This is a genomic window from Chitinophaga fulva, assembly GCF_012927205.1.
GTDB classification, from domain to species: domain Bacteria; phylum Bacteroidota; class Bacteroidia; order Chitinophagales; family Chitinophagaceae; genus Chitinophaga; species Chitinophaga fulva.
Genome location: NZ_JABBGC010000004.1, coordinates 718,156 through 775,826 on the forward strand (window position 1 = coordinate 718,156; position 57,671 = coordinate 775,826).

Below are 57,671 nucleotides of genomic sequence, written 5' to 3' on the forward strand. Positions count from 1 at the left end.
CGGACAGGTGGAGACCTTCAGCGTAAAAGGCCGCCACGACCTGTGCATCGCGCTGCGTGTGCCTGTGGTACTGGAAGCTGTGACCGCAATGGTACTGGCTGATTTTATGCTGCTGGAACAGCGGCGTCCGCGGGTGTATAAACCATCATGAAGACTAAGTAGAAAAGAATAAAAAAAGCATCCTGTTTTGAACAGGATGCTTTTTTATGTGCAGTAATGCTGTACTTATTTTACGATGTCCAGCAGCTCCACGTCAAACACCAGCGCTGCGCCCGGGCCGATTTTGGCACCAGCGCCACGGTCGCCATAGGCGAGGTCTGAAGGGATGAAGAGGCGCCATTTGGAGCCAACCGGCATGAGTTGCAGGGCTTCTGTCCAGCCTCTGATCACACCGCTTACAGGGAAGGAGATCGGTTCACCTCTATCTACGGAGCTATCGAATACAGTACCATCGATGAGGGTACCATGATAGTGCGTTTTTACTTTATCGTTGATAGTAGGTTTGGGCCCGCTGCCTTCTTTCAGGATCTGGTACTGAAGACCGCTGGGGAGGGTTACCACGCCCGGCTTGGTTTTGTTTTCCGCCAGGAATTTATCACTGGCTTCGCGGTTTTTGGCAACTTTTTCCGCTTTCAGTTGCTGAAGGTAATTGCTGATGCTCATCTCACTCTGTTCTTTAGATAATGTTAATGTTTTATTGGTCAACATATCCTGCACTGCTTTGGCCAGCAGGGTGGTGTTGACATTACTTAATCCCTGTGCTTTCAGGTTTTCGGCGATGTTCACGCCGATGCCGTAGCTCACGGAGTCAATCCTGTTTTTCAATAAACCAGGTTTTGCTGCGGTATGGGAGGCCGGTTTCGCTTTGGGCGCCGGTTTGGCCTGGCTGAATCCCTGCATGGCCAACAGGCCAAGAACACCGGTGAAAATGTATTTTTTGTACATAAATTTGTGGTTGTCAATAACTTTGATTCAAATAAGGTTTTTGCTAAAGTTCCCGCAAGTTAAGGAATTAACTTTTTACAAGCGATTTGCTCTGGTACAACAAAGGGGAGCCTTGCTTTGTTGGCGTAAAAATAAAACAGATATGTTAACCGTTCAGGCGTCTATGAGATTTTGTATTATAACAATTGTAGCAGCGCTGCTCACAGGCAGCCTTCAGGCACAGGATTCAACAGATTTATGGTCAAAAGCCAAAGCAAATCCCAACCTGGGCAGGCAGAAATATATAGAGCTGAAGCTACATACCGGTAGCCACCTGTATAATGGAGATGAGATGTCCAAGATACTGGAACACGGTTATGAGTCGGTGGAGGTGAGGATGGGCTGGATGTCTACCGGTAAACAGGAATGGCAGCGGGTCATGAACTACCCGAGTTATGGTATCGGCTTCTATACCGGCAATATTGGTGACGCCACCGTTCTTGGTAACCCGAACGGCGTATATGGCTTCTTTTATGCGCCCTTTGCCCGCCGCAAGCGGCATCATTTTGAAGCAGGGCTCTCCCTCGGCTTCACCTACGACCTGAAGGGCTACAACAAGGACACCAACCCGCTTAATGATGCTATCAGTTCCAAAGTAGACGTATACTTTAATGTGGGCGTCAGTGGAATATGGCGATTGTCAGAACTGTTCGATTTTGTATATGGACTGGACCTCACCCACTTTTCGAATGGCCGTACCCACACACCCAACCTGGGCCTCAATATGCCCGGCATTCATGCCGGCCTGAGAGTACATTACAACACGATCCGCCATATTGTACAGCAACAAATTGATCCTACGTTTGTAGCGCGTATCCGGCCCACCTATATTGATAGCCCGCTTTCCAAATTAAAACATAAACAGGACTGGAGCCTTTACGGCGCTTTCGGAGTGGTACAGCCGGATACCCGTTATGGTGTCAGGGCATTTTACGGCACCGCTTCTGCGGTATTGGACTGGAGCTACCTCTACAGCCATGTATGCAGCTTCGGCGCCGGTGTTGATGGCTTCTACGACGGTTCCCTGGGGGTGGTTTACGGAGAGAAGTACGGAAAGGTGTCCACCTTCGATAAGATGCTGCTGGGCGCCCATATCGGGCATACCCTTCACTTGCAGCGTTTTGACATCGTCACGCAGGCAGGGACTTACCTGTGGCGGCGCGACAGTGAGAAGGGGGATTGGTTCCTGAGGATAGGGCTTCGTTATAACATCAGTAAATATGGGTTCCTGCAAATTGGCCTCAAAACACAGAATGGCGCTGCTTCCGACTGGATCGAATGGGGCGGCGGCGGGAAACTGTGATAGCCATGATTACTGCTGATCCGCCTGATTTTACGAAGAGTAGAGCGAGGTGATATGTGATAAACGTACCATAAAAAGAAAACCGTCTGATGTGTTATCAGGCGGTTTTCTTTTTTATATCGATGTTGATATTTACTGTGCTATCGGTAACAATACTTTAGATGCGTGGGTAGCATCATGATAGATTTTGATATCAGCCTTTTTGAAATCTTTGTCAGTGGCTTTGTAGATATCCATGAACTGTTGCGGGTTGCGGTCCGCCAGCGGGAACCAGCTGCTTTGTATCTGGATCATGATACGGTGGCCCTTCTGGAAGGTATGGGCTACATCCGGCAGGGTGAATTTCACCGGAGTAGGTTGGCCCGGAACAAAGGCTTCCGGCTTTTCGAAGCTGTTACGGAATTTGCCACGCATGATCTCACCACGCACCAGCATCTGGTAACCTCCCATAGGATAAGTGGAAGAAGGCACACGGCGATGTTCAGAAGCAGCGTCTTCTTCGTATTTGAAGTCATTCGGGAACACGTCTACCAGTTTTACCACGAAATCAGCATCAGTACCGGTGGTGCTGGCTATGATATCGGCAATAACAGGACCGGCAAGGGTGATGTCTTTGTCCAATACTTCTGATTCAAATGCCACTACATCTGGTCTGCGGGAGGCAAAACGCTGGTCATCGGTCATATAGCTGATGGTCCGGTTGAAGTGGATATCTTCTGTATATGGAACGGGTTTGGCCGGATCGCTGATGTATTCGCTGAAACTGTTGGTGGCGGTAGGTTGAGAGAACGCCAGTTTACCGTCAGGTTGTAGGTAAACGGGTTGTGCTTTCATATCAGCCGGAGGCCATTGTGGCAGCCTTTTCCATTCGTTTTTGCCGGTGAAGAAGATCGTCGCTTCAGCGATATCCGGTGCCTGGCCTTTGCCTTTCAGGTAATAATTGAAGAAAGGAATTTCGATGTTGTTGGCATAATACTCAGAAGTGTTGCTGCCAAAGCGGACGTTGCCAAGATGGGTACCATCGTTGGAAGCCCATTGACCATGATACCACGGACCCATCACAATACGATTGTTGGTATTGGGACTTTCGGATTCGATGGTTTTATAGGTATTCCAGGCGCCGAAGCAGTCTTCTGCATCAAATACGCCGCCTACTTCCAACATCACCGGTTTTACGTTTTTCAGGAAGTTGCGCACGTTACGTGCCTTCCAATAGTCGTCGTAGTTAGGATGGGCGTACATTTCATGCCAGAAAGTTACGCTGTCGCCGATGATTTTGGAGAAATTAGGCAATGCGCCTGTTTCGAGGTAGTATTTGTAGTTGTCGCGGGTGTAGTATTCGATGCCTTTAGGCCCAACGGTGGTGGGTTTTGGGTGCGGGTGATCAAATACGGTGTAGAAAGAAAAGGCGTCTGTCAGCATGAAAGCACCGTTGTGGTGGAAGTCATCGCCGATGAACCAGTCTGTAACCGGCGCCTGTGGGCTAACGGCTTTCAGTGCAGGGTGGCCGCTCAGCGCGCCCATGGTAGAATAAAAGCCGGGATAGGAAATACCGAAGATGCCCACGCTGCCGTTGTTACCGGCGAGGTTTTTCACCAGCCAGTCGATGGTGTCGTAGGTGTCGCTGGCTTCGTCGATATCATTTTTCCCCTTTTTGTTGGGGTTAAAAGGACGTACGTTCACGAACTTGCCTTCACTCATCCAGGTGCCTCTTACGTCCTGGACAACCATGATATAACCTTCTTTCAGGTATTGTTTATAGTGGTTCTTGTACAGCGGGCGGAAATTGGCCTCTCCGTAAGGCGCGCAGGAGTAGGGGGTGCGTGTCATCAGGATGGGATGTTTCTCCGACTGGTCTTTTGGAAGATAGATGGAGGTAAACAGTTTTACCCCGTCCCGCATCGGGATATACACTTCTTTTTTGGTGTAATGGGTATACATCCAGAGGGAATCCTGGTTAACAGCTTTGGTAACTACAGGAAAGACGAACAGCGCGGCACAGGCCAGCAGCAGCCATTTTCTCATAAACGGTTTGTTTTAGACGGGGGCTAAAGTAGCAAAAAAATCAGGTAATCTGGCCGCAGAAATGGGTGAGCGGTTATTGGGCCAGCTTTTCCCGTTCTTTTTTAGGCAGACTGGCCACTACCAGATCATAGGAGTTCTTGATCCATTCCAATATAAGTTTATTGGAGATATTGGAATGCATATCTACAGTGTTCCAGTGTTTTTTATTCATATGGTAGCCGGGTGTTACGCCTTCATAACGTTCCCGTAGCTCCACGGCCTCATCCGGGTCGCATTTCAGATTGATGCTGCCGAATTCTTCGAGATTGGTGAGGGCAAACATTTTGCCGCTGACTTTATAAACGAGGGTTTCTTCTCCGAAAGGAAATTCTTCCGTAACGCCCGGAAGGGAAAGGCAATATTCGCGGTATTGTTCGATGTCCATGTATGACAGGGTTTTATGGACACAAAGATAAAAAAAAGTAAGGGCCGGAAGGCCCTTACTATGAGAAAGGTATTATTGTTTTACCTCAATGTATTTGAATTTGACGCTTTGGTAATAAGTATATTATTGTTTAACAATCCGGTATCGGTAACTGATCGTTGTACCGGAAGCGAGCCGTTGTTCTTGTGGATAATGCATGGTGTCTGGTGTAAAATAGGTTACAGGAATAGTCACTGCTGCACTGGTAGCAGTTTCATATCGGATGCTGGTCACATAATGTTCGCTGGCAAGGAACGGATAACCTTTCCAGATGTTGTTTTGCAGGTCTGCTGTGACCATGCGCAGTAACAACGGGTTTTTGGACAGGTACCGGTACAACGGGTTCGGCTGGCTGCCATAGGTCATGTCGTACTGGTACGCTTCTGTTGTAGGCGGAAGACCAATAGGCTCCACATAGTTGACGATATGGTACTGCCGGATATCCTGCTGGTCGTAAAAATATTTTTCATAACTCATCATTCTGCCGAAAAAGAATGGGAGCGTGTCTGTATAACCAATCAGGGAGAAGCGGCGGGCATCATCCTGTAAATACCTGGTGGTATCATAACCGGATATTTCATCTCCGAGGTTGCGGTAGTAGGTGGTGTAGACCGTTAGTCTGCCGGGAGCCCATCCCAGAGAATCTTTCTGGGAGAGGCTTTTGAGGGTGTTGTCATTTTCATTATAGTGACGGGCTAATTTCAGATAGCCGTCAGCGTTATACATGAAAGCGGTGTAGTTCTGCCATTGCCGATAGGAGGTATTGTAATCCCAACGTTCTGTGAGTTGCAGCTGATTGTTGTATACAAGGCTGTCTTTCGGGGTACCGTTTATGCGGATGGCAGTCACCAGATAGTTCTCTTGTTGCTGTGCAGGTGGTTGCGGCGGATCAACATGTTCTTTTTTACACTGGCAGGAATGTGTTAGCAGCAGGATAGCGGCCAACAGGGAAATACCATATGTTCTCAGGTAAGGCATGCAGGGGATCTCAATAAGCCTTCCTAAGATAGGGATTAATGGTCATTTAATCCGTAGTAATATCAGTAGATAAGTTGGAGGTATATACCGGTACGTTGGCTTGTCCGACGTACCGGCTTTAGATGTAGGTTAAAGCTATTTTTTATTGATGGCGATGATAACGCGGGAGTAGCGGGCGTAAGTGATTTCCACTTCCTGGCCGGCGCGGTAACCTTCCAGGGCGCCACGCATCCAGTAAAACAGGCGTTTTTTCTGGTTGTCCAGTTTTATCATGATGTTGGTCTGTGTATCGTTGTTCTCCAGATATACCGCTTCCATGGGAGCCTGCAAGGTGGCTTTTTGCAGCGCTACCAGGTCCTTCTTCAGTGCCCAATACCGGATATCAGTTACTTTAATCAGTGCAAACACCAGCGCAATCACAAAACAAATCATCCATACCCAAAACCAGGCATTCTTATAGGAAAACAGGGAATCATCTGCATCGCCCAACGTATTGTGGGTATACAGGTAAATCTGCGGAATGATAGCCGCTACCAATAACACAATAAAACCTATTAACGCAAATTTCCGTAACTGCTGTTTGTTCCGCTTCAGTGCTTGTTGTAGTAAAAAGTTTTCCTCAGTTGTAATAAAGGTGTAGTCGGACATAGTATCGATGGTTTTTCAGTTGGCTAATATATAGATAAACAGTCAATTAATTAAATTTATATATATAATATTTTAAATTATGGTTGTTATTTTGCTGTTATTTTAATCAGATGATTGATTTTTGGATAAAATATTATCATATAATCTAAATCGTACATTAACGTTTATATAATTCCCTGTTCAACCGGATGTGGAATAAGTTTTCTAATTTGCGCGTCTTTAACCCATCCTGTTATTACTCCCCATCAACACATCATCTAAACTAAAACAACGAAAGTGAAGCGGATTTTCATTTTATTGGCGGCAGCACTTCTTACAACAATAGGCCTGTATGCACAGGACACAGCTCAACTGACAGTAGAAGGACGGAAAAACAGCGCCTCCCAGCAAACAAAGCCTTACGTGATCATGATCTCCATCGACGGGTTCCGGTATGATTACGCGGAGAAACACCATGCACAAAATCTGCTCCGTCTCTCTGGTCAGGGCGTAAGGGCTACTGCCATGCAACCTTCTTTTCCTTCACTGACATTCCCCAATCACTATACACTGGCTACAGGCATGTATCCGGCACACCACGGCCTGGTAGACAATCACTTCTACGACCGTAAACGGGATGCTATCTATAAAGTAGGTAACCGTGATGCGGTGGAAGACGGCACCTGGTACGGAGGATTACCGCTGTGGATACTGGCGGAAAAACAACAGATGGTCAGCGCCAGCTATTTTTGGGTAGGCACTGAAAGCGCTATTCAGAACATACGGCCCACCTATTATTTTAAGTACCAGGAAAAAACAGGCATCGACCAACGTATTCAACAGGTGGTAAATTGGCTGCAACTGCCGGTAGAGCAACGTCCACATCTCATTACTTTCTACTTCCCGGAAGTGGACCATATGGGGCACAGTTACGGGCCTGACAGCGACAGCGTGAAAAATGCCGTACAGTTTGTGGATGCCGCCATTGGCCGCATGCAGGAGGCAGTGAATAAACTGAACCTGCCGGTCAACTTTATCATCGTGTCCGATCACGGCATGCTGCGGGTAGATACGGAACGTACCTTGTCCCTGCCGGACAGCCCGGCCCTGAAACCGCTCCGCATCGTGCCCGGCGGCGAGAAAATAATGCTCTATGGCAATAACGAAGCGGATATCAAAACAGCTTATGATTTCCTGAAACAACATGAAAACCATTATACCGTATACCTGAAAAAAGAAACACCGGAAAGATGGCACTACGGACAGGAAGATGTGTATAACCGCATCGGAGATATCGTAGTGGTGGCGGAAGCTAACTATGCTTTCGGCATGCCGGGGAAGAAAATGCACCCGGGGCATCACGGCTTCGATAATAATCTTACTGATATGAATGCTATCTTCATGGCATGGGGACCGGCCTTCAAAACCAATACACGCATCGCCACTTTTGAAAACATACATGTGTACCCGTTAGTGGCCCGTATACTCGGCCTCGATATTACACAGCCGATAGATGGTAAGATTGAAGTGCTGGAACCGGTATTAAACCAGCAATAAATAATGGACCAGCAAGACTTATATGGGCTACTGTTGCAACATGTGGCCCGGCATATACAACTCACACCGGAAGAACAGCAATATTTCGTCAGCCTGCTGAAACCACGCCGCCTGCAACGGCGCCAGTGGTTATTACAGGCTGGCGACATCTGCCGTTATGAGTATTTCATCATACAGGGATGCCTGCGGTCCTACATCACAGACCGGAACGATGTTGAGCACGTATTACATTTTGCAGTGGAAGATTGGTGGATCACTGATCTTGAAAGCCTGTTGACACAAAGCCCTTCACAGGTGAGTATTGAGGCACTGGAGCCTTCCTGTGTGTTGCAACTGGAGCGGGAAGCCCTGCAAAACCTTTATCAAAAGGTACCTGCCTTTGAACGTTTTTTCAGGATACTGCACCAGAATGCTTATCTGGCACAGAACCGCCGTATTCTACAGAATATCAGTCACACGGCAGCGGAACGGTATGAAGCTTTCCTGGAGCGATATCCGGCCATTGCCGCCCGTGTACCGCAAAAGTACCTGGCTTCTTACCTGGGCATGACGCCTGTTTTCCTCAGCCAGCTTCGCAACCACAAAGCCGGAAAATAGAATAATATAACCCGGGGTTAAAGCCCTGGGAATAAAAAAAGCTGCTCCGGGAAGGAGCAGCTTTTTTATTGCATTTAAATGAGCTGTTACGCTACAGATTCCTCGTAAGCACTTACTGGTTCGCAGGTGCAGATCAGGTTCCTGTCGCCGTGAGTGTTGTTCACACGGCTTACGGAAGGCCAGAATTTGTTGGCTTTCACGTATTCCAGCGGGTAAGCTGCCTGTTGACGGCTGTATGGACGGGTCCATTCGTCGGCAGTGATCACAAACTGGGTATGTGGCGCGTTTTTGAGTACGTTGTGCTGTTTGTCGGCAGTACCTTCTTCCACCGCGCGGATTTCTTCGCGGATGGCCAGCAGGGCGTCGCAGAAGCGATCCAGTTCACCTTTGTCCTCACTTTCGGTAGGCTCGATCATGATAGTGCCCGGTACCGGGAAGCTCATGGTAGGAGCGTGGAAGCCGTAGTCCATCAGGCGTTTGGCCACATCTTCGGCTTCAATACCGGCAGTAGCTTTAAACGGACGGAGGTCTACGATGAACTCGTGGGCGCAGGTACCGTTAACACCGGTGTAGAGGATATCGTATGCTTTTTCCAGTCTTGCCTTCATGTAGTTGGCGTTCAGGATAGCATATTCAGAAGCCTGTTTTACACCAACATTACCGAGCATACGGATGTAAGCGTAAGAGATGAGCAGGATGCTGGCAGAACCGAACGGTGCTGCAGATACCGCATGAGATACTTTACCGTTGTTCAGTTCCACGTGACCTGGCAGGAATGGTGTCAGGTGTTTTGCCACGCAGATGGGGCCCATGCCGGGACCGCCGCCACCGTGAGGGATAGCGAAGGTTTTGTGCAGGTTCAGGTGGCATACGTCTGCACCGATGATGCCCGGAGCAGTGAGGCCTACCTGTGCGTTCATATTAGCACCGTCCATGTATACCTGGCCACCGTGTTCGTGGATGGTAGCGCAGATTTCTTTCACTGATTCTTCATATACACCGTAGGTGGAAGGATAAGTGATCATGATACCGGCGAGATCTTTGGCATGTAAAGCAGCTTTGGCTTTCAGGTCATCTACATCGATGTAGCCGTTTTCCAGTGCTTTTACTACTACTACCTTGAAACCAGCCATTACTGCGGATGCAGGGTTGGTACCGTGGGCGCTGATCGGGATCAGCATCACATTACGGTGTCCTTCGCCTCTGCTTTCGTGGTATTGACGGATCACCAGCAGACCGGCATATTCGCCCTGGGCGCCGCTGTTAGGCTGCAGGCTGCAGGAGTCGAAACCAGTGATCTGGCTGAGGTATTCGCCCAGTTCGGAGGTCATCTGCAGATAACCGCCAGCTTGTTCTTTCGGGGCAAACGGGTGCATTTTGCTCCAGTGGGCCCAGCTCAGCGGAATCATTTCGGAAGCTGCGTTCAGCTTCATGGTGCAGGAACCGAGGGAGATCATGGACGTGTTCAGGGACAGGTCTTTGTTCTCCAGCATTTTCAGGTAACGCATCATCAGCGATTCGCTGTGATAGCTGTTGAACACCGGATGTTGCAGGTAAGTGGAGGTACGCTCCAGGCCGGCAGGGATGGCGGCTTTACCATTGGATATGCTGGCTGCGTCTGCGCTACCGGCGCCGAATACACGAAGAACATCGTTGATGTCGGATATGGTGGCGGTTTCATCGATAGAGATACCTACCTGGCCGTTAGCGAAATAGCGCAGGTTGATACCAGCTGCTTCAGCGGCTGCTTTCACATCGCTGGCGCCTTCGATTACGATGGTATCGAAGAAGTTACCAGCGGCCAGTTTCAGTCCTTTTGCCTGTAATTTTTCTGCCAGCGCAGCGGTGAGCAGCGCTACACGGGTAGCGATGTTCTTCAGTCCTTCAGGGCCATGGTATACGGCGTACATGGCAGCCATATTAGCCAGCAGGGCCTGAGCGGTACAGATATTGGAAGTAGCTTTTTCACGTTTGATGTGCTGTTCACGGGTTTGCAGCGCCATACGCAGGGCACGCTGGCCTTGTGCGTCGATGCTCACACCAATGATACGGCCGGGGATAGAACGTTTGAAGTCGTCTTTCACGGCAAAGAATGCAGCGTGAGGACCACCAAAGCCCAACGGAACACCAAAACGTTGTGCGGAACCAAAGGCGGCGTCAGCACCCAGTTCTCCCGGGGAAGTTAACAGGGTCAGTGCCAGCAGGTCGGTGGCTACGCCTACGAAAGCGCCCACGGTATGTACTTTCTGGATGAATTCCTGGTAATCTTCAACAGCACCCACATTGTTAGGGTATTGTATCAGCGCACCGAAGTAATCAGCGTCGAACTGTGCTGTTTTGTAATCGCCGACCACTACTTCAATGTGCAGTGGAGTGGCACGGGTCTGGATAACGTCCAGTGTCTGAGGGTAAACGTTGGTATCTACAAAAAACTTAGGCCTGGTTACGTGGTCGTGGTCTTTGTTGAGGGCGTTGAAGAACATCGTCATTGCTTCTGCAGCGGCAGTGGCTTCATCCAGCAGCGACGCGTTGGAAATCGGCAAACCCGTCAGGTCACTTACCATCGTCTGGTAGTTCAGCAGGCTTTCCAGTCTTCCCTGGGAAATCTCCGCCTGATACGGCGTGTACTGCGTGTACCATCCTGGATTCTCGAATACGTTACGCAGGATCACGCTAGGCGTGATCGTGTCGAAGTAGCCCTGACCAATATAGTTGCGCATTACCTTGTTCTTAAGGGAAACCTCTTTCAGATGGCGTAGGTAATCGCTTTCGCTCATAGCAGCGGGAACTGCAAGCGGATGCTGCATGCGGATAGCACCGGGAACAGTTTTGTTGATCAGTTCATCCAGATTGGCTGTACCTATGGTTTCCAGCATCTGGTTCTTCTCAGCTTCATTCGGACCAATGTGACGGTGCACGAATTCAATTTGTTGGATATCAAAAAGATTCATGATGTTAGCAGGTAGTTTGAAATAGAATGCGCAAAGCTATGCAGATTTTAAGCAATCGCCAAAACACTGGCAGCAGAGAAGGAAAACAGTGATAAATGATACTGTTGGTAAGATAGCTTGTGTCATAATTTTGTCCACCGGGTATTTACTTATCTTTGCGCCAATGAGCAAGATTTTAGAAGACTGGGAACAGAAGGCCAAAGACAAACAAAAGGCCAACAAACAATTCCTGCAGAAGCTGCAGACACGCCGCGGTAAAGGGGTGGAGAAGCTGCTGCCGGAACTTCATGACGAAGCGTTCAGCCATATCGACTGTATGGACTGCGCCCGCTGCTGCAAATCTATCAGTCCCCGCTTCAAAGCCCCGGACATCAAACGGATTTCCAAATACCTGGGCATGAAAGAAGGCGCTTTTATTGATACTTATCTGCGTATTGACAAAGATGAAGATTATGTGGTGAAGTCAAGCCCCTGCCCGTTTTTAGGAGGAGATAACGGCTGCAGCATATATGACGTACGCCCCGGCGATTGCGCCAACTACCCCTACACCGATAGCTACGATTTTTTCAAACGTCCCAATATCACTTACGAAAACAGCACGGTCTGCCCCGCTGTATTCTATGTACTTGAAAAGTTGAAAGATAAAATGGATCTCTGACCTGATCACGGTTTCAGGTCCAGCTTACGCATGGCCGGACTGATAACATAGGTGGTAGCCACCACGGCCAGCGTAACGCAGCCACCAAATACCACAGAGGTGACCAGTCCCAGCTGCCGCGCCATGAAGCCGCTCTCAAAAGCGCCCAGCTCATTGGAGGAACCTACGAACATGGAGCTTACAGAAGCCACACGGCCACGCATTTCATCCGGTGTTTTCAGCTGAAGAATCGTCTGTCGGATAATAACACTGACACCATCCAGCGCTCCGCTAACCAGCAGAATAGCTATGGAAAGCCAGAAACTGGTAGACACCCCGAAGAGGATGATCGTTATGCCAAAACCAAATACAGCAGCCAGCAGTTTGATGCCGGGCTTGTTGACCAGTGGCCGGTGCGCGATAATAAACATGGTTATCAGTGACCCAACAGCCGGCGCGGAACGCAACAGGCCATATCCCAACGAACCCACGTGCAACACATCTGTGGCATAAGCCGGCAACATGGCTATGGCCCCGCCAAACAATACAGCAAACATGTCCAGTGACATGGCGCCCAGCACCACTTTTGTCTTCCACACAAAACGCATCCCGCTGGTCAGTCCCTGTAAGAAGGTTTCCCCTTTTTCTTTATAGTAAACCGGCTTGGGCTTGATCTGAATCAGGCTGTAAAGCGGCGCCAGGAAAATGGCCACCACCAGCAACATCGACCAGTGTACGCCGAACCAGTGGATACAAAGCCCGCCCAGCGCAGGTCCCAGCACGCCGCCGATCTGCCAGGCAGAACTGCTCCAGGTGGAAGCGTTGGCATATAATGCACGGGGTACCAGCAAAGACATCAGGGAGAAATTAGATGGACTGACAAAGGCCCGGACAATACCGCCGGTAAATACCAGGAAATAGATCGATAATAGTATCCATTGGGTGGAGAGGCCCGCCACAGCTTTGTCCCACGTTAGCAGAAAAAGACCGGTACTGATAAAGATATAGGCGATCACACATTTCAGCAACAACCCCCGCTTTTCCCGTTTGTCTACCAGATGCCCGGCGAAAGGAGCCAGCGTCACGGCAGGAATAACTTCAGACAATCCTATCAATCCAAGGGTAAACGGGTCATGGGATAGCGCGTATACTTTCCATTCTATGATGGCGAACTGCATGGCCAGCGCAAATACCAATGCGAAGCGGATGACCAGATAATAGTTAAACTCCTGATAGCGTAGCGATGCGTATGGGTCGTTTCTGGGTGTAGAGGCCGTTGTGTCCAAGCGGGTGTAATTTACTGCCAAAGGTAAAAAGCAGGAGGGAAAAAGCAAAAAGTCATCAGTAAAGGGATAATAATCTGCTATTTTTATTGCTTCAAATTCCGCACGATGATGAAAATACAAGGGTTGTTATGTGGGATGTTCATTCCCCTGTTATTCAACCATGCTGTACTGGCCGGAGAGCCGGACAAAGCAGCGCCTCCTCCCAGAAAAGCCAGGCTGCAACTGGTAACCGATAAGTTCATTTCCCCGGTCAATATGGCGGTCCCTCACGATGGTACAGGCCGGTTATTTTTCTGCCAGAAAGAAGGGAAAGTATGGATTGTTGATAAAAAGGGCAGCCAGTTGCCACAACCTTTCCTGGATGTAAGTTCAGATATGGTAAAGGTAAATCCTGCCTATGATGAAAGAGGACTGCTGGGCATGGCTTTCCATCCCGACTTCAAAAAGAACCGTAAATTTTATGTGTACTACAGCGCACCGGTGCCGAACCCGGTCAAACGGGTGCTGGACCATAAAAGCAGGCTGGTGGAGTTTACTGCCTCTGCCACCAATCCTGATGTGGCCGATCCGGCATCCAAAAGGGTGCTGATGGAGATCAACCAGCCGGAGTCTAACCATAACGGTGGCCAGCTGGTGTTCGGTCGCGACGGATACCTGTACATTGGCCTCGGTGATGGCGGCGGCGGTGGCGACAAACACGGCACCATCGGCAATGCGCAGGACCTGGGCACCGTGTTGGGAAAAATACTGCGTATAGACGTGAATGGTACACCGTATAAAGTGCCGGCAGACAATCCGTTTGTGAAAACAGCGGATGCAAAGCCGGAAATATGGGCCTATGGCTTGCGCAATCCATGGCGCTTTTCGTTTGACAAAGCTACCGGTAAGCTGTTTGCCGGCGATGTGGGACAAGCCAAATACGAAGAAGTGGACATCATCACCAAAGGCGGTAACTACGGCTGGCGCATCATGGAGGGATATCATGATTTCAACGTTCCTGCCGATGCCGACCGCAACAAACTGACGCCTCCCATACACGAGTATGACCACGATCTGGGCATCAGCATCACCGGTGGATATGTGTACAGAGGTAACGCCATTCCTTCCCTGAAAGGCCTTTATATTTTCGGTGATTACAACGGGAAAGCCTTCGTGCTGGTGCCAAAGGGCAACAAATGGGAACGGGCAGATCTCGAACTGTCCAATCGCCCTGCTGATAACCCCTTCATTCTCAGCTGGGGAGAAGATGAGCAGGGAGAAATTTATATGCTCACGAGCATGTCTACCAAAGACGGTTTTAAAGGCGCTGTTTATAAGCTGGTAAAAGATTGATAAAATGCAGTAAAGGCGCAGGGCTGACGGCTTTGCGCCTTATTGCTGTTACTCTTCCTACTCTCTGTACTCACCTGTTTGGCAAGCCCCATTTCATGCCTCATCCGACCCTTCGCCCGTCTGCGCGACCGTTTGGCCCAATTTTTTGTTAAAAGGAAATAATTTCAAGTGGCAACGGACGATTTTATTTTATATTTGATCAGACAACGTTTACGTTAATAGAGATACATATGAGACTGAAAGTGATTATCCCGGTCGTGCTCCTCAGCATATCTGCCGGTGTGTTGGCTTTTAACAAGCTGGGCCATGCAGACGACCCCCCTGGCCGCTACGAAGTCATCATGAACCTGGTAGGCCAGATGCTGAAGGAAGGGCACTACCAACCCAAGCCCATTGATGACGCCTTCTCCAGAGAAGTTTTTAATAAATATGTGCGTAGCCTGGACGTGGAAAAGAAGTTTTTCCTCAAATCTGACATTAACCGTCTGGAACCGCTGGCCACCCATATAGACGATGAACTGAAAGGCGCGCCGGTAGATTGTTTCCGCAATATCAACACCCTGATCAAACAAAGGGTGGCTGAAGCAGCGGTCATCTACCCCGAACTCCTCTCCAAACCGTTTGATTTCACTGTGGACGAGAAAGTGACCCTCGACCCGGAGAAGCTGGACTACCCGGCAGGTGAAAACGCCCGGAAGGAAGCCTGGCGTAAAGTGCTGAAATACCGCACACTGGAAAAACTCACTGATCTCCAGGAGATGAGAGAGAAAGCAAAAGACGGCGACAGCGCTAAAACCAAAACCGACGCTCAGCTGGAAAGCGAAGCCCGCGTAAAGGTGAAACAGCTGTATGACCGCTACTTTGAGCGCCTGAAAAACAGACAAAACGACAACGACCGTTTCAACTTATACGTTAACGCCATCACCACCACGATGGACCCGCACACTGACTACTTCCCACCCGATGAAAAACGTGCCTTCGAAGAACAGATGGCCGGTAAATTCTTCGGCATCGGTGCCCAACTGAAGGAAGAAGGTGACCGTATTAAAGTGGTAAGCATCGTTACCGGAAGCCCCAGCTGGAAACAAGGTCAGCTGAAAGCTAACGACGTTATCCAGAAAGTGGCCCAGGGAAACACAGAACCAGTTGATATTACTGGTTACCCTGTAGAAGATGCCGTGAAACTGATCCGTGGTAAAAAAGGCACACCGGTAAAACTGACCGTGAGAAGTGTGGATGGTACGACGAAAGACATTACCATCGTTCGCGATGAGATCGTGACAGAAGAAACCTTTGCTAAATCCGCCATCATCAATGGCCAGCATAAAATAGGCTATATCTATCTGCCGGAATTCTATGCTGACTTCAACGATCGTAACGGCGCCCGCAGTGCGGAAGACGTGGCCAAAGAAGTAGCCAAACTGAAAGCGGAGAAAGTGGAAGGTATCATCCTCGACCTGCGCTTCAACGGTGGCGGCTCTCTCCAGGACGTGGTACAGATGGCCGGCCTGTTTATTCCGGAAGGCCCTGTGGTACAGGTACGCTCCAGAGGCGGCGACGCGGTGGTGCTGCGCGATCGTGATAAAAACGTTCAATACGACGGCCCGCTGGCCATTATGGTCAATGAATACAGCGCATCTGCTTCTGAGATCATGGCAGCAGCGATGCAGGATTATAAACGCGCAGTGATCATCGGTAGTGGCCAGACCTTCGGTAAGGGTACGGTACAACGCCTGTTCAATCTCGACGATTTCTATCCGGTAAAAGATGGTGGCAGCCTCGGCGCCCTGAAACTTACCCAGCAGAAGTTCTACCGGGCCAACGGCGGTTCCACCCAGCTGAAAGGCGTAGCATCTGATGTAGTGCTGCCGGACCCATACTATGATGTGGCCGAACGCAAAGACAGCGATGCCCTCGTATGGGATGAAATTCCCCGCGCTTCCTTCACTCCCTGGATTAACCCGGTGCCTGCTGAAGCGCTGAAAAAGAACAGCGAAAAAAGAATGGCTACCAGCCAGGCTTTCAAGCTGCTCACCGAAAACCTGAATGCCCTGAAGAAACTTGAAAAGCAGGAAACGTATTCTCTCAACCTGCAAACTTTCAAGGCTGAACAGAAAACCAATACCGCTGCCCTGAAAAAATATGATGCAGTAAACGATAAAGTGAAAGAACTGAGTATCATTAACATCAAGTCAGATATGGAAAAACTCGGCAACGATTCCTCCAAGATCGCCCGTAACAAGGACTGGATCAAGGTAAGAACGAAAGACATCTATCTTGATGAAGCCGTGAATGTGATGAACGATCTGATTGCCATGTCACTGCCGAAGATGGAACGGAAACCTAACCGATAACTGTGATGGTCATGATTATTGCTGATTCGCCTGATTGAGCGGAGATTGTTGATCAACAGTAATACAATAGCAATATAATAAAAAGCACATCGCCCATTGATACGATATCAATGGGCGATGTGCTTTTTATTATTACTTCTTTATTTTATTATCAGGTTCTATTCTCTGATCTTTATTCTCTGGTTTTATTCCCGCTCTGCTCTCTGTATCAATCTCCGCTCAATCAGGCGAATCAGCAATAATCCTGTCTATCAGCGGTCGCGGTTCAGTTCTTCCAGCGCTTTCTTCATTACCGGGTCAGTAGCATTGATTGTTTCATAGAACCCTTCTGTGCGGTACAACTGGCGGGCCAGCATGGCTTTGAGACGGGTTTTGATCTCGAGGTCGTCATGGCTGCTGAGGTGTTGCAGACCGGGCACGCTGTCTTTCTGTGCATAGGCCTTAAACTCTTCAAACAGGGCCGGGCTGGTCTGGAAGTTTTTGGTGAAGTCTTCTGCGTCCTTATAACGTTTGAAGGCCTCCTTGTTGCTGGTGTAATACTGATAAGCGAAATTGCTCAGTGTGTTACGTGTATAGATGGCCGTTAGTGACGGAGAGAAGCGGGAGGTATCAAACGGTACGAAAATATCAGGAGTGATACCGCCACCGCCATATACGCGGCGTCCGGAGGCTGTTTTGTAAGGAACGGTGTCAGTGATTTTGATACTGTCTTTGTTCACCAGTTCACCGTGGTGGAAACGTTCGAGGATATCTTCATCATAAGAGGTGCCGTCGCCGTAAGGCTTTTGGATGCTTCTGCCGGAAGGGATATAGTACCGGGCAACGGTGAGACGGAGTGCGCCGCCGTTGTCGAGATCATATTGTTCCTGTACCAGGCCTTTACCGAAAGTGCGGCGGCCGATGACAGCGCCACGGTCCCAGTCCTGTATAGCACCGGCGAGTATTTCACTGGCGGAAGCAGAGCCTTCGTCGGTGAGGATGGCCAGTGCGCCATGTTCAAACATGCCCGGGCGTTTAGTCTTATAATCGGTGCGTGGGTAGTCCTTACCTTTTGTATATACAATCAGTTTATTATCGTCCAGCAGTTCATCTGCAATGCGGACAGCGGCGTCCATGAATCCGCCCGGGTTCTGGCGTACGTCGATGATCAGTTTTACCATGCCCTGTTTTTCCAGCTTACGCATCGCTTTCATGAACTCATCGAAGGTAGTGGCGGAGAACTTGTTGATCTTGATGTAACCAATACCGGGAGCGGCCATATAGCTGGCATCCAGGCTGTAGATGGGAATGATACCTCTTTTAATAGGTACCTGTATTTTTTTCTGCTGGCGCAACAGGACCGTGTTGACAAGGGATCCTGCAGGGCCGCGCAGCAGTCTGCGGATTTTATCCGGGGTGATGCCATTGCCGGCTACGAGGCTGTCGTTGACTTTAAGGATCTTGTCGCCTGTTTGTACACCGGCCGCTTCTGAAGGGCCGCCACTCAGCACAGATATCACATTAACGGTATCGGCCGTGATGTTGAATTCCACGCCGATGCCCTGAAAGTTGCCTTCCAGGTCTTCATTTACAGCTTGTAACTGGGAAGGGGGAATATAGATAGAGTGAGGGTCGAGATGGCTCAGCAGGCCATCGATAGCCTCCTGTTGTACTTTATCGGCATCCAGTGTATCTACGTATTTTGTTTTGATGAGGTCCATCACTTCCTGTAATGGTCCCTTGGTGGGCTTGGTGAAGAAGACGGTCGTACCGCCGGTGTTGGACCCGGGCATTTTATGACCGAGGAACATCCCGATGGCCAGTACTACCGCAAAGAGAAGAGGTAAAAAAACATTCAGCTTCCTGTTTGACATAATTTGATTATTATCCCGCTAATTTATGACCAATCTAACCATGTAATATAAGCCGCAGGCGGAAGGAAATCTGCTGCGCGCATGCATCATCATAGCTTAAACTCGGGGGTGGCATTTGTTTTTATGAAACCCTTTTGTTTAAATTGTGACAAAAATAGCATAAATCAGGAGCAAACGCTTACGATTCTTTAATTTCATAAATTACAGGATGGCTGCAAGAACAAAGCTGATCGCTGACAGCGGATCTACAAAAACGGAATGGGCCTTGTTGGGAGACCACGAGCCGGGGATTTATAACACCCAGGGTGTGAGCCCTTATTTTCAGACAGCAGAACAGATCCGGCAGATCATGGAGGTGGAGCTTATCCCCCAGATGCCAGCCGGTACGGTGATTGACGAGGTATATTTTTATGGTACCGGTCTTGCCCAACAAAAAAATACCCAGCTGGTGACAGCATGCCTGAAGGATGTATGGCCTTCAGCCGCTATAGATGTCAACCATGACCTGATGGGAGCTGCCCGTGCGTTGTGCGGCCGTACGCCTGGTATCGCCAGCATCCTTGGCACCGGCTCCAATTCCTGTTTTTTTGACGGAACAACCATCGTGAAAAACAATCCGGGCCTGGGTTACATCCTGGGTGACGAAGGCAGCGGCGCCTATCTCGGCAGAAAAGTATTGCAATACTATCTGTACAATACCTTTGATGAAGAGCTGATGGCCCGTTTTGACCAGAAATATCAAACCAATAAAGACGAAATCCTCGAAAACGTATACCGTAAGCCACTGGCCAATCGTTATCTGTCAACGTATTCCACGTTCCTGTCCGAAAACAGAGGCCACTTCCTGATTGAAAATATCCTCGAAGACGGCCTGAATGACTTTTTCTTCAACCATCTGTATAAGTACCGGGAGAGCTGGACCACCTCCCTGCACTTCACCGGCGGCATCGCCTGGCACTTCCGGGATATCCTGAAAGAACTGTGTGAACTGTATGAACTGCCGCTCGGCAAAATCCTGCGCACTCCCATGGAAGGGCTCATTGAATATCATCGTTAATCAATTCTACAACAGATCATATATGGCATTTGTAAAAGTAACTGAACAGACTTCAAATTATCGTCACCTCGAAAAGATGAGCCTGACGGAATTATTGACCAACATCAATAACGAAGACCGGTCAGTTCCCGTGGCCGTGGAAAAATCTATTCCACAGATTGAAAAGCTCGTGGCAGCTATAGCAGACAAGATGCTGGCAGGAGGACGTTTGTTTTATATCGGCGCCGGTACCAGCGGCCGCCTGGGTATTGTGGATGCTTCTGAATGCCCGCCTACATTTGGTGTGCCGCAAGGACTGGTAATAGGCCTGATTGCCGGTGGCGATGCTGCCATCCGCAAAGCTGTGGAGTTTGCAGAAGATGACCGTGAACAAGGCTGGAAAGATCTGCAGGAATTTAATATCACCGATAAAGATGTGGTAGTAGGCATCGCTGCCAGTGGTACTACGCCCTATGTGATCGGTGCGCTCGATAAATGCCGCAGCAACGGTATCATTACCGGCAGCATCAGCTGTAACCCCGATTCACCTGTATCTGCCGCCGCCGATTTCCCGGTGGAAGTAGTGGTAGGACCGGAATTCGTGACCGGCAGCACCCGCATGAAAAGCGGTACCGCACAGAAACTGGTGCTGAATATGATCTCTACTGCCGTGATGATCCAGCTGGGCAGGGTAGAAGATAACAAAATGGTAAACATGCAGCTGAGCAACGAAAAATTAGTGGACAGAGGCGTGAAAATGCTGATGGAGAAGCTGTCTATCACAGATTATGAACAGGCGCAACAACTGTTGCTGAAGGCTGGCAGTGTGAAAAAAGCCATGGACGATTTTGCCAAAGCCTGATTTATTTTGACATTTGTAGCCGGAGACTACGCATGCATACTATCGAACCATATTATAACTGGAGGCACCTGTACGCCGCTGAAGAAGACGAACTATCGCCCTTCTATGGAAGGGAATACAGTGAATTTGAATTCTCGAATACGGTCTACAATTACTATGTTCACCCGCAGTGGGACGACTTTGGGTCCCGTAACCTGTACCTGAAAATCCTCTTCGCTGACTATCAGTACAACTTCGCCATTATCGAACTGCTGGGAGAATGGAACGATGCGATTGATAATGATATCATGACCCTCAAACGCGAAATCATCGATGTCCTCATTGCGGAAGGGATCTGCAAATTTATCCTCATCGCTGAAAATGTCATGAATTTCCACTCTTCCGATGACTGCTATTACGAAGAATGGTGGGATGATATCAAAGATGAAGGCGGATGGATCGTTGCACTGAATATGCCTGAACAAACCAGGCAGGAGTTTGAAAAAGCCCGCCTGCACCATTATATCCACCTGCTGGATGATGAAAAATGGCGAACATATCAACCACTGCATTTGTATAATATGATAGACAACATCATGCTAAAACGATTGGAATAATTTATATTATATTTTCAGTACAAAATGAAAGATAATATGCATAAAATGATTGATTTTCAGTTATATTATGTATTTGTTATTACGATCATGCATGTGAAAACCTGATAAATATCATTTGGTTTTTGTTTTTCCTGCGCTAAATTTGCCCGACATTTCAATCAACTTTAATACAAGGAAGCTTAGAATTTTACTTATGAAGTGGTCACAGTTTTTTAATACATCTATCGGTAAGAAGTTATTGGTAGGTGCTACCGGCTTGTTTCTTTGCAGTTTTGTTATTGTGCATCTGGCAGGTAACTTCCAGCTGCTGTACAACGACGAAGGCAAGGCATTTAACGCGTATGCCCAGTTCATGGGACATAACAGCCTGATTCAGTTCATCGCCTGGGGCCTGAAAGTGGTGATCATCCTCCACGCTCTGATCGCGCTGAAGCTCACATTTTCCAACAGGGCTGCCCGTCCGGTGAAATACGCTATCAATCCGGGCAATCAGACATCTTCCTGGTTCAGCCGCCAGATGGCGATCATGGGAAGCATCCTCCTTATTTTTATTGTGATTCACCTGGCTAACTTCTGGGGCAAATTCCACTACGCTGAAATGCCTACCCGCACTTATCCTGGCATCGAAGAACCACTGAAAGATCTCTATGCGCTGAGCTATGAAACTTTCCAGAACGTGTGGCTGGTAATCCTCTATGTGATTGGCATGATTGGCCTCTCTTTCCACCTGATCCATGGTTTTAAGAGCGCCTTCCAGACCTTCGGCCTGAATCACAAAAAGTACAACGGTTTGATCAACTTCGTAGGCGTATGGATCTTCGGTATCCTGATTCCTATTGGCTTTGCCCTGATCCCGATTGTTATCTATTTAAAAAAATAATTCTGTAAAGTAAGGATATATGTTGAACGCAAAAATTCCAGCCGGCCCATTAAATACTAAATGGGAAGACTATAAAGGACATTGTAAACTGGTAAACCCTGCCAACAAGCGCAGCCTCGAAGTGATCGTGATTGGTACTGGTTTGGCCGGCGCTTCAGCAGCGGCTTCATTAGGTGAGTTAGGGTATAAGGTTAAAGCATTCTGCTTTCAGGATAGTCCGCGTCGCGCGCACAGTATTGCTGCCCAGGGTGGTATCAATGCTGCTAAAAACTACCAGAACGACGGTGACTCCGTTTACCGCCTGTTCTATGATACAGTAAAAGGTGGCGACTACCGCGCCCGCGAAGCCAACGTGCATCGCCTGGCGGAGGTGAGTGGCAATATTATAGATCAATGCGTGGCCCAGGGTGTTCCCTTTGCCCGTGAATACGGTGGACTGCTGAGCAACCGCTCTTTCGGTGGTACACAGGTACAACGTACTTTCTACGCTGCCGGTCAAACCGGTCAGCAGCTCCTGCTCGGTGCTTACTCAGCCCTGGAGCGTCAGGTGGCACTGGGTAACGTGAAAATGTATTCCCGCCACGAAATGCTGGATATCGTTAAGATCGACGGCAAAGCACGCGGTATCATCGCCCGTGACCTGATCACCGGTGAACTGGAACGCCATTTCGGTCATGCTGTACTGATCTGCAGCGGCGGTTATGGTAACGTATTCTTCCTGTCCACCAACGCGATGGGCTCTAACGTAACGGCAGCCTGGAAAGCCACTAAAAACGGTGCTTACTTCGCCAACCCCTGCTTTACACAGATCCACCCTACCTGTATCCCGGTATCCGGCGATCACCAGTCCAAACTGACCCTCATGTCAGAATCACTGCGTAACGACGGCCGCATCTGGGTACCCAAAAAACAAAACGACAATCGCAAAGCCAGCGAAATTCCGGAAGAAGAAAGAGACTACTACCTGGAAAGAAGATATCCTGCCTTTGGTAACCTCGTTCCCCGCGACGTGGCCTCCCGCGCTGCGAAGGAAAGATGCGATGCCGGCTATGGCGTAGGTACTTCCAAACAAGCGGTATTCCTCGACTTCGCCGCTGCCATCGAACGTTATGGCAACATCGAAGCCGGTAAACGCCAGCTCTCCAATCTCTCTAAAGCAGAGATCATAAAACTGGGTAAAGAAGTAGTAGCGGAAAAATATGGTAACCTGTTCGATATGTACGCCAAAATCACCGGCGAAAACCCATACGAACAACCCATGCGTATCTATCCTGCCGTACACTATACCATGGGCGGCCTGTGGGTAGACTACGAACTGCAAACCACCGTTCCCGGCCTGTACTCCCTCGGTGAAGCCAACTTCTCCGATCACGGTGCTAACCGCCTCGGCGCTTCTGCACTGATGCAGGGCCTGGCAGATGGTTACTTCGTCATCCCTTACACCCTCGGTAACTACCTGGCAGATGAAATCCGCACCAAAGCTATCCCAACAGACCACCCGGCCTTCGTGGAAGCTGAAAAACAGGTGAAAGACACCATCTCCAAACTGATGGGCATCAAAGGAACCAAGTCTGTAGACCACTTCCATAAAAAACTCGGTAAGATCATGTGGGACAAGTGCGGTATGGCACGTAACGAACAAGGTCTGAAAGAAGCCATCGAAGAAATCAAAGCCCTGCGCGCTGAGTTCTGGAAAGATGTGCGTGTACCGGGTGTTGAAAAAGAATTCAACCCTGAACTGGAGAAAGCCGGCCGTGTAGCCGACTTCCTGGAACTGGGCGAACTGATGTGCATCGATGCGCTGCAACGCCGCGAATCCTGCGGTGGCCACTTCCGTGAAGAGTCCCAGACTCCGGATGGCGAAGCACAACGTGATGATGCTAACTTCAGCTACGTAGCTGCCTGGGAATACAAAGGCCCCGGCCAGTTTGAACTGCACAAGGAAGAACTGAAATTTGAAGAAGTAATTCCTTCTCAACGTAGCTATAAATAAGGGTATTGGCCCATTGCTTTACAGGGGGCCAGGATTGTAAAATAAAATAATTGTCCAGCGAATATGGAACATTATAACATGAACCTCACCTTAAAGGTGTGGAAACAAAAAAACACAAATGCTCAGGGTGGATTTGAAACATACGCTGTAAAAGATATTTCTTCTGAAATGTCTTTCCTCGAAATGTTTGACGTGCTGAACGAGCAACTGATCAACGAAGGAAAAGACCCGATCGCATTTGACCACGACTGCCGCGAAGGTATCTGTGGTATGTGCTCCATGCACATCAATGGCCGCGCACACGGTCCATGGGCTGGTACTACTACCTGCCAGCTGCACATGCGCGCTTTCAAAGACGGTGATACCATCACGGTAGAACCATGGAGATCTGATGCTTTCCCTGTACTGAGAGACCTCACTGTAGACAGAACTGCATTTGACCGTATCATCGAAGCGGGTGGTTATATCTCTGTAAACACCGGCAACGCCCAGGATGCTAACTGCCTCCCGGTTGATAAACACAAAGCGGACCTGGCCTTTGCGGCTGCGGCCTGTATCGGTTGTGGTGCCTGCGTGGCAGCTTGTAAGAACTCTTCTGCGATGCTGTTCGTGTCTGCAAAAGTTTCCCAGCTGGCACTGCTGCCACAAGGTGAACCTGAACGCCAGACCCGTGTGCTCAACATGGTGGCTCAAATGGACAAGGAAGGTTTCGGTAGCTGTACCAACACCGGCGCCTGCGAAGCAGAATGCCCGAAAGAAATCTCCCTCACCAATATCGCCCGCCTCAACAGAGAATTCATTGGCGCTGGCCTTAGTTCTGAGAAATAGTCTTGACTATATAATGCAAAAAAACGGCGCAGGTGTTTTACCTGCGCCGTTTTTTTTATGGATCGATGATCGGTTACTTAATCCTCGCTGCGATGTCACGCCAATCATAGTAATGGAAGGTCTTGTCTGTACTCATCACCACAAAAATACCCTGTGGATATTTAGGGCCAAGGTTGACATTCACCACATCGGAACCATCACTGTTGATAGCAGATACGGGTATCTTCGCCAGTAATGCCGGATGTGTATCTTCCCTGCGGTAGATGTTGAAACTGTTGGCATCCTGATCAGATACAAGAATAAAACCGGTACTGTCGCTTGTTTTGTAAATGCTGATGCCTTCGTTGTCGGCCTTGAATTCACCACTGCCAAATAACGCCAGCTCCTGATCTCCACGGGCAGGATCTGCATAATACCGGCGAACACCCGTCTGCTCATCTGAATAATACACATATCCCAGCTCGTTGTCTACCGCTACACTTTCAATTTCTTTCTTCCCGCTGTAGGCGCCAAATTTACGTACAACCGTTCCTGTTACTTGCCCTTTGCCGTTGTCGGTCAACTGGTACTGCCACAGGTAACCCTGTGCAGGACCGGATTTGCGGCTAACGATCGCAAAGATGGCTTTGTCTGTTGGCCGTGTGTACAGGCTGATGCCCATAGGGCCGCGCTCTTTTTCACCGGCAAACACTTCCAGGCCGCCATTGTCAATCGGCTCCATGTCCGGCAGACGGTAAATACGCAGTTTGTTGGTTTCCCGTTCTGTTGTCACAGCAATGTCCACCGGCTGATTGTTCAGCAGCAGACCATAGGCAATATCCACATTATTAGGCCGTTTCAGACCGGCGATCTTCTTTACGACCTGGCCATCCAGGTTGTATACATATAAAGCCCCGTCTGTGTTTTTATCTGTGCCGATGATCAGGCTTTTGCTGCTGTCAGCCTTGTTGATCCAGATGGCCGGATCATCGCTGTCATATTGTGTGACAGGGGTGACAGCCACCGGTTTTACCGCATCGGCAGCCGGTGCTGGTATAGGCTTATGTTGTTTGTTGTTACAGGCAGTGAAGCCGGCAAAGATGCCGGCTACTGCTACTATTTTTCCATATTTCATATAAAATCCCAAATCAGTCAATCCAATTACTAAATCTAAAAATAACCAAATAACCCCATTAATGCTGGTTACCGCTGCCATCCTGTTGATAAGCGCCAATGTCTTTACCAGGACGCATTACGTCGGCAGCAGCTTCTGTTTTGATCGTCGTGATATTCATGGGGGCAAACTGGCTGTTACCTTTTCCAACGGCCGGAGAAGTTGGCTTCACGCGGAAGTTGGAAGTGCCCTGTTGTAACAGTGGCAATGGTTGTTGTTTCCAGGTGATCGGTGGTGTTTTAACGGTGCCGCCGAGGGTGGTGTAGTCAAACTGATCTACATCATAAGTATAGAATGCAGGATTGTTTTGTTTGACCTCCCCATGGATATCTGTAGTGGTAAATACAGATACACCGTCTGTTGCATTGAACTGGTTCAACAGCGTAGGGGCGTTACCGTAAAACAGGTTATTGCCATAGGTGAGGTTGGCAAGGTCTGCACCGGTACCGGCGCCGCCTACTACGCGCATGCTTACACGACAGTTGATGAAGAGGTTATTGAACGCCTTTCCTTTCGCAAAAGCTTCGAAGTTGATACCGCCGCCACGGCCTTCTTTCGTTTGCCGGAAGCCGCAGTTGACCATGGTATTGTTGTAGATATATACATTGGCCTGCACGGTTTTATCACCGGAGTTGGATACTTTGAATGCATTGGTAGCTGCGCCGATGGCTACGTTGTACGCCACATCGCCAACAGTACCGGATTTCATGTTCAATGCTTCACCGCCTTTTTCACCGCACATTTCGAATGTGTTGCGCAGAATGCTGATACGGCCGCCATCTGTACGGATAGCATCGTCTTTACTGCCTCTGATCCAGCAATCTTCCAGGATGAAGTTCTTGTCCACATTGGCGAAGTAGATCATGTAACGAGGGTCGCCTGCTTTATACACGTCATTACCGATAGCCACAGGACCGCCGGCAAATTCAAGATGCGTCCATTTCAGGACCAGGTCACCACCTTGTTTGTCTTTAGCCGGTGTACACTGAATGCCGCCCCAGATGCCTTTAAAAGCATTGTCAGTGGTACGCAGTTGTTCTGATACGGTGATATAGTTAGGCGCATCTTTGGTGCCGAGGCTGATCAGGCTTCCGTTCACGGTAATCTGCGGGCTTTTCAGCTGGCTGCTGCCATCGCCGAGGGCAATCAGTTTTACGCCGCTTTGCATATAGAGGGTATCACCGTCATTGATGGTGATATCGGTAGCGAAATAGTAGGTTTTGCCAGCCAGCAGCGTACCCTGAATGGCGCCGGACAACGTGTCTGAAGTAATCGGTTTGCTGGGAGTGACCACCGGTTTGGATACCAGCACATCTGCTTCTTTATGGCAGGAAGTGAGGATAGTACCTGTGGTGATAGCGGCAAGTATATATTGATGCAATTTCATGTTCGTAAGGTTTTAGAGTTTGAAACGGAGGCCCAGCAGGTAAGTCTGGCCGTAAGTGTTTTTGCGTACAGATACATTTTTACCCACTGTTTGTTGCGGTACACCGGCGGCAGATTTTTCTGTGTTGGCGCTCTTGATGAACAGCTCATAAGGGGTGTTCAGCAGGTTGCCCACTTTGGCGTAAGCATACAGTTTCTTCCAGATTCTTTTTTCGGCAGAGAAATCCAGTTGCACAAAGCCTTTCTGCCAGATATCGTTGTTGTAAAACTGTGATACGATGTCAATACGTTCGCCGGTATATACCATGGCCAGTTGTGCGTCGAGGCCGGAATGTGCGTCCTTGTACAGCAGGGAGAGGTTACCGATATGTTTGGATTGTCCTTGCAGCGGGCGTTCCTGGCTAACGGTTTTCTGGGTGATGTTACCGTTGTCTTCACGGTACCACTGCATTTTATTGCTGGTGATGGAAGAGTTGGTATAGGTATAGTTCAGACGGATACCAAATTTGCGGATATACTTGGCGGCTTCCAGTTCAAAACCATAGTTGGTAGCGGTACCGAAGTTACCGCTCATTAGGTTGATACTGCGGCCGTTTTGTACCAGTGCAGATTCAATCGGGTCTTTGATGCGTTTGTAGAATACGCCTGCCAGCAGCTGGTCCAGTGCTTTGGGGAAGTATTCATAACGTAAGTCGAAGTTATCGGAGGTAGCTCTTTTCAGATACGGGTTGCCCACTTCAGGATAATCCTGGTCAGGATCTCCGCCGCGGTGAGGAATCATTTCATAGAAACCAGGGCGGCTGATAGCGGAGTAGTAGGAGAGACGCACATTTTGTTTGTTGTCAGGCATGTACTTGAAGTGGATGCCTGGCAGCACGTCTACATATTTAACAGAGCCGGTTTTACCTTCTACGGAAGATGGCACGGCAGATTCCCAGGAAGCTTTGGTATGTTCTACCCTAATGCCGGCGAGGGTTTGCAGGCGGCCGATCTGGAATTTTACCTGGCCGTAATAAGCAGCCACGTTTTCAGTGAAATCATAGTTCAGGGCATTGTCAGGAGCACCAACCCTGTTGAAGAGGGAGAGTTTGTGTGCGTCGATGTCACCATTGAAAGCCTGCGTGGTGGAGTCGGGGCGCAGCGTGTATTCGTCATAGTAACTATGGCGTTGTTTGTTGCGGTACATTCCGCCTACAGAGATTTCTGTTTTTACATTCCCGATTTTCGGTGTGTAAACGAAGTTGAGATAGCCACTTTTATCTTCGTCTGAGTTGCGGGCCCATTCGTGGGTAACGCCTTCCAGCGCATCCAGCAACACAGGCTCTTGTTTCAGGGTGTTGTCTTTCTGAGGAGTAACACCGGTGTTCACATTCAGTTCAGTACGGTTAGGTATGTTGGCAGTGGCTTTGGAGTAAACGGCAGACCAGTTCATATGCAGGTGGTGGGCCAGTTTGTGGTCGCCCTGCAAGGTAAAGTTGCTGATCTGTTGTACGCTGCGTTCGCTGCGGTAGTTGTTGCTCACCCTGCCGGAACCCGGTACGGTGCGGCCCAGTTCGAGGCTGGTGTCTGTGCTGAAGCGGAACAGGTTCTGGCCCAGGTTCATATAGGCAGCATATAAGGAGATCTGGTGATCGTCATTGAACTCGTAATCCACTTTAGCGTGCATGCCTGTCCGTTGTTGCTGGATAGAATACGTCCTGTTTTTGGCGGCAGTGAAAGCGGGGGTGTTATCGTTTTTGTCCACTTCCGTTTGTAGGTATAGGGATTCGTTGGAGCGATAAGTATTTTGATAGCTGATGCCTGCGATGGCGCCCAGTTTACCATTTTTGCTGCGGCCACCGGCGCTGATGCCAAACACACTGGCTACCGGGGCTTTGCTGGTATTCAGGTGCAGCGGGGTGTTGGTGAAATCGTTGATGTTGGCTTCGTAGTTGTTGCCGTTGCGGATACGCGGAGATGTTTTGGTAGAGCCGCTTCTGCTGAAACGGGTGAAGTCATTGTCAAACAGCGTTTGTGCGTAACCGATAGCGGCATTGGCATTCAGCATAAAATGTTTCGGGGCGTCTTTCATCACCATGTTGGTGGCGCCGCCGATGGCATCGCCTTCCATATTGGGGGTGACGGCTTTATATACTTCGAGGCGGTCTACCAGGTCGGCCGGGAAGATGTCGAGCGGAACATACCTGTTTTTGTTGTCCGGGCTGGGGATTTTGATACCGTTGATCAAAGTGTACTGGTATCTTTTGTCCATGCCACGGATGATCGCATACTGGCCGTCGCCGTTGTTGCTGCGTTCCAGTGATACGCCGGATATACGTTGCATAACGTTGGCGATGGTGATGTCCGGAGATACCTGGATAGCGGCGGCAGACACTGCGTTCAGCACCATATCTGCTTTTTGCACGGTCTTCAGTACGCTTTTCTCGCTGCCTTTGTCACCTTTACCGGTAACGGTAAGGGTTTTCAGGGCTACATCTTTAGATTCCATTTCGATGTTCAGGCTGCTCACCTGTCCTTCGCAATGGATTTTCTTTTCCACTTCATGATGTCCGAGGTCTTTTACCTTGATTTCATAATCGCCCACTGGTACATTGCGGAAGACGAAACTGCCGTCCAGACCGGTGGTACCGGTAGCGGTATAGTGTTCGTTTTTCAGCTTCACCGCTGCACCTGTCAGCGGTTGACCTGTTTGTTTGTCGGTTACAGTTCCTTTCACGCCGGTGGTTGTTTGTGCGATGGCACCAATTCCCGACATGATAAAGATGAATAATGGTAAAAATAACTTCATACAGTACAGCATTGTTTAGTTGGGGCGAAATAACCGCTCTTCCAGCACTGTAGCACTATAGAGGCCATTAAGTCTTTATGAAGGAATTATGAAGTTTGTATTAAGTTTCCGCAAACACGCTGAAGCGTTTTAGCAGTCCATCGAAATATGCTATTGACCGCTCATAATTCGTTTGCATGATTGCTGATATTTTTTATTATCATAGTACCGCTTTTAAAATCTTATTAAAATCTTGTTGGAATATGTCAGACAAATCCCGTAGGAAGTTTATCAAACATATAGGCAGCACTGCGGCGCTGCTGGGCATCGGCCAGCTGGCAGCCCTGGCAAAAGAAAATGAACCGGTGACCATCCTGCAACCGGAGAAACCATTTTCCGCCAACGATAAAATCCGTGTTGCCTGCGTAGGCATGGGCATCATGGGCTTCGGCGACGTGGATACTGCTATTAAAGTACCGGGCGTGGAATTCGTGGCAGCAGCCGATCTCTATACAGGCCACCTGGACCGCGTAAAAGAGGTATATGGCTCCCAGATATTTACCACCCGCGATTACCGTGAACTGTTGCACCGGAAAGATATTGACGCCATCATTGTGGCCACGCCCGATCACTGGCATGATACGATCTCCATCGCGGCGATGGAAGCGGGTAAGGCCGTGTACTGCGAGAAACCTATGGTACAGCAGATAGAAGAAGGTCATAAAGTGATTGCCACGCAGCAACGCACCAAAGCGGTGTTTCAGGTGGGCAGTCAGCGGGTGAGCAGCATCGCCATGGCGGAGGCGCGTAAACGTTACCAGGCCGGCGAAATTGGTCAGCTGAACGTAGTGGAAGCCCGCATGGACCGCCACAGCGCACTCGGCGCCTGGCAGTATTCCATTCCTACCGACGCTTCCCCCGCTACAGTGGATTTTGACACCTTCCTGAAGGATACGGCCAAAATGCCTTTTGATGCAAAACGTTTCTTCCGCTGGCGCAACTATCAGGCGTATGGCACCGGTATCCCCGGCGATCTGTTTGTACACCTGATTTCCGGCCTGCATTTCATCACCGGCTCTCTCGGCCCCACCAGCATCTATGCCAGCGGTAACTTGGTACAGTGGAAAGACGGCCGTGATGTGCCCGATGTGGTAGTGGCTATTTTCGACTATCCGGAAACGAAAGAACATCCTGCCTTCCAGATGACGCTCCGCGTGAACTTCGCAGACGGCAGCGGCGGTGGTGAATATACACGCCTGATCGGTACAGACGGCGTGATGGAAATGGGATGGAACGACTTCAAAATCAAAAAACATAAACTGCCCGAAGCTCCCGGCTATGGCGGATGGGACACCTTCCGCACTTTCACTGAAAAACAACAGGCTGAGTATGTGAAAGATTACAACGCCCGCTACGGCGCCAACGCCGGCAAACCGGCGGAGACTTCCAGCAACTACGCAGCCCCCGCAGGTTACGACGACCGGCTGGACCACTTCAAAAATTTCTTTGAATCCATGCGTACAGGCAAGACCGTAGTAGAGGATGCCACCTTTGGCCTCCGTGCTGCCGGCCCGGCACTGGTCACCAATCAGAGCTACTTCAGCAAAAAACAGCTCCGCTGGGACCCGGTAAAAATGCGTGTGCTGGCTTAATCAATACATTATCAACATATGGGCGTCATGGTATTCTTTCCATGGCGCTTTTTTATGCATAAAATATCGGCAATTGCTTAAATTGAGTAAAACCTATTTCCATGAAGAATGTAAGCTTACTTTTACTTACAGGAATTGTGTTAATGTCTTGTCACGAAAAGAAAAAAAATATGAATAATCAGGAGAACATCCAGCCACCCGTTGCAGAAAAGATACCGAAAGAACTGACGATACACGGAGACACCAGAATTGATAACTATTATTGGATGAACGACCGGGAAGATCCTAAAGTACTGGCCTGGCTGAATGCCGAAAACGCCTATCTGGACACTGTGATGGCCCCCGAAAAAGAATTGCGGGGCAAACTGTTTGAAGAAATGAAAGGCCGTATCAAAGAAACGGATATGAGCGTGCCTTATCTCAAAAACGGGTACTACTATTACTCCCGCTACGAAAAAGGAAAAGAATATCCTATCTACTGCCGCAAAAAAGGCAGCCTCGAGGCAGATGAGGAAATCATCCTCAATGTGAACGACCTCGCTGCCGGCCATGCCTATTGTCAGGTAGCAGGACTGAGCATCAGCCCCGATACCAAACTGCTGGCCTATGGCATCGATACGGTTAGCCGTCGCCGTTATACCATCCATGTGAAGAACCTGGAAACCGGCGAAACCCTCACGGATGCTATCCAGGAAACAACCGGCGGTTCCTGCTGGGCCAACGATAACAAGACGCTCTTCTACAGCCGCAAAGATACCGTTACCCTCCGGGCTGACCGTATTATGAAACACTTGCTGGGCAATGATGCTGATAAAGAGGTATATCACGAGAAAGATGAAACTTTCAGTCTCAGTTTACAGAAAACCAAATCGGGCAAATACATCGTTATCCACAGTGGCAGCACCCTTTCTGCTGAAAGCCTTATCCTCGACGCCTCCAAACCTGATGGCGCCTTCTCCGTTTTTCAGCCGCGCACCAAAGACATGTTGTACGACATCGATCATAAAGGCGATAAGTTCTACATCGTGACCAACTGGGACGCCCTGAATTTCCGGCTGATGGAAACACCGCTGAACCAAACCGGCCGTGACCACTGGAAAGAAGTGATCCCTCACCGCAGCGACGTGCTGTTAAGCAGCATCGATGTGTTCAAGGATTTTCTGGTGCTGGAAGAAAGAAAGAACGGGCTTACCCAGATCCGTGTGATCAATGATAAAACACATGAGGACAAATACCTTTCTTTTGCAGAACCGGCTTACGATGCTTACCTGGGCATCAACCCGGAGATGGACAGCAAAGAACTGCGCTACCAATACACTTCCATGATCACGCCCACCTCTGTGTACGATTATAACATGGAAACAGGCAAGCAGGAACTGAAACGGCAGCAGGAAGTACTGGGCGGTTATGATCCCAAAAATTACGCTACCGAAAGGCTGATAGCTACGGCTACAGACGGTACTAAAATTCCCATTTCCATCGTCTATAAAAAAGATTTCCACAAAAACGGCAAAGGCCCGCTGTTGCTCTATGGTTACGGGTCTTATGGCCATAGCCTGGACGCAGGTTTCAGCTCCAACCGAATCAGCCTGCTGGACCGTGGTTTTGCTTTCGCTATTGCGCATGTGCGTGGCGGACAGGAAATGGGACGTCAGTGGTATGAAGATGGTAAGATGTTCAAAAAGAAAAACACCTTTACTGATTTTATCGACTGTGCGGCCTACCTGGTGAAGGAGAACTATACCAATCCGGGCCAGCTGTATGCCATGGGTGGCAGTGCCGGCGGCTTGCTGATGGGCGCGGTGATCAACATGCGCCCCGATCTGTTCCACGGCGTGGTGGCACAGGTGCCGTTTGTGGATGTGGTGACCACCATGCTGGATGAAAGCATTCCGCTTACTACCGGTGAATTTGATGAGTGGGGCAATCCGAAAAACAAAGACTCTTATGAGTATATGAAATCCTATTCTCCGTATGATAACGTGACTGCCAAGGCATATCCCAATCTGCTGGTGACCACCGGTCTGCACGATTCACAGGTGCAATACTGGGAGCCGGCCAAATGGGTGGCCAAGCTACGGGAGCTGAAAACAGACCACCATCTGGTACTGTTGCATACAGATATGGAAACGGGCCACGGTGGCGCTTCCGGAAGGTTTGAGGCCTTAAAGGAAGTGGCGCTGGAATACGCTTTCCTGCTGAAGCTGGCGAAATAAGCGCATAAAAGCATCCAATAAAAAAAGACGCTGAGGACATCCTCAGCGTCTTTTTTGTTTATAACGTTATCGCCTATACGGTCAGCGGCAGTTTTTCTGACTGTACTGTTTTACCGTAGAAGATTTCTGCCATCATATCAAAGATGGCCGGATCGTCGGTGGTGAAGAAACGGCGCTGGTCATTCCTGCTCAGGCGGGATTCCATTTCCGGGTGGCGCTTCAGATAGTCTTTGAGGCTGTGGGCCACAATTTTGCCTTGTGAGAGAACGGTGATGCCGCCGGGGAGGTGCTGCCGTATTTTTTTCATCAGCAGGGGATAGTGGGTGCATCCCAGTACCAGTGTGTCTATATTGGACGACTGGGAGAGGATTCTATCCAGGTACTCCTTGACGAAATAGTCGGCGCCATCGCTTTCGTGTTCGTTGTTTTCCACCAGCGGTACCCACATGGGGCAGGCCAGCTGGTAGGTTTGTACTTCCGGGAAGAATTTTTTGATTTCTATCGGATAGGACTCAGAAGCAACGGTCCCTTTGGTGGCCAGAATGCCCACTTCACCGGTTTGGGTGAGGGTTCCTACCATTTCGGTGGTAGGGCGTATCACGCCCAGCACCCGTCTGTCGGGCGCTATCCGTGGCAGGTCTTTCTGCTGTATGGTACGCAGCGCTTTGGCCGAGGCGGTGTTACAGGCGAGAATGACCAGCGGGCAGCCCATATCAAACAGCTGCTGCACACACTGCAGGGTATAGGCATGGATGGTTTCAAAGCCACGGCCCCCATAAGGGGTACGGGCGTTGTCACCGAGGTAGATATATTCGTATTGCGGCAGTTCCGCGATGATCTCTTTCAGCACGGTAAGCCCGCCGTAGCCGGAGTCAAAAACACCGATAGGCCCCATAGTCGTATGCTTTATTGATTGTTATTGTCTTTTTGCATCATACCGGAACCGGTGAGGTCGTATATCCGCTGAATTTCATGCAGTACGCCTTCGAAGTCTATTTCGAGATCTTTCAGCTGGCCATTTTTGATATCATATACCCATCCATGTACGACAGGGTAACCTTTGGCCAGGTAGGATTTTTGTACGGCAGCTGTTTTGATGACGTTGATAGCCTGTTCCTGCACATTCAGTTCCACGAGGCGGTTGTAACGGTCGTGTTCATCTGTGATGGCGTTGAGCTCATCCATATGGAGGCGGTATACGTCCCGGATGTTACGCAGCCATGGGTTGAGGATGCCCAGATCTTTGGGTTGCATGGCGGCTTTTACGCCTCCGCAGTTGTAGTGGCCGCAAACAACGATGTGTTTCACTTCCAGGTGTACTACGGCATAGTTGATCACCGCCATCACGTTCAGATCGGTGTTGGGCACTACATTGGCGATATTACGGTGCACAAATACTTCACCGGCTCCCAGTCCCATGATCTCATTGGTAGGTACCCGGCTGTCGCTACAACCGATATAGAGGTACTCCGGCGTCTGGCTGTCGGCCATTTTTTCAAAGAACTCCGCGTCGGTGGCCAGTTTGGAAGCTATCCACTGGCGGTTGTTTTCAAATACCTGGTTATAACTTGTCATTGCCGTGTTTTTTTGTGCTAAAGATACGTACAGAAAGGTTACAGGAATACAAACCCTTAAAAATCAATCGTTAAATATTGATTTTGATATAGATCTGTTAACTTGGAATCCAGTTATAGTATTCGTACCTTTGCAGCTTCAAAATTTACATAGCCAGCATGATCAGTGTTAAAAACGTAACGCTCTCTTTTGGAAAGAGAGTATTGTTTGACGAAGTAAACCTCAATTTCACGAAAGGGAACTGTTATGGTGTGATTGGGGCTAATGGAGCGGGTAAATCTACCTTCCTGAAAATATTGTCCGGCGAAATAGAGCCGAACAAAGGCACCGTGGAAATCACTCCCGGCGAGCGCATGAGCGTACTGAAACAGAACCACTTCGAGTTTGATGAGGTTACAGTACTGAATGCGGTGTTGATGGGCAATAAGAAGCTGTGGGAGATCGCCAAGGAAAAGGATGAGATATACGCTAAAGAAGATTTTTCTGAGGAAGACGGTATGCGCGCCGGTGAACTGGAAGCAGAATACGGCGAAATGGGCGGTTACACTGCAGAAAGTGATGCAGGTGTACTGCTGGGCGACCTCGGTGTAAAAGAAGAATTGCATAGCGTGCTCATGAAAGATATCCACGGTAGCCTGAAAGTAAGGGTACTGTTGGCACAGGCACTGTTCGGTAATCCCGATATCCTGCTGCTGGATGAGCCCACGAACGACCTGGACGTGGAAACTATCGGCTGGCTGGAAAACTTCCTGGCCGACTACGAAAATATCGTGATCGTAGTATCCCACGACCGTCACTTCCTTGATGCGGTATGTACGCATGTGGCCGACGTGGACCGTGCGAAAATCCAGATCTTCTCCGGTAACTATACTTTCTGGTATGAGTCTTCCCAGTTGATGGCCCGCCAGATCGCTGATAAGAACAAGAAGATGGAAGATAAGCGGAAAGACCTGATGGACTTTATCGCCCGCTTTAGCGCCAACGCTTCCAAAAGTAAACAGGCGACTTCCCGTAAGAAAGCCCTCGAAAAACTGGTTATTGAAGATATTCAGCCTTCTAACCGTAAATACCCGGGCATTATCTTCAAACAGCAGCGTGAGGTAGGTAACCAGATCCTGAATGTGGAAAAACTGGAAAAAGCAGTGGATGGCCGTAAACTCTTCACAGATGTAAGCTTCTCTATCAACAAAAATGATAAGGTAGCTTTCCTGTCTAAAGATCACCTGGCGCTGACTACCTTCTTCCAGGTTATTAAAGACGAAGTGGCTGCAGACAGCGGTAAAATAGAATGGGGTACAACCGTTACCAACGCTTATCTGCCTAACGATAACTCCGGTTACTTTACAGATCCGTCCCTGAACCTGCTGGACTGGCTGCGCCAGTACGTGCCTTCACACGTTACTGACGTGGATGAGCCTTTCCTGCGCGGATTCCTGGGTAAAATGCTCTTCGCCGGCGACGAGATCATGAAGAAAACTTCCGTACTGAGCGGTGGTGAAAAAGTACGTTGCATGGTGAGCCGTATGATGCTGCAGGACCCTAACGTGGTGATCCTCGATGAGCCTACCAACCACCTGGACCTGGAGTCTATCCAGTCTTTCAACGAAAGCATGATCAACTACAAAGGTATTGTGCTGTTCACCACACATGACCATACGTTCATGCAGTCTGTGGCGAACCGTATCATCGAACTGACGCCTAAAGGCATCATCGACCGTATGATGACTTTCGACGAATACCTGTCAGACGAACGCGTGAAAGCACTGCGCGAAGAAATGTATAACAATGCAGTCTTTGCATAAGAAAATAAATAAAGCATAAAAACGAAGACCTGAGCATTTGCTCAGGTCTTCGCTTTTTTAGTTGGAATAGTAGTTAGTATGCAAGGACTAAAGGTATTCTTCAATTACCTTCATTTTATTCTTGTCCAGTGGCTTGGTAATATACGCCATCAGTTCAGGGGTATGTTGTACTTTTTGCATGTCACGTACATCTACAGAAGAGGAGCACATGATAATAGGAATATTGTTTTTGAGCGATGATTTCAGTCCGCGGTATGCCTCAATAAAATCCCATCCGTTCATCCGTTGCATGTTCATGTCCAGGATGATAAGAGAGGGCAGTGTGGGTTGTGGGTTGCTGGATAATTGTTCCAGGGCTTCTTCTGCACACAGGAAGGAAGTAATGACAAGATTATCGTCCTGTTGCACCAACATCTTTTTGATAATGAAGTGGAAAATTTCATCATCATCTACAACGTACACTATTTTGTTCATGTCTTCCATGCTTATGGTTTAATTGGGCTGCTGAACTGGTCCTGTCAAATAGCATCGGCGCACAAAAAAAGAGGGGAATGCAATTCCTGTATCAGAGTTCCTGTTCGCATTAAATGACCACGATTTTCAGGGCATAACAAATACTGAAATCGCAGATCGTTTTCATGACATAAAACGGGTTAAAGCTGGTACATACTCAGGTCACATCCTCGATTCAAAAGCATTGGTCCCGGTTATCCCACCATTTTGGGTGGCCTTAGGCTATTTTGTAATTATAGTCGCAAAGAACGTTAATTTAATTTTATTTTTATATATAACTTTTTATCAATAACTAATCGTTAACAATTAGTAACGGTTAAAAAATTATCAGTAATCCGCGCTGATAGTGCCTTTGGAAAGAAATCTAATCTTGATCGGGGAGATAAAACGTTTACATTTATGTTACTTGTGTCCCAAAAAATAGTGAGGTTACATTTCGTGAAACCGCATAAAAAAAGCAGGACATTACTGCCCTGCTTTTTTATGTTGATATCTTTCTGTTGATTAAAACAGACCGCCTTTTCTCAAGGTAACTTTACCCTGACCGATCTTGAAACCGTTATGATAGATTTCAACGGTATAATCACCTACTTTATAGTCAGAATTTTGTTTCCAATCCATGGTTACGGATTGTTTCTGACCAGTTGTGTAAGCCACGGTTTTTTTGGTGGTATACAGTTTTTCGGTACCATCTTCCAGTGTGAACCTGCCGGAACCCAGTGCTTCTACAGCCAGCGGGGTGTTGTCAGGAGCAGTGATCGCCACGAAAATTTCCTTGTCACCAGTAGGAGCAATTCTGTTGTCGTCAAGGTCGAAGCTTACCCGCATCATATCTGCACGTTTAGCTTTGGAAGTTTCCACTTCCTTGCCGTTGTGTTTTATGCGGAGCGGCAGCAGCTGGATATTAGAAGCATGTAACACAGAACCCAGGTCTACTTTTTTGTTCAGGCTGTCTTTTACAACGCCCACGGAGTCCCTTTCTTTACGGGCTACATCTCTTTCACCGGCCAGTACAATTTTTTCACCTTCCAGGCGCTCGATGGTCTGTTGATAACCTTCGATGCTGGATTTCAGTTGTTCAATCAGGCGACGTGCTTCAGCCAACTGGGACTGTGTAGCATTTTTATTGCTCAGGATACTGGAAATACGTGCTTTCATATCCTGAATTTCTTTATCCTTGGTTTTCACCAGGCTGTCCATACGGGTATTCTGGGAAATCAGATCGTCCAGACGGGCGTTGGCAGCGTTATATTCCTGCTGTAAAGCATCACGGGACGAAGAAATAGAGTCTACCTGAACTGTTTTTTGTGCGATTTGCTCACTGGATTTATTTTTGTCGTACAACATGTAAATCCAGGTACCTGCCAGAGCCGCAATTAAAATACCGTAAATTAGACCATTGCGGCTGCGCGGTTTTTCTGGTCCGGGTGAACCCGGTGCAGGTGTGTTAAAAGTGTTCTCAGTCATAGTTGTTTGTTTTATGTTTAATTGTTATATGGTTAAAAATCCTTATTCAAAATTACTATAATAATAGAATATATTTTATCAAACACATAAAAGTCATCAAAACGTGTTACCTAATACAGGATTAGATCAGTTATTGTTGTTGGACATAGAAACAACTCCGGCTACAGCGGCTTTGGAACAGTTGCCGGACGACATGCAACGGCTCTGGGGAGAAAAAATGGCAAAAACTGCGCCAGAATCAGAAAATGAAGCGGAACTATACGCGGACAGGGCAGGGATCTACGCCGAATTCGGAAAAATTATATGTATATCCGTCGGTTTCTTCAGCCTGGAAAATAATGCCTATCATTTGCGGATGAAATCATTTTATAATGACGATGAGGCAATTGTGCTCAATGGTTTTTTAGCATTAGTAGATAAGTTTCATACGAAATATCCCCACTTCCAGTTTGCCGGGCATAACATAAAAGAATTTGATATTCCTTTTATTTGCCGCCGGTCTGTTATTCATCAGTTATCTTTGCCCAAGCCTTTGCAGCTACACGGCTTTAAACCATGGGAAATGCCCCTGCTGGACACCCTCCAGCTCTGGCGCTTCGGAGATATGCGGCATTACATTTCCCTGAAACTGCTCACCGCGGTGCTGGGCATAGAAACGCCCAAAGACGATATCGACGGCAGCATGGTAGGAAAAGTATACTGGAACGACCACGACCTGGAAAGGATAGTGGCCTACTGCCAGAAAGATGTGACAGCCGTGGCCCAACTACTGCTCCGGTTTAAAAGACTGCCCCTGTTAAAGGATGAACAGGTAACCCTGGTGAAATAAAATCAGGCGGACCCAACAAAAACAGATCATGGAATATCAGGATATTATACGCGACTGGAAACAAAAGAAATTCCGGCCCCTCTACTGGCTGGAAGGAGAGGAAGAGTTTTTTATTGATCAGGTGACCGCCTACGCGGAACACAACCTGCTCGATGAAGCAGAGAAAGGATTTAACCTCACCGTATTATACGGTAAGGATACTGACTGGACTGCTGTGGTCAACGCCTGCCGCCGCTATCCCATGTTTGCCGAAAAACAGGTGGTGGTGCTCAAAGAAGCCCAGTCCATGCGCGATCTGCTCAAACTGGAGGGCTATATTGAAAACCTCATGCCGTCCACCGTATTTGTGGTGGCCCACAAACAGGGCAAAATAGACGGTCGTAGCAAAATGGCCAAGCTGATCAAGGAAAAAGGCGTGCTGCTATCCACTAAAAAAATGTACGATAACCAGCTGCCTGCCTGGGTGGAAGCCTATGTCAGCAGCCGGGAACTGGCCATCACGCAGAAAGCTGCCATCCTGCTGGTAGATCATATCGGTAACGACCTTTCCCGCATCGCCAACGAAATAGATAAACTGCTGGTCAATCTGCCGGCAGGCAAAAAAATCGATGAAGGGGATATCGAAAAATATGTAGGCATCAGCAAAGAATACAACGTGTTTGAACTGCAAAACGCCCTCGGACAAAAGAATGCCGACAAGGTATTCCGCATCGTCTCCTATTTTGCGGCCAACCCCAAAGCAGCGCCCATTCAAATGACGCTGCCCGCCCTTTATAACTTCTTCGCTAAAGTGAACCTGATCTTCGGCGTGAAAGGCGGCGAAAAGGAAATAGCAACTGCATTGGGCGTACATCCGTTTTTTGTGAAAGACTATATGGCCGCTGCCCGCCAGTACGGCCCGGAAAACACGGAAAAGGCTATTCTGCTGTTGCAACACTACAACCTGCGCAGCATCGGTATCAATGATGCCGGTGTGGAAGACGGGGAACTGATGAAGGAACTGATGTATAAAGTAATGAACTGATTAAACTCATTTAAGATGCATCCTGTACTACGTATAATACTCGGCATTGTGGTACTGATAGCTGGATTTTATGCACTATTCTCCAGCATTACATTTATCAGGGTAATGATAAAACTCCATCCGGTAATGAAAAACGGTGGTTATACCACAAGTTATGTGCTTCAGTCCGGAGGAATGTTGTTGGGGGGATTGGCATTGACCGGTTATTTTTTCTATAGGGCCTATAAGTTATTGAGACGCCCAAAGAAGGAGGAACCAATCGAATTCCTGGGGGAAGAACTTTAAGCTTTTGCTCCCAGTATCTCCCTGGACTGCGCAGAATCCTTGTCCATCTGCACGATCAGGTCTTTAATATCGTCAAACTTCTGATTGGCGCGGATATACGAGATAAAATAGACGGTCAGCTCCTGACCGTACAAGTCTTCATTAAAATCAAACAGGTGTACTTCCAGGCGGAGGTCTGTGCCGTTGAAGGTAGGGCGGAAGCCAATGCTCATCACAGCGGGCAACAGGCCATCATGGCCGGGGGCTTTTACCCGTACGGCATAAATGCCTTCTGCCGGGATAAGTTTCCGTTCGTCTTTCAGGTGAAGGTTTGCAGTAGGATAACCCAGCTGCCGGCCCATCTTGTCGCCATGTACTACGGTGCCGCTCAGAAAATAGGGATAGCCCAGCAGCTCATTGGCCAGTAGTACTTCTCCTTCCTGCAGGCTTTTACGGATTTTGGTGGAGCTCACGGTGAGATCATTGACTACTTGCTGAGGAATTTCCACCAGCCGGAAGCCGTATTGTTGTTGTTCTGCTTCCAGCAGTTCCAGTCCACCTTCCCGGTTGTGGCCAAAACGATGGTCATAACCAATGATAATGGTATGTGGCTTGAAACGGGCTACCAGGAAGTCTTCCAGGTATTCACGGGCGGAGAGCTCGGAAAATGCTTTGGTGAAAGGGACCACCACCAGATGATCGATACCGGCCTGTTCCAGCAAGGCAATCTTTTCCGGCAGGGTGGTGAGCAACCTGATATTGTTTGGGCGGGGCATCAGTACTTCCCGCGGATGCGGGTCAAAGGTGACGATCACGGTTTCTCCGTCACACTCCGCAGCGGCCTGCTCCAGTTGTTCTATAATGAAGCGGTGCCCTGCATGTACGCCATCAAAAGTGCCTATCGTGATAATCGCATTACGGAATTCCGGTAAATGCTTTAAGTCCCTGTGAACCTGCATATAATTCTATAACATCAAAAATGCCCTGCAAATCTAACACATTCAGCGGGCATTATGCAGGGAATCTGTTACTTTTGCAGCCAGATTGTTTCTTTATTCTCATATTTATTTGATTTCCGGTGGATAATAATATTTACGCCAAACGTGGTGTTTCAGCTGGCAAGGAAGATGTGCATAATGCCATTAAAAACATTGATAAAGGCCTGTTTCCGAAGGCTTTCTGCAAAATAGTGCCGGATATCCTCGGCGGTGATGAAGCTTATTGCAATATCATGCACGCGGATGGCGCAGGCACCAAATCCTCCCTCGCTTACATGTATTGGAAGGAAACTGGTGATCTGAGCGTATGGAAAGGTATCGCACAGGACGCTATCATCATGAACATGGACGATCTGCTCTGCGTAGGCGCCACCGATAACATCCTGTTGTCTTCTACCATCGGGCGTAATAAACAGCTGCTGTCCGGGGAAGTAATCGCTGCTATCATCAATGGCACCGAAGATATTCTGGCAGAACTGCGCAAACATGGTATCAGCATCTATTCCACCGGCGGGGAAACTGCAGACGTGGGAGACCTGGTACGGACCATCATCGTGGATTCTACGGTGACAGCCCGGATGAAACGCAGCGATGTGATCTCCAACGACCGTATTCAGGCCGGTGATGTGGTAGTGGGACTGGCTTCCTATGGACAGGCCTCCTACGAAACTGAATACAACGGTGGTATGGGCAGCAATGGCCTTACCAGCGCCCGTCACGATGTGTTCAACAAAGCCATGGCAGCAAAGTATCCGGAGAGCTATGATCCCGGTATCCCGGCAGAACTGGTGTTCAGCGGTAAAAAAGCCCTGACAGACAAAATTGATATTCCCGGTTTCGGCACTATAGATGCTGGTAAACTGGTACTGTCACCTACACGTACCTATGCACCGGTAATCAAAAAAGTACTGGAACAGTTCCGTCCGCAAATACATGGTATGGTGCATTGCAGCGGTGGCGCACAAACCAAAGTGCTGCATTTCATCGAAAACCTGCATGTGATCAAAGACAACCTGTTCCCCGTTCCACCGCTGTTTACCCTGATCCAGGAACAGTCCGGCACTTCCTGGAAGGAAATGTACCAGGTGTTCAATATGGGCCATCGGATGGAATTGTACGTACCGGAAGCTATCGCGTCAGATATCATCAGTATCTCCAAAAGCTTTAACATCGATGCACAGATTATCGGAAGAGTAGAAGCTGCTGCACAGAAACAAGTCACCGTAAAAGCGCCGGCAGGCACTTTTATCTACCAATAAAAAAATCCTGTTCAGGATAAAAAATAAGCGCCGGACCTGAATGGCCCGGCGCTCTTGTTTTAGTTTTAGCAAAAATGGATTATTGTTATTCCTGTAATGTAAACCGTATAGGCAGGTTGAATTGCACGTTCACATCCCTGCCGTTTTGCTTCCCCGCATGCCACCGGGGCATGGCATTTACCACCCGGATAGCTTCGTCTTCAAGGCCATTGCCCTTCTCTTTGCCAACTGTACGCGTATCTTTTATGTACCCTTCCTTGTCCACTACAAACTGAACGAATACCGTGCCGCTGGTTCCTTTCTCCTGTGCTTCCCTGGGATATCGGATGTTCCTTGACAGATACCGCGCCAGGGCCTCTTCGCCGCCCTCATAGGTGGGTGGGTTTTCCACAAAGGTGAATACCTCTTCAGTGCGCGGCTGGGTGTTCTGAGTCGTGCCTTCGGAAGGGTTGGCTTCTCCGATGGTAATAATTCCTATCTCTTTTTCCAGTTTGAACTGCAAGGGAATCAGGTAGTCCACGGCCACTTTCTGACCATCTTTTTCTGCCGGCTTCCATTGGGGCATCGCTTTGATTACCCGGATGGCTTCTTCTTCCAGTCTCTCTCCCAGCGGGGTATTGATGGCCTCGGCATGAGTGACATTACCATGGGCATCGATGATGAAATGGATTTTAACAGTGCCCTGTATGCCTTTCTCAAAGGCAACTCTTGGGTAGCGGGTGTTACGGCTAAGATAGATGGCCAGGGCCTTGTCGCCGCCCGGGAAAACGGGACGGACGGAAAGCTGAGAGGGGTCTACCATGGTCACCCTAACTGAGGAGTCAATGGTGCGTTTAGGACGGGTGGTATCACCGGTGGGTTGAATAGCCTGTGCAACCTGCGTGGGTCCTTCCTGTTGTACATGCGGACTTAATATGCTGCCGGAGGGTACCAGCGCCCGAATGGCGGATGGGCGCTGGTCTACCACAAAGGCTAGTGAGCAGAAAATAGTGGCGCTGATAGGTAGCACCAGTATTCTGCGCAAATAACTGAATCGGGGTTGGCGGAATTGTGTGAGCATAAAAATCCGTCGTTTTATTGGCGGATGGAAAAAATCGTTGGTAATCGAAAACTGCCTGCTGTTAAAGGCATTGCGGAGGATGTTTTCGGCATAACCAGCCACTTCGTTACCAGCTGCTTTCCTGTCAGCGATGAATTCATGCACGAGGGACAATTCCCTTTTTATAAGATGGAAGAATGGATTGATCCAACAAACGGCGGTGATCACTTCCAGCAGTATTTTGTCGATGCTGTGTTTTTCCCGCAGGTGTACCAGCTCGTGTTGCAGCACCTGTTTGTTGTCCGGTGTATCGAGGCTGGAGTCCATGTCCCAGAAGATGTACCGGAAAAAAGAAAAAGGTGCTTTTACTTGTGGATGACGGGCAAAGCGGAAGGGCGGAATTTCCTGCACCGTGCTACGCCGTATCAGTCTCCGGATACCTAAGATACCGCTAAGTAAACGATACAGCAGGAAGGCCATTACCAAAGCATAGATAACGGTAAGGCCTATACGCAAATAAGCGGTTGGGTCTATTGTGGGCGTGGCGGTGATGGGCTCCCGCAGGGTAAGGATTTTGCTGGTGTAAGTCAGCACTGCGGAAGTTTTTTCATTATTGTCCGGAAGCGGTATCTGTAGCAGCGGGGTGACCAACGATACCAGGGTGATGAGCATCAGGTAGTACCGGTTCCATTGATGAAACCGGTTGTTACGCAGGGCCAGATGGTAATAGCCATATAGTAGGGCACTGCACAGTACGACTTTCTCCAGATAGATAAGCGCTGTCATGTGGAATTCTTTTAAATCTGATGATAAAGGTGAGCGGTCCTGCTGTTATTGTTTGTCGTGGTCTTTGATTTTCTTTATCAGCTGTTCCAGATCGTTGACACTGATTTCTTTTTCCTTTACAAAAAAGGACACCATATTGCTGAAAGAACCGCCAAAGTAGCTTTTGGCCAGGCTATTCAGTGTTTTGCGGCTATAGGCGTCTTTTGTGATCAGGGCGTAGTACTGGTGGGATTTACCAAACGCCTTAAAGTCCACAAATCCTTTTTCAATGAGGATTTTTACCAGAGTGGACACAGTGTTGTAATGCGGTTTAGGCTCCGGCAAGGCCTCGATGATATCTTTCACGAAAGCCGGCCCTGTTTGCCAGAGCGCCTGCATGATCTGTTCTTCCGCTTTGGTAAGTTGCTTCATGGCTGGTGGATTGTTGTCTCTAAGTTATAACTAAGTTCTTAGTTTGGCAACTATTTTTTTAGTTTTAGGAAAAATGTTTATCGGTTGATGCTATTTTTGGGGAGTTGATCACCTGTAGATCTTCGCATATCAGGTGAATCAGTACAAATCATGTCCATCATGGGGTAAATTTTGTTGCCGGAAGACACAACGAATTATTTTTTAATTAGTTATTTTTGTCGCCATAACGCAGTTTAGCATTAAACAGAACAAGTACATGACACCCGAACAGCCGATTATCCAGTTAACGAATGCCAGTATTTACCAGGGAAATTCTTTGATTTTGTCTGATGTCAATATAACGGTGAATAAAGGAGAGTTTGTATATCTTATTGGTAAAACGGGGACAGGCAAGTCCAGTCTGTTAAAGACCCTTTACGGGGATTTGCCTTTGAAGGACGGCACTGGTCAGGTAGTGGGGTTTGATCTGAAGAAAATGGACTGGAAGAAGGTGCCTTACCTGCGCCGTAATCTGGGCGTGGTATTTCAGGACTTTCAGCTGCTGACTGACCGTAACGTGCATGACAACCTGAAATTTGCATTGCGTGCCACGGGGTGGCAGGACAATAAGCAGATGGAAGATAAAATTGCCGACGTGCTGGACAAGGTGGGACTGAGCACCAAAGGTTTTAAGATGCCTTATGAACTGTCAGGCGGAGAGCAGCAGCGTATAGACATTGCGCGGGCGATGCTCAACTCGCCCCGGTTGATCCTGGCGGACGAGCCTACCGGTAACCTGGACCCTGAGACTTCCGATGGTATTATGCAGCTGTTGTTCCGTATTTGCCGGGAAGGTACGGCTATCGTGATGGCCACCCACGATTATATCGTTTTGCAGAAGTTTCCTTCCCGTGTGTTACGCACTGAAAACGGGCATGTGACAGACAATGCCGCCCTGAATTTCTCTGCTTAATTGATCTGAAGTGGATTACAGATGTGAAATATTCAGAATTAATTATAAATTCCGGCTTTATTGGTAATTCGTATTTTTTAAATTACCTTTGCACCGGAAAAATAGCGACAAAAAACATTATTATTACTTATTATTATTAAAGATGTCTTACTTAACTGTTGAAAAGAAAGCCAATATTTTTAAGGAATTTGGTGGAAGCGAGAAAAATACAGGCTCCGTGGAAGCGCAAATTGCCCTGCTGACTGAGCGTATCAACAGCATTTCCGGTCACCTGAAACAAAACAAAAAGGATTTCTCCACACATCGTGGTCTGATGAAAATGGTAGGTCAGAGAAAGCGTTTGCTCGCTTATCTGTCTAAAACCAACCTCACTGGCTATCGTGCCCTCATTGAGAAGTTAGGTATCAGGAAGTAACCATGACTTAATTATAGCGCTATTCCCAACTTTTATGTTGGGAATAGTTTTTTTGTATGTATACGTTTTGTTATCCTTGTGATTGTAAATGGATAACGTTATCAAATTAATCCTCACTTTTTTATGAATCTGACACCTATCTCAGTGAAATTCGATATAGGAGACGGTCGTATCGTGACCATCGAGACCGGCAAGTTGGCCCGTCAGGCTGACGGAGCGGTAACGGTGCGTTTGGGGAATGCAATTCTGCTGGCCACTGTGGTAGCGAATAAAGAACCTAAACCCGGCCAGTCCTTCTTCCCGCTTACTGTTGACTACCAGGAAAAATTTGCCTCTGCCGGCCGCATACCCGGATCTTTTTTCAAACGCGAAGGCAGACTATCTGACTCTGAAGTCCTGATCTCCCGCCTGATCGACCGTGCATTACGCCCGCTGTTCCCCGACAACTATTTATGCGAAGTACAGGTACTGGTTACACTTATCTCTTCTGATCCTGAAGTAATGCCCGATGCACTGGCCTGTCTGGCTGCATCTGCTGCACTCGCTGTTTCTGACGTTCCCATTCAGGAAATCATCTCTGAAGTACGGGTGGCCCGCATCGAAGGTAAATACGTGATCAACCCTAACCGTTCCGATCTGGCCAAAGCCGATATGGACTTCATCATTGGTGCTACTGATAAGAACATCATGATGGTGGAAGGTGAGAGCAAGGAATGCCAGGAAGAAGACCTGATCGTTGCTATTGAAGCTGCACACGCTGCTATCAAAATACAGGTTAAAGCTCAGGAAGAACTGCGCGACCAGAAAGGTGTGAAAGGCAAACGTGAATACACGCAGCCTCACCAAAACGAAGAACTGAATGCAAAAGTGATCGCTTTTGCGAAAGATAAAATTTACGCCGTAGCGAAATCCGCTTCTGCCAAGCATGACCGCAGCGATGCGTTCAAAAAGATCGCTGAAGAGCTGAAAGAAAGCCTTGGTGAACTGCCGGAAGAAGATGCACCACTGGTGGGTGAATACTTCCATGCGCTGGAAAAAGAGGTGATCCGTAACATGATCCTGGATGAGTCTGTCCGCCTGGATGGCCGTGCTTTGGACCAGGTACGCCCGCTGGCAATGGAAACAGACATCCTGCCTTCTCCGCACGGTTCTGCCCTGTTCACCCGCGGTGAAACCCAGTCCCTGACTACTGTTACCCTGGGTACACCGGAAGATGAGCTGCTGATCGAAAGCGCTGCTGTCTCCAACTACGTTAAATTCATCCTGCACTACAACTTCCCGCCATTCTCCACCGGTGAGGTGAAAATGATGCGCGGCCCCGGCCGTCGTGAAGTAGGGCACGGTAACCTGGCTATGCGCTCTCTGAAGCAAATGATGCCGGGCTCCGAATACCCTTATACTGTACGTATAGTATCTGATATCCTTGAGTCTAACGGCTCTTCCTCCATGGCAACCGTATGTGCCGGTTCACTGGCACTGATGGACGCAGGTGTTCCGCTGCCGAAACACGTTTCCGGTGTGGCAATGGGCCTTATCTCCCGTGCTGCTGATGGCAAATGGGCGGTACTGACCGACATCCTGGGTGATGAAGACCACCTCGGTGATATGGACTTTAAAGTAACCGGTACCCGTGACGGTATCGTGGGCATCCAGATGGACATCAAAGTGGATGGCCTCAGCATGGATGTAATGCGTTCCGCTCTGGCCCAGGCTAAGAAAGGACGCCTGCACATCGTTGAAGCTATGTACGCTGTCGTACCAGCTGCCCGTCCTGAACCAAAACCACATGCACCACGTATGGAGAAGATCATCATCGACCGCGAATTTATCGGCGCTGTGATCGGACCAGGTGGTAAAATTATACAGGAGATCCAACGCGAAACCGGTACTACTATCAATATCGAAGAGGTAGGAGAAACCGGCGAAGTAAGCATCTTCTCTGCACAGAAAGATGGTCTGGACAGAGCCGTGGCATGGGTTAAAGGCATCGTAGCCGTTCCGGAAGTAGGAGAGGTGTACGAGTCTGTTGTAAAATCCATTATGCCTTACGGTGCATTCGTAGAGTTCATGCCTGGCAAACAAGGCCTGCTGCACATCTCTGAAGTGTCCTGGAAACGCCTCGAAACCATGGAAGGCGTACTGTCTGAAGGTGAAAAGGTAAAAGTGAAACTCACTGGTACCGATCCTAAAACCGGTAAGTTCAAACTGAGCCGTAAAGTGCTGATGCCTAAACCAGAAGGTTATGTAGAGCGCGAAGAAGGCGATCGCGGCGAACGCCGTGACCGTGGTGATCGTGGCGATCGCGGTGACAGACGTGACCGTGGCCCTCGCGATGACAGACGCGGTGGTGGTGATCGTGGTGACAGACGCGGCCCTCGTGATGATCGTGGTCCTCGTGAAGACCGTGGTCCTCGCCCGGAACGTCAGGACTATCCTGAAAAACCACAGGAGCCTACTTTCGACGAAGAATAGTTATAACTGAAATTAGATAAATAAAAAAGCAGCTACTGTCTAGTAGCTGCTTTTTCATTTTAAGAAATGTGAGAAATAATGTAAACGTATACGCGGAGCATTGCACAGATTCCTATTTTTCCAGTCCGAAGCTAAAGCCTCGGGCTAAGATGTATGGAATTGACCAATATCATTGAATACAGCGGTCCAACTTGAAAGCCCTGCTAACGTCAGAAAACTGAACAACATCGTAGCCCAAGGCTTCAGCCCTGGGGACAAAGGCGATCGCGTTTACCGGTGCGTGATTTGTTCCACACAGAAAGTACTTTCCCGGAAGATCTCCTTGCCGTTATTCATCCGGAACACGCGGTAATTGTTGTTATTGATTGGCTCAAAGATAAGTTTGTATGCCGGTTGCACAATTTTGCTGCCCCGCTCCACGATCTTCAGATTGCCGGTGGCCAGCAGGTCTGGCAGTATTTCTTCCACATATGGCATCAGGATACCGCAGTCTTCCGCCCATAACAGGTTCATTTTGTCCGTCCGGAAATTGATTTCCTTGTTGAGCGTGTCTTCCACAAAACAATAGGCTTTCAAGAAGTGATTGGCCATGTCATTGTTGTTGAGCTTAGCAAACTGGATGTTACGGAACACCTTATTGCTGTTTTTATTGTTGCGCAGGGTCGTGTCCATCGTGATCATATAGTCGAGCAGATGCTGCCGGTCAAAGATAAGGACCGCATTATCTCCCTGGTATACTACGGAGTCCCGGAATGGCTCGGAGGGCGGTTGTACTTTAATCACTGTTTGTGCTGTGGCGGCCCATGAGCAGGCAATGCCTGCGAGCAGGAGCAGTAATGTTTTCATAGGTAATATTGGTTAATTTTTACATGTCAAATATAGTAATATTAATAATAAATGTTATAAATTGACCGGTAGTAAATATTTTCTTACTATTTCGCTGTGCCAGTGGATGTTTCAGGCAAATGATTATATTTGCCGCATATGTCACATATTGCTATTACGTTGCAGGCCAGCGCTGAACAGGCCGACCTGTTGATCGCACAGTTGTCGGATACAGGTTATGAGGGATTTGAGGAGCAAGCGGACCAACTGATCGCCTATATTCCGGAAGCTGACTTTGATGAGGCGTTATTGCAGTCGATACTATTACCTTACGGTATAACCTATACGAAAGAAACGATTGAGCAGACGAACTGGAATGCAGTGTGGGAAAGCAATTTCGAACCTGTGCAGGTAGATGGCTTTTGTGGCATCAGGGCCGGTTTCCATCCGCCTTTTACGCCGGCGCCAACCTATGAGATTGTGATCACGCCCAAGATGTCGTTTGGTACAGGGCATCACGCTACTACTTCCTCGATGATACGGTTGATGCAGCACCTTTCGTTTGAAGGAAAAAAAGTATTTGATTTCGGGACCGGTACGGGCATTCTGGCTATCCTGGCTGATAAGATGGGAGCAGCGCAAACAGATGCCATTGATTATGATGAGTGGGCTGTGAACAATACGCTGGAGAATATAAATACCAATCACACCCAACATACAACCGTATGGCAGGCTGATAACCTGGACGCGGTGACGGGTACATATGATATTATCCTGGCCAACATCAATCTGAACGTGTTATTGAGGTTTATGAACGATATGCGCCGTTTGCTGGTGCCCGATGGGATCCTCCTGCTGAGCGGCATTATGCCGTCAGACGAACAGCAAATATTGGCGTCAGCCGTTCCGGCAGGCTTCACGCTCCTGGAAAAAATTGAAAAAGACAACTGGCTGGCACTGAAACTGAAGGCCGTTAGCAAGAAATAGTTTAAATTTTTATATGAAAAGTGCTGATAATCCAACTTTTGTGTTACTAACTTTTCTAATGTTTGCTTAATTTTAACACAGAATTTGTTATCTTAGCAATCCTAACTTATAGTGATGACAGAAATTTTATTGCTTTTTTGTGCTTATCTGATCGGTTCTGTACCTACGGCTGTATGGGTAAGTAAAGGCGTTTTCGGGATGGATATCAGGGAATATGGCAGCGGTAATGCCGGTGCTACCAATACATTCCGGGTACTGGGCCCCAAAGCAGGAACTTTTGTGATGGTGGTGGACATGTTGAAGGGGGTACTGGCTGTACGGTTAGCATATCTCGCATCTTACTATCATGATCCCGAACACCTGACACAGCTGGTGAACCTCCAGATTGGACTGGGCCTGGCTGCGGTGGTTGGACATATCTTCCCTATCTGGGCCAATTTCCGGGGCGGTAAAGGTATCGCCACACTGTTCGGCCTGGTACTGGCCATTCAGCCAGTGGTAGCATTGTGCTGTGTAGGCGTATTTCTGATGATCCTTTTCCTGACACGTTATGTGTCTCTAAGTTCTATCATTGCCAGCATCGCATTTCCTGTCCTGATCCTGTATATCTTTAATGAACCTGAAATATACTATCGCATCTTTGCCATAGCAGTGGCATTGATGGTAGTGTTAACACACCAGAAAAATATTACCCGTCTGTTGAAAGGCAACGAGAGTAAAGTTCCGCTGTTCAGGAACAGAAAGGAAAAACACTAATTCAACTTTTTAGGAATAAACATCAAAGCATAAAGTAAAAAGCCGGCCAACTGAAGTGTGCACGCTTTTTGCTTTATGCTTTTCTGCATTATGAAGCTTTTCTGCATTATAAATTTGATTCACCCATGAAAAAGATCGCACTTATCTTTACTGCCGGCATCGGACTGTTAGCAGCGTGTACACGTGTACCTATAACAGGACGTAGCCAGTTAAACCTGCTCCCCGAAAGCACCATGCAATCTATGGCGCTCCAGGAATACCAATCATTTCTCTCCTCCAACAAAGTAGTGTCACAAAGCTCCAACAGAGACGCAGAAATGGTAAAAAGAGTAGGACAGCGTATTGCCGGCGCCGTTACAGCTTACATGAACCAGAACGGCATGGGCAACCAGATTGCTGACTATAAATGGGAATTTAACCTGGTAGATAGTAAAGAAGTGAATGCCTGGTGTATGCCGGGAGGTAAAGTGGTCGTATACACCGGACTGTTGCCTGTTACCCAGAACGAAACAGCACTGGCCTGCGTAATGGGGCACGAAATTGCCCACGCCATCGCCCGTCATGGTAACGAACGTATGAGCCAGGGATTGATCGCACAGGGCATCCAGGTAGCTGGTTCTGTGGCATTGGGTAAAAACCCTACCGCCGTTAACCTCTTTAATCAGGCTTTTGGCGTAGGCGGTAACCTGGGCATCATGGCTTTCTCCCGTGCCAATGAGCTGGAAGCAGACCATCTCGGTGTTATTTTTATGGCTATGGCCGGATATAACCCGCAGGAGTCCATTCCTTTCTGGACACGGATGGCCAACATGAGCAACGGTCAGAAACCACCGGAGTTTATGAGCACCCACCCCAGCGATGCCAGACGTGTACAACAGCTCCAGCAACTGATGCCGGAAGCCATGAAATATTACAAACCCAGATAACAGCTGAATATTCATAAAAAAGCCTCGAAGACAATATCTTCGAGGCTTTTTTATGAATATCTGATCAATTACATATTGATTTCGATGACCTTCTTATTCTTCTGTACTTTGGTCTTCTCCGGCACATGGGCCAGTATCTCTTTTTTGAAGGCCTCTATCAGGGCCTGTTTAATAAAATGACGATGGGTAACAAGACTGATCTCCCGCACCGGTTCAGGTGTTTTAAAATAACGGACCATATTCAGCTGGCGGCTGGAAAGGTCCTGCAGGGAGAGTTCCGGTAAAATGGTATAACCTTCATTCAGGTCTACCATCCGTTTGAGTGTTTCCACACTGCCGGTATTGTATTCCAGGTTTTTATGCTCACCCATGGTGAATTTATCCTTGCAGATGTTCAGTACCTGATTACGCATACAATGCCCTTCATTGAGCAGCCACACATCTTTCAGTTCCAGCTCTTCTGCCCGCACTACTTTCTTTTCATACAACGGGTTGCTTTTAGCGGTATACACCACAAACGATTCATAAAACAGCGGATGCTCCTCCAGGTGAGGATTATGCAGTGGCGTAGCCAGCAGGCCACAGTCCAGCAATTCCTGCTTTAACTGTTGGATGATCTGCTCTGTGGGGTATTCCCATATTTCCAGTTTTACTTTGGGATACTTCTTCATGAACCCCGTCAGGATGCGGGGAAGGAGATAAGGCGCAAGGGTCGGGATAATACCCACTTTCAGGTTGCCCTGCACTTCTTTTTTCTGGTCGGCGATGATTTCCCGGATGCGGGCGTTTTCTTTCAGAATAATCCGGGCCTGCGCCACTACAGCAATGCCTATTTCAGTGGGTACCACCGGCAGTTTGCTGCGGTCAAACAATTTAATGCCCAGCTCATCTTCCAGTTTTTGTATCTGCATGCTCAGCGTAGGCTGCGTAACAAAGCATTTTTCCGCCGCTATCACAAAGCTCCGGTAAGTGTCTACCGCAACAATGTACTCCAATTGAACCGTTGTCATGCTACAAAGATATTGATAAAATCTATAGGAAGGCAATTACGAATGAAGGGCTTTCTTATAGAAAGGTTACTTCATAACCTGTCCATGAGAAAGCCCTTCATGTATGTTTCGTTGTCCGTAATCCGTAATTAGAATATACGGTAGCGATATTTAATTTTTTCGGTATTGCTGTACAGTTCCCGTATGTTGATTGATGCCTGGATTTCCTGTACGGCATCAGTTTTCAGGTTACGGAATTCAGCCTGTTTGTTTTCGATGATATTTTTTTCGGCCAGGCCGTTGTCCTGTGCAATCTTCAGTGAATTATTCACCTTGGAGTAGTAGGAGTCCAGCAGGGTAAAGTATTCGTTATAAAGATTTTCAAAGCGTTTGGTTTGCAGCACCAGGTCTTCCAGCTGGTTGTTCACCTCTTTCAGATTGGGGTTTTCCCGCAGCAACGATTCATAATCGATGCGTTTGTTTTTGGTGTATTTCGTTTCCAGCTGACCAAAATAATCTACTACTTTTTCTTTTTTGAACTCATAGAAATATTCGTTCATCGTCTGGCTCAGCGGCTTGGCGCCTTTTTGCGGAGCCGGGAACTTCAGGGAAGTAGCCGTAAATGACAGGTGATCAAACAGGTTGTCCTGCAACAGGCTGAGCTGGTCCTTGTTGAAGTTGAGGCCATACTCAAACTTCTGGTTGGCATCATTCAGTGCAGTATAGTACACGACATATTTATTCAACTCTTTTTCAAAATCCTGCAGTGACTTCTGATTGATCTGTTTATTGTTTACGCTGACACTATGCAGGAAGTTCATCACTGAATTGGCGATGGCCAGCGGTGGTGTCAGAGAAGTGAAGCTCTGGAAGATAGGGCTGTTGATAATGGATTTGGTGGACTCCACTATCTTGGAATTTTTTTCGCCCTTATCGGATTTGTTTTTCAGAATGATTTTCTCCACCAGTTCCACGATGCGATCGCTCAGCGAGAAGCCCAAAGCCTTGCTTTCCGGGTTGTTGAGCGAGGTAATGAATACATCGAGGTTATTGGTGGTAGTACGCGATTTCAGGTCAATGATTTTTTTGTTGAGCAGGTAATAGGTTTCACTCGCGTTGATGATATTATTTTTGATGAGATCGTACTTGCTCATATTATCGATCTCTTTACCCTGCAGCAGGGCCTGGATGGCATTGGAGTTCGTTTTATCGTTGTCCGTGATGCGCTGCATTTCTTCCAGCAGTTTCCGTATGGTGGTGTCCTGTGTCTTAATGACCGGCGAGGTGATGGCTTTTAATTCCGGGTCCTGTGCTTGTGCGGCCTGAAAGGTTAACAAAAAGATAAAGGGTGCAGGCAGCACTTTCATCCATTTGAAAGTCCGGGAATTTTTTCCGGGCTGTACTAACGGCAATGAATGATTACAGGTGGCCTCCAGGCCATTACCATGCTTCATTTCCGTTGGTAGGTGTTTTAACATGTTCTTTTTGCTTTTTGTTAACAAAAATTTTAGAAAATATGATGCCAAAATCATCAAGCTACAAAGATAAATAATTAATAATAGTTAAAATTAAATCATGATAGGTGGTACACATGGGCATTTGAGCAATATATTTTGAATTATCAGCAGGTGACTTACCTTTGCACCCAAATTTGATCCACTTTTCATGCTGAATGACAAAAAGATAGTGGTTGTGTTACCGGCCTACAACGCAGCACTTACATTGGAAAAGACGTTCCGGGAAATTCCTTTCGACATCGTGGACGATGTGGTACTGGTAGATGACGCCAGTAAGGACGAGACCCTGGAAATTGGAAGACAATTGGGGATTAAACACCTGATCCGCCATGACAATAACAAGGGGTATGGTGGCAACCAGAAATCCTGTTACAACAAGGCGCTGGAGCTGGGAGCGGACGTAGTGGTGATGCTTCACCCGGATTATCAATATACGCCTAAGCTGATCACTGCCATGTGCAGTATCATCGCCAACGACCTCTACCCGGTTGTTTTCGGTTCCCGTATCCTGGGCAAAGGCGCCCTGAAGGGCGGAATGCCAATGTATAAATATATATTTAACCGTATGCTTACGCTGACGCAGAATATTCTGATTGGCCAGAAGCTGAGCGAGTACCATACTGGTTACCGTACTTTTTCGGGAGAAGTGCTGAAAAATATCAATTACATGGCCAACAGCGATGACTTTGTCTTTGATAATGAAATGATTTCGCAGATTTTCATGAAAGGATACGATATTGCAGAAATAACCTGCCCCACCAAATATTTTGAAGAGGCATCCAGCATCAACTTCAAAAGGAGCGCCATTTACGGCCTTGGTGTGTTAAGGGTGTCTTTACAGCACCGTTTGCATATGTGGGGCCTTCTTAAAGGAAAGATTTATTAAAAAATTCGTATAGTCAGTGAGTTTAGCGCAGCAGTACAGATTAGCTACCAAATACATCCGGTATTATTTTACCTCAGGAAACCGTCATGATGTTCATTCCCCTTTCGTTTTCTCCCTCATAGAAGACGTATTACTGGATAAAACCCGTCATGCCGCCTTCGGCGAGATAGAACAGCTGCGCAAACAACTACTGGCCAGCACCGAAACCCTTCAGGTCACTGATCTGGGGGCCGGTTCCCTCATTTCTTCCGGCAACGAACGGAAAGTCAGCGACATTACCCGTTATGCCGCTAAACAACCTAAATTCGGGCAGTTGTTTTACCGGTTGGCCCAATATCTTCAACCGAAACAATTGCTCGAATTAGGCACCTCTATGGGCCTTTCTACTGCTTATATGGCCAAAGCGGTACCCGATGCGCATGTATATACCATCGAAGGTTGTCCCAATATTGCCGCCAGAGCCCGCAAAAACTTTGATGCGCTGCACCTTGATAATATCACACAGGTAACGGGCAATTTTGATACGGTACTGCCGGATGTGCTCCGCCAGATACAACGGCCCGACTGGGTGTATATCGACGGAAACCACCGTAAAGAGCCCACACTGGCCTATTTTGAACAATGCTTGCAACATGTGCATGAATATTCCCTCCTGATTTTTGA

General features: G+C 48.2%; 48 protein-coding genes (2 of these 48 only partly in view). 27 read left to right on the forward strand and 21 right to left on the reverse strand.

What is annotated here, in order from left to right:
• Positions 1-151, forward strand: partial view of a chorismate synthase gene (locus HHL17_RS31315; RefSeq protein ID WP_169228746.1) — the final stretch only. The gene continues 851 nt to the left of window position 1, outside the view; the window shows 151 of its 1,002 coding nt (coding positions 852-1,002); its start codon lies beyond the left edge, outside the window; its stop codon occupies positions 149-151.
• A gap of 74 nt (positions 152-225) precedes the next feature.
• Here HHL17_RS31315 and HHL17_RS31320 read toward each other — a convergent pair whose 3' ends face one another.
• Positions 226-945 carry an FKBP-type peptidyl-prolyl cis-trans isomerase gene (locus HHL17_RS31320; protein ID WP_169228747.1) on the reverse strand — a complete coding sequence of 240 codons (720 nt, stop codon included), beginning with the start codon at positions 943-945 and terminating at the stop codon, positions 226-228.
• A gap of 163 nt (positions 946-1,108) precedes the next feature.
• Between HHL17_RS31320 and HHL17_RS31325 the strand changes: the two genes are divergently transcribed.
• Positions 1,109-2,287, forward strand: coding sequence for an acyloxyacyl hydrolase (locus HHL17_RS31325; protein ID WP_169228748.1), 1,179 nt, complete (start codon positions 1,109-1,111; stop codon positions 2,285-2,287).
• Between the two features lie 132 nt (positions 2,288-2,419).
• Here the strand turns inward: HHL17_RS31325 and HHL17_RS31330 are convergent, their stop codons facing one another.
• From HHL17_RS31330 to HHL17_RS31345, 4 genes are all read right to left on the reverse strand, one after another.
• Positions 2,420-4,312, reverse strand: a complete 1,893-nt coding sequence (locus tag HHL17_RS31330; protein WP_169228749.1) for a CocE/NonD family hydrolase — start codon at positions 4,310-4,312, stop codon at positions 2,420-2,422.
• 73 nt (positions 4,313-4,385) lie between these two features.
• Positions 4,386-4,736, reverse strand: a complete 351-nt coding sequence (locus HHL17_RS31335; RefSeq protein ID WP_169228750.1) for an MmcQ/YjbR family DNA-binding protein — start codon at positions 4,734-4,736, stop codon at positions 4,386-4,388.
• Between the two features lie 123 nt (positions 4,737-4,859).
• The gene (locus HHL17_RS31340) at positions 4,860-5,753 is read right to left on the reverse strand and encodes a hypothetical protein (protein ID WP_169228751.1); all 894 of its coding nucleotides are present in this window, start codon (positions 5,751-5,753) and stop codon (positions 4,860-4,862) included.
• Between the two features lie 135 nt (positions 5,754-5,888).
• Positions 5,889-6,401 (reverse strand): hypothetical protein, encoded by a 513-nt coding sequence (locus HHL17_RS31345; RefSeq protein WP_169228752.1) that lies wholly within the window; start codon positions 6,399-6,401, stop codon positions 5,889-5,891.
• Positions 6,402-6,677: 276 nt separating this feature from the next.
• Here HHL17_RS31345 and HHL17_RS31350 point away from each other — a divergent pair, with 276 nt between their 5' ends.
• Together HHL17_RS31350 and HHL17_RS31355 are read left to right on the forward strand one after the other, a co-directional pair.
• On the forward strand, positions 6,678-7,937 hold the full coding sequence (locus HHL17_RS31350) for an alkaline phosphatase family protein (RefSeq protein WP_206156235.1): 1,260 nt from the start codon (positions 6,678-6,680) through the stop codon (positions 7,935-7,937).
• A gap of 3 nt (positions 7,938-7,940) precedes the next feature.
• Positions 7,941-8,534 carry a Crp/Fnr family transcriptional regulator gene (locus tag HHL17_RS31355; RefSeq protein WP_169228753.1) on the forward strand — a complete coding sequence of 198 codons (594 nt, stop codon included), beginning with the start codon at positions 7,941-7,943 and terminating at the stop codon, positions 8,532-8,534.
• An 86-nt stretch (positions 8,535-8,620) separates the two neighbouring features.
• Here the strand turns inward: HHL17_RS31355 and gcvP are convergent, their stop codons facing one another.
• On the reverse strand, positions 8,621-11,485 hold the full coding sequence (gene gcvP, locus HHL17_RS31360) for an aminomethyl-transferring glycine dehydrogenase (protein ID WP_169228754.1): 2,865 nt from the start codon (positions 11,483-11,485) through the stop codon (positions 8,621-8,623).
• A 163-nt stretch (positions 11,486-11,648) separates the two neighbouring features.
• On the opposite strand from gcvP, the gene HHL17_RS31365 reads away from it, so the two are divergent.
• Positions 11,649-12,143, forward strand: a complete 495-nt coding sequence (locus HHL17_RS31365) for a YkgJ family cysteine cluster protein (protein WP_169228755.1) — start codon at positions 11,649-11,651, stop codon at positions 12,141-12,143.
• 5 nt (positions 12,144-12,148) lie between these two features.
• On the opposite strand, the gene HHL17_RS31370 is transcribed toward HHL17_RS31365, so the two are convergent.
• Positions 12,149-13,408: an MFS transporter gene (locus HHL17_RS31370; protein WP_169228756.1), complete on the reverse strand. Its 1,260-nt coding sequence runs from the start codon at positions 13,406-13,408 to the stop codon at positions 12,149-12,151.
• A 105-nt stretch (positions 13,409-13,513) separates the two neighbouring features.
• Here HHL17_RS31370 and HHL17_RS31375 point away from each other — a divergent pair, with 105 nt between their 5' ends.
• A complete protein-coding gene (locus HHL17_RS31375; RefSeq protein WP_169228757.1) occupies positions 13,514-14,740 on the forward strand; it encodes a PQQ-dependent sugar dehydrogenase in 1,227 nt (408 codons plus the stop codon).
• 230 nt (positions 14,741-14,970) lie between these two features.
• Positions 14,971-17,094: a carboxy terminal-processing peptidase gene (locus HHL17_RS31380; protein ID WP_169228758.1), complete on the forward strand. Its 2,124-nt coding sequence runs from the start codon at positions 14,971-14,973 to the stop codon at positions 17,092-17,094.
• Between the two features lie 251 nt (positions 17,095-17,345).
• Here the strand turns inward: HHL17_RS31380 and HHL17_RS31385 are convergent, their stop codons facing one another.
• Positions 17,346-18,947, reverse strand: coding sequence for a S41 family peptidase (locus HHL17_RS31385; RefSeq protein WP_169228759.1), 1,602 nt, complete (start codon positions 18,945-18,947; stop codon positions 17,346-17,348).
• A gap of 208 nt (positions 18,948-19,155) precedes the next feature.
• On the opposite strand from HHL17_RS31385, the gene HHL17_RS31390 reads away from it, so the two are divergent.
• The 6 genes from HHL17_RS31390 (at position 19,156) to HHL17_RS31415 (ending at position 25,142) form a co-directional block, all read left to right on the forward strand.
• Positions 19,156-20,004, forward strand: a complete 849-nt coding sequence (locus tag HHL17_RS31390) for an N-acetylglucosamine kinase (protein WP_169228760.1) — start codon at positions 19,156-19,158, stop codon at positions 20,002-20,004.
• A 22-nt stretch (positions 20,005-20,026) separates the two neighbouring features.
• Positions 20,027-20,845, forward strand: coding sequence for an N-acetylmuramic acid 6-phosphate etherase (murQ, locus tag HHL17_RS31395; protein WP_169228761.1), 819 nt, complete (start codon positions 20,027-20,029; stop codon positions 20,843-20,845).
• 32 nt (positions 20,846-20,877) lie between these two features.
• Positions 20,878-21,441: a hypothetical protein gene (locus HHL17_RS31400; protein ID WP_169228762.1), complete on the forward strand. Its 564-nt coding sequence runs from the start codon at positions 20,878-20,880 to the stop codon at positions 21,439-21,441.
• Between the two features lie 193 nt (positions 21,442-21,634).
• The gene (locus tag HHL17_RS31405; protein WP_169228763.1) at positions 21,635-22,321 is read left to right on the forward strand and encodes a succinate dehydrogenase cytochrome b subunit; all 687 of its coding nucleotides are present in this window, start codon (positions 21,635-21,637) and stop codon (positions 22,319-22,321) included.
• Positions 22,322-22,340: 19 nt separating this feature from the next.
• Positions 22,341-24,314, forward strand: a complete 1,974-nt coding sequence (locus HHL17_RS31410) for a fumarate reductase/succinate dehydrogenase flavoprotein subunit (protein WP_169228764.1) — start codon at positions 22,341-22,343, stop codon at positions 24,312-24,314.
• Positions 24,315-24,377: 63 nt separating this feature from the next.
• Complete coding sequence (locus HHL17_RS31415; RefSeq protein ID WP_169228765.1) at positions 24,378-25,142, forward strand: succinate dehydrogenase/fumarate reductase iron-sulfur subunit; 765 nt, start codon at positions 24,378-24,380, stop codon at positions 25,140-25,142.
• A gap of 73 nt (positions 25,143-25,215) precedes the next feature.
• Here HHL17_RS31415 and HHL17_RS31420 read toward each other — a convergent pair whose 3' ends face one another.
• Genes HHL17_RS31420 through HHL17_RS31430 form a run of 3 tightly spaced genes read right to left on the reverse strand, consistent with a single transcriptional unit; the run spans position 25,216 to position 30,469 of the window.
• Positions 25,216-26,256: a phytase gene (locus HHL17_RS31420; protein ID WP_169228766.1), complete on the reverse strand. Its 1,041-nt coding sequence runs from the start codon at positions 26,254-26,256 to the stop codon at positions 25,216-25,218.
• A 58-nt stretch (positions 26,257-26,314) separates the two neighbouring features.
• Entirely contained in the window at positions 26,315-27,682 is a 1,368-nt protein-coding gene (locus tag HHL17_RS31425; RefSeq protein WP_169228767.1) for a hypothetical protein, read from the reverse strand.
• A gap of 12 nt (positions 27,683-27,694) precedes the next feature.
• Positions 27,695-30,469 carry a TonB-dependent receptor domain-containing protein gene (locus HHL17_RS31430; protein WP_169228768.1) on the reverse strand — a complete coding sequence of 925 codons (2,775 nt, stop codon included), beginning with the start codon at positions 30,467-30,469 and terminating at the stop codon, positions 27,695-27,697.
• A 242-nt stretch (positions 30,470-30,711) separates the two neighbouring features.
• On the opposite strand from HHL17_RS31430, the gene HHL17_RS31435 reads away from it, so the two are divergent.
• Positions 30,712-32,100 (forward strand): Gfo/Idh/MocA family protein, encoded by a 1,389-nt coding sequence (locus HHL17_RS31435; RefSeq protein ID WP_169228769.1) that lies wholly within the window; start codon positions 30,712-30,714, stop codon positions 32,098-32,100.
• Positions 32,101-32,270: 170 nt separating this feature from the next.
• Entirely contained in the window at positions 32,271-34,316 is a 2,046-nt protein-coding gene (locus tag HHL17_RS31440) for a S9 family peptidase (RefSeq protein WP_206156236.1), read from the forward strand.
• Between the two features lie 73 nt (positions 34,317-34,389).
• Here the strand turns inward: HHL17_RS31440 and murI are convergent, their stop codons facing one another.
• Both murI and HHL17_RS31450 read right to left on the reverse strand, forming a co-directional pair.
• Positions 34,390-35,211: a glutamate racemase gene (murI, locus tag HHL17_RS31445; RefSeq protein WP_169228771.1), complete on the reverse strand. Its 822-nt coding sequence runs from the start codon at positions 35,209-35,211 to the stop codon at positions 34,390-34,392.
• A gap of 11 nt (positions 35,212-35,222) precedes the next feature.
• Positions 35,223-35,891, reverse strand: a complete 669-nt coding sequence (locus HHL17_RS31450) for a carbonic anhydrase (protein WP_169228772.1) — start codon at positions 35,889-35,891, stop codon at positions 35,223-35,225.
• Positions 35,892-36,049: 158 nt separating this feature from the next.
• Between HHL17_RS31450 and HHL17_RS31455 the strand changes: the two genes are divergently transcribed.
• Positions 36,050-37,693, forward strand: a complete 1,644-nt coding sequence (locus HHL17_RS31455) for an ABC-F family ATP-binding cassette domain-containing protein (protein ID WP_169228773.1) — start codon at positions 36,050-36,052, stop codon at positions 37,691-37,693.
• An 87-nt stretch (positions 37,694-37,780) separates the two neighbouring features.
• Here the strand turns inward: HHL17_RS31455 and HHL17_RS31460 are convergent, their stop codons facing one another.
• Both HHL17_RS31460 and HHL17_RS31465 read right to left on the reverse strand, forming a co-directional pair.
• Complete coding sequence (locus tag HHL17_RS31460; RefSeq protein ID WP_169228774.1) at positions 37,781-38,176, reverse strand: response regulator; 396 nt, start codon at positions 38,174-38,176, stop codon at positions 37,781-37,783.
• A gap of 534 nt (positions 38,177-38,710) precedes the next feature.
• On the reverse strand, positions 38,711-39,673 hold the full coding sequence (locus HHL17_RS31465; RefSeq protein ID WP_169228775.1) for a hypothetical protein: 963 nt from the start codon (positions 39,671-39,673) through the stop codon (positions 38,711-38,713).
• Positions 39,674-39,776: 103 nt separating this feature from the next.
• On the opposite strand from HHL17_RS31465, the gene HHL17_RS31470 reads away from it, so the two are divergent.
• Both HHL17_RS31470 and holA read left to right on the forward strand, forming a co-directional pair.
• On the forward strand, positions 39,777-40,502 hold the full coding sequence (locus tag HHL17_RS31470; protein ID WP_317166658.1) for a ribonuclease H-like domain-containing protein: 726 nt from the start codon (positions 39,777-39,779) through the stop codon (positions 40,500-40,502).
• 28 nt (positions 40,503-40,530) lie between these two features.
• A complete protein-coding gene (gene holA, locus HHL17_RS31475) occupies positions 40,531-41,526 on the forward strand; it encodes a DNA polymerase III subunit delta (protein ID WP_169228776.1) in 996 nt (331 codons plus the stop codon).
• A gap of 281 nt (positions 41,527-41,807) precedes the next feature.
• Here holA and HHL17_RS31480 read toward each other — a convergent pair whose 3' ends face one another.
• The gene (locus tag HHL17_RS31480; protein ID WP_169228777.1) at positions 41,808-42,749 is read right to left on the reverse strand and encodes a bifunctional riboflavin kinase/FAD synthetase; all 942 of its coding nucleotides are present in this window, start codon (positions 42,747-42,749) and stop codon (positions 41,808-41,810) included.
• 119 nt (positions 42,750-42,868) lie between these two features.
• On the opposite strand from HHL17_RS31480, the gene HHL17_RS33875 reads away from it, so the two are divergent.
• The gene (locus HHL17_RS33875; protein ID WP_169228778.1) at positions 42,869-44,047 is read left to right on the forward strand and encodes an AIR synthase related protein; all 1,179 of its coding nucleotides are present in this window, start codon (positions 42,869-42,871) and stop codon (positions 44,045-44,047) included.
• Positions 44,048-44,132: 85 nt separating this feature from the next.
• Here HHL17_RS33875 and HHL17_RS31490 read toward each other — a convergent pair whose 3' ends face one another.
• Together HHL17_RS31490 and HHL17_RS31495 are read right to left on the reverse strand one after the other, a co-directional pair.
• The gene (locus HHL17_RS31490; protein ID WP_169228779.1) at positions 44,133-45,872 is read right to left on the reverse strand and encodes a M56 family metallopeptidase; all 1,740 of its coding nucleotides are present in this window, start codon (positions 45,870-45,872) and stop codon (positions 44,133-44,135) included.
• A gap of 45 nt (positions 45,873-45,917) precedes the next feature.
• On the reverse strand, positions 45,918-46,283 hold the full coding sequence (locus HHL17_RS31495; RefSeq protein ID WP_169228780.1) for a BlaI/MecI/CopY family transcriptional regulator: 366 nt from the start codon (positions 46,281-46,283) through the stop codon (positions 45,918-45,920).
• Between the two features lie 256 nt (positions 46,284-46,539).
• On the opposite strand from HHL17_RS31495, the gene HHL17_RS31500 reads away from it, so the two are divergent.
• The 3 genes from HHL17_RS31500 (at position 46,540) to HHL17_RS31510 (ending at position 50,122) form a co-directional block, all read left to right on the forward strand.
• Complete coding sequence (locus HHL17_RS31500) at positions 46,540-47,235, forward strand: cell division ATP-binding protein FtsE (protein WP_169228781.1); 696 nt, start codon at positions 46,540-46,542, stop codon at positions 47,233-47,235.
• Between the two features lie 142 nt (positions 47,236-47,377).
• Positions 47,378-47,650, forward strand: coding sequence for a 30S ribosomal protein S15 (gene rpsO, locus HHL17_RS31505; protein ID WP_168806334.1), 273 nt, complete (start codon positions 47,378-47,380; stop codon positions 47,648-47,650).
• Positions 47,651-47,773: 123 nt separating this feature from the next.
• On the forward strand, positions 47,774-50,122 hold the full coding sequence (locus HHL17_RS31510; RefSeq protein WP_169228782.1) for a polyribonucleotide nucleotidyltransferase: 2,349 nt from the start codon (positions 47,774-47,776) through the stop codon (positions 50,120-50,122).
• A gap of 270 nt (positions 50,123-50,392) precedes the next feature.
• Here HHL17_RS31510 and HHL17_RS31515 read toward each other — a convergent pair whose 3' ends face one another.
• Positions 50,393-50,968: a hypothetical protein gene (locus HHL17_RS31515; protein ID WP_169228783.1), complete on the reverse strand. Its 576-nt coding sequence runs from the start codon at positions 50,966-50,968 to the stop codon at positions 50,393-50,395.
• A 138-nt stretch (positions 50,969-51,106) separates the two neighbouring features.
• On the opposite strand from HHL17_RS31515, the gene prmA reads away from it, so the two are divergent.
• The 3 genes from prmA to HHL17_RS31530 all read left to right on the forward strand — a co-directional run bounded on the left by prmA (position 51,107) and on the right by HHL17_RS31530 (position 53,616).
• Positions 51,107-51,934: a 50S ribosomal protein L11 methyltransferase gene (gene prmA / locus HHL17_RS31520; protein WP_169228784.1), complete on the forward strand. Its 828-nt coding sequence runs from the start codon at positions 51,107-51,109 to the stop codon at positions 51,932-51,934.
• Between the two features lie 114 nt (positions 51,935-52,048).
• The gene (gene plsY, locus HHL17_RS31525) at positions 52,049-52,690 is read left to right on the forward strand and encodes a glycerol-3-phosphate 1-O-acyltransferase PlsY (RefSeq protein ID WP_168872088.1); all 642 of its coding nucleotides are present in this window, start codon (positions 52,049-52,051) and stop codon (positions 52,688-52,690) included.
• 125 nt (positions 52,691-52,815) lie between these two features.
• Positions 52,816-53,616 (forward strand): M48 family metallopeptidase, encoded by an 801-nt coding sequence (locus HHL17_RS31530; protein ID WP_169228785.1) that lies wholly within the window; start codon positions 52,816-52,818, stop codon positions 53,614-53,616.
• 68 nt (positions 53,617-53,684) lie between these two features.
• Here the strand turns inward: HHL17_RS31530 and HHL17_RS31535 are convergent, their stop codons facing one another.
• Together HHL17_RS31535 and HHL17_RS31540 are read right to left on the reverse strand one after the other, a co-directional pair.
• Positions 53,685-54,626, reverse strand: a complete 942-nt coding sequence (locus HHL17_RS31535; protein WP_169228786.1) for a hydrogen peroxide-inducible genes activator — start codon at positions 54,624-54,626, stop codon at positions 53,685-53,687.
• 128 nt (positions 54,627-54,754) lie between these two features.
• Positions 54,755-56,083: a hypothetical protein gene (locus HHL17_RS31540; protein WP_169228787.1), complete on the reverse strand. Its 1,329-nt coding sequence runs from the start codon at positions 56,081-56,083 to the stop codon at positions 54,755-54,757.
• Between the two features lie 187 nt (positions 56,084-56,270).
• Between HHL17_RS31540 and HHL17_RS31545 the strand changes: the two genes are divergently transcribed.
• Together HHL17_RS31545 and HHL17_RS33880 are read left to right on the forward strand one after the other, a co-directional pair.
• Positions 56,271-57,008 (forward strand): glycosyltransferase family 2 protein, encoded by a 738-nt coding sequence (locus HHL17_RS31545; protein ID WP_169228788.1) that lies wholly within the window; start codon positions 56,271-56,273, stop codon positions 57,006-57,008.
• Positions 57,009-57,024: 16 nt separating this feature from the next.
• Positions 57,025-57,671 carry the 5' portion of an O-methyltransferase gene (locus HHL17_RS33880; protein ID WP_169228789.1) on the forward strand. 151 nt of this gene lie beyond the right edge of the window, so the window shows 647 of its 798 coding nt (coding positions 1-647); the start codon lies at positions 57,025-57,027; its stop codon lies off the right edge, out of view.

Bases quoted from the DNA above. Each gene is read 5' to 3' on its own strand.
- holA (WP_169228776.1), top strand. From the start codon at position 40,531: ATGGAATATCAGGATATTATACGCGACTGGAAACAAAAGAAATTCCGG.
- HHL17_RS31510 (WP_169228782.1), top strand. From the start codon at position 47,774: ATGAATCTGACACCTATCTCAGTGAAATTCGATATAGGAGACGGTCGT.
- HHL17_RS31385 (WP_169228759.1), bottom strand. From the start codon at position 18,947: ATGTCAAACAGGAAGCTGAATGTTTTTTTACCTCTTCTCTTTGCGGTA.
- HHL17_RS31390 (WP_169228760.1), top strand. From the start codon at position 19,156: ATGGCTGCAAGAACAAAGCTGATCGCTGACAGCGGATCTACAAAAACG.
- HHL17_RS31335 (WP_169228750.1), bottom strand. From the start codon at position 4,736: ATGGACATCGAACAATACCGCGAATATTGCCTTTCCCTTCCGGGCGTT.
- HHL17_RS31375 (WP_169228757.1), top strand. From the start codon at position 13,514: ATGATGAAAATACAAGGGTTGTTATGTGGGATGTTCATTCCCCTGTTA.
- HHL17_RS31405 (WP_169228763.1), top strand. From the start codon at position 21,635: ATGAAGTGGTCACAGTTTTTTAATACATCTATCGGTAAGAAGTTATTG.
- murI (WP_169228771.1), bottom strand. From the start codon at position 35,211: ATGGGGCCTATCGGTGTTTTTGACTCCGGCTACGGCGGGCTTACCGTG.
- prmA (WP_169228784.1), top strand. From the start codon at position 51,107: ATGTCACATATTGCTATTACGTTGCAGGCCAGCGCTGAACAGGCCGAC.
- HHL17_RS31435 (WP_169228769.1), top strand. From the start codon at position 30,712: ATGTCAGACAAATCCCGTAGGAAGTTTATCAAACATATAGGCAGCACT.
- HHL17_RS31455 (WP_169228773.1), top strand. From the start codon at position 36,050: ATGATCAGTGTTAAAAACGTAACGCTCTCTTTTGGAAAGAGAGTATTG.
- HHL17_RS31530 (WP_169228785.1), top strand. From the start codon at position 52,816: ATGAAAAAGATCGCACTTATCTTTACTGCCGGCATCGGACTGTTAGCA.
- HHL17_RS31515 (WP_169228783.1), bottom strand. From the start codon at position 50,968: ATGAAAACATTACTGCTCCTGCTCGCAGGCATTGCCTGCTCATGGGCC.
- HHL17_RS31320 (WP_169228747.1), bottom strand. From the start codon at position 945: ATGTACAAAAAATACATTTTCACCGGTGTTCTTGGCCTGTTGGCCATG.
- HHL17_RS31500 (WP_169228781.1), top strand. From the start codon at position 46,540: ATGACACCCGAACAGCCGATTATCCAGTTAACGAATGCCAGTATTTAC.
- HHL17_RS31400 (WP_169228762.1), top strand. From the start codon at position 20,878: ATGCATACTATCGAACCATATTATAACTGGAGGCACCTGTACGCCGCT.
- HHL17_RS31465 (WP_169228775.1), bottom strand. From the start codon at position 39,673: ATGACTGAGAACACTTTTAACACACCTGCACCGGGTTCACCCGGACCA.
- HHL17_RS31380 (WP_169228758.1), top strand. From the start codon at position 14,971: ATGAGACTGAAAGTGATTATCCCGGTCGTGCTCCTCAGCATATCTGCC.
- HHL17_RS31440 (WP_206156236.1), top strand. From the start codon at position 32,271: ATGAATAATCAGGAGAACATCCAGCCACCCGTTGCAGAAAAGATACCG.
- HHL17_RS31340 (WP_169228751.1), bottom strand. From the start codon at position 5,753: ATGCCTTACCTGAGAACATATGGTATTTCCCTGTTGGCCGCTATCCTG.
- HHL17_RS31415 (WP_169228765.1), top strand. From the start codon at position 24,378: ATGGAACATTATAACATGAACCTCACCTTAAAGGTGTGGAAACAAAAA.
- HHL17_RS31425 (WP_169228767.1), bottom strand. From the start codon at position 27,682: ATGAAATTGCATCAATATATACTTGCCGCTATCACCACAGGTACTATC.
- HHL17_RS31345 (WP_169228752.1), bottom strand. From the start codon at position 6,401: ATGTCCGACTACACCTTTATTACAACTGAGGAAAACTTTTTACTACAA.
- HHL17_RS31480 (WP_169228777.1), bottom strand. From the start codon at position 42,749: ATGCAGGTTCACAGGGACTTAAAGCATTTACCGGAATTCCGTAATGCG.
- murQ (WP_169228761.1), top strand. From the start codon at position 20,027: ATGGCATTTGTAAAAGTAACTGAACAGACTTCAAATTATCGTCACCTC.
- HHL17_RS31420 (WP_169228766.1), bottom strand. From the start codon at position 26,256: ATGAAATATGGAAAAATAGTAGCAGTAGCCGGCATCTTTGCCGGCTTC.
- HHL17_RS31365 (WP_169228755.1), top strand. From the start codon at position 11,649: ATGAGCAAGATTTTAGAAGACTGGGAACAGAAGGCCAAAGACAAACAA.
- HHL17_RS31495 (WP_169228780.1), bottom strand. From the start codon at position 46,283: ATGAAGCAACTTACCAAAGCGGAAGAACAGATCATGCAGGCGCTCTGG.
- HHL17_RS31490 (WP_169228779.1), bottom strand. From the start codon at position 45,872: ATGACAGCGCTTATCTATCTGGAGAAAGTCGTACTGTGCAGTGCCCTA.
- HHL17_RS31450 (WP_169228772.1), bottom strand. From the start codon at position 35,891: ATGACAAGTTATAACCAGGTATTTGAAAACAACCGCCAGTGGATAGCT.
- HHL17_RS31540 (WP_169228787.1), bottom strand. From the start codon at position 56,083: ATGTTAAAACACCTACCAACGGAAATGAAGCATGGTAATGGCCTGGAG.
- HHL17_RS31545 (WP_169228788.1), top strand. From the start codon at position 56,271: ATGCTGAATGACAAAAAGATAGTGGTTGTGTTACCGGCCTACAACGCA.
- HHL17_RS31410 (WP_169228764.1), top strand. From the start codon at position 22,341: ATGTTGAACGCAAAAATTCCAGCCGGCCCATTAAATACTAAATGGGAA.
- HHL17_RS31535 (WP_169228786.1), bottom strand. From the start codon at position 54,626: ATGACAACGGTTCAATTGGAGTACATTGTTGCGGTAGACACTTACCGG.
- HHL17_RS31325 (WP_169228748.1), top strand. From the start codon at position 1,109: ATGAGATTTTGTATTATAACAATTGTAGCAGCGCTGCTCACAGGCAGC.
- gcvP (WP_169228754.1), bottom strand. From the start codon at position 11,485: ATGAATCTTTTTGATATCCAACAAATTGAATTCGTGCACCGTCACATT.
- plsY (WP_168872088.1), top strand. From the start codon at position 52,049: ATGACAGAAATTTTATTGCTTTTTTGTGCTTATCTGATCGGTTCTGTA.
- rpsO (WP_168806334.1), top strand. From the start codon at position 47,378: ATGTCTTACTTAACTGTTGAAAAGAAAGCCAATATTTTTAAGGAATTT.
- HHL17_RS31460 (WP_169228774.1), bottom strand. From the start codon at position 38,176: ATGGAAGACATGAACAAAATAGTGTACGTTGTAGATGATGATGAAATT.
- HHL17_RS31430 (WP_169228768.1), bottom strand. From the start codon at position 30,469: ATGAAGTTATTTTTACCATTATTCATCTTTATCATGTCGGGAATTGGT.
- HHL17_RS31355 (WP_169228753.1), top strand. From the start codon at position 7,941: ATGGACCAGCAAGACTTATATGGGCTACTGTTGCAACATGTGGCCCGG.
- HHL17_RS31330 (WP_169228749.1), bottom strand. From the start codon at position 4,312: ATGAGAAAATGGCTGCTGCTGGCCTGTGCCGCGCTGTTCGTCTTTCCT.